56 protein-coding genes and 1 tRNA gene (2 of these 57 only partly in view) are annotated in these 57,671 nt (G+C 39.8%); 21 read left to right on the forward strand and 36 right to left on the reverse strand.

Annotation, left to right across the window (positions count from 1 at the left end; all coding sequences use genetic code 11):
• Positions 1-4, reverse strand: the 5' portion of a protein-coding gene (locus H8692_RS02160; protein ID WP_177269317.1) for an APC family permease. It extends 1,631 nt beyond the left edge of the window; 4 of the gene's 1,635 nt are visible here — the first part of the coding sequence; the start codon lies at positions 2-4; its stop codon lies off the left edge, out of view.
• Between the two features lie 223 nt (positions 5-227).
• The gene (locus H8692_RS02165; RefSeq protein ID WP_187524899.1) at positions 228-1,598 is read right to left on the reverse strand and encodes a sigma-54 interaction domain-containing protein; all 1,371 of its coding nucleotides are present in this window, start codon (positions 1,596-1,598) and stop codon (positions 228-230) included.
• Between the two features lie 240 nt (positions 1,599-1,838).
• Between H8692_RS02165 and H8692_RS02170 the strand changes: the two genes are divergently transcribed.
• The 4 genes from H8692_RS02170 to H8692_RS02185 all read left to right on the forward strand — a co-directional run bounded on the left by H8692_RS02170 (position 1,839) and on the right by H8692_RS02185 (position 3,692).
• Entirely contained in the window at positions 1,839-2,180 is a 342-nt protein-coding gene (locus tag H8692_RS02170; protein WP_187524900.1) for a helix-turn-helix domain-containing protein, read from the forward strand.
• 131 nt (positions 2,181-2,311) lie between these two features.
• Positions 2,312-2,860: a hypothetical protein gene (locus tag H8692_RS02175; RefSeq protein ID WP_177267613.1), complete on the forward strand. Its 549-nt coding sequence runs from the start codon at positions 2,312-2,314 to the stop codon at positions 2,858-2,860.
• Between the two features lie 21 nt (positions 2,861-2,881).
• Positions 2,882-3,478, forward strand: coding sequence for a flavin reductase (locus H8692_RS02180; protein WP_187524901.1), 597 nt, complete (start codon positions 2,882-2,884; stop codon positions 3,476-3,478).
• Positions 3,479-3,617: 139 nt separating this feature from the next.
• A tRNA-Glu gene (locus H8692_RS02185) sits at positions 3,618-3,692 on the forward strand.
• Positions 3,693-3,747: 55 nt separating this feature from the next.
• On the opposite strand, the gene H8692_RS10705 is transcribed toward H8692_RS02185, so the two are convergent.
• Positions 3,748-3,948, reverse strand: coding sequence for a ribbon-helix-helix protein, CopG family (locus H8692_RS10705; protein WP_177267611.1), 201 nt, complete (start codon positions 3,946-3,948; stop codon positions 3,748-3,750).
• Between the two features lie 116 nt (positions 3,949-4,064).
• Between H8692_RS10705 and H8692_RS02195 the strand changes: the two genes are divergently transcribed.
• The 5 genes from H8692_RS02195 (at position 4,065) to H8692_RS02215 (ending at position 6,643) form a co-directional block, all read left to right on the forward strand.
• Positions 4,065-4,271, forward strand: coding sequence for a hypothetical protein (locus H8692_RS02195; protein ID WP_177267610.1), 207 nt, complete (start codon positions 4,065-4,067; stop codon positions 4,269-4,271).
• 190 nt (positions 4,272-4,461) lie between these two features.
• On the forward strand, positions 4,462-5,292 hold the full coding sequence (locus H8692_RS02200) for an EFR1 family ferrodoxin (RefSeq protein WP_177267609.1): 831 nt from the start codon (positions 4,462-4,464) through the stop codon (positions 5,290-5,292).
• 22 nt (positions 5,293-5,314) lie between these two features.
• The gene (locus H8692_RS02205) at positions 5,315-5,743 is read left to right on the forward strand and encodes a GNAT family N-acetyltransferase (protein ID WP_177267608.1); all 429 of its coding nucleotides are present in this window, start codon (positions 5,315-5,317) and stop codon (positions 5,741-5,743) included.
• 94 nt (positions 5,744-5,837) lie between these two features.
• Positions 5,838-6,047, forward strand: coding sequence for a 4Fe-4S binding protein (locus H8692_RS02210; protein WP_177267607.1), 210 nt, complete (start codon positions 5,838-5,840; stop codon positions 6,045-6,047).
• Complete coding sequence (locus tag H8692_RS02215) at positions 6,044-6,643, forward strand: 4Fe-4S binding protein (protein WP_187524902.1); 600 nt, start codon at positions 6,044-6,046, stop codon at positions 6,641-6,643. Before H8692_RS02210 ends, H8692_RS02215 begins: the two co-directional genes overlap by 4 nt.
• A gap of 2 nt (positions 6,644-6,645) precedes the next feature.
• On the opposite strand, the gene H8692_RS02220 is transcribed toward H8692_RS02215, so the two are convergent.
• The gene (locus H8692_RS02220; RefSeq protein ID WP_177267615.1) at positions 6,646-7,302 is read right to left on the reverse strand and encodes a Crp/Fnr family transcriptional regulator; all 657 of its coding nucleotides are present in this window, start codon (positions 7,300-7,302) and stop codon (positions 6,646-6,648) included.
• A 148-nt stretch (positions 7,303-7,450) separates the two neighbouring features.
• On the opposite strand from H8692_RS02220, the gene H8692_RS02225 reads away from it, so the two are divergent.
• On the forward strand, positions 7,451-8,113 hold the full coding sequence (locus tag H8692_RS02225) for a cytochrome c biogenesis CcdA family protein (RefSeq protein ID WP_187524903.1): 663 nt from the start codon (positions 7,451-7,453) through the stop codon (positions 8,111-8,113).
• Positions 8,114-8,123: 10 nt separating this feature from the next.
• A complete protein-coding gene (locus H8692_RS02230; protein WP_177267604.1) occupies positions 8,124-8,663 on the forward strand; it encodes a TlpA family protein disulfide reductase in 540 nt (179 codons plus the stop codon).
• Between the two features lie 80 nt (positions 8,664-8,743).
• On the opposite strand, the gene H8692_RS02235 is transcribed toward H8692_RS02230, so the two are convergent.
• The 5 genes from H8692_RS02235 to H8692_RS02255 form a co-directional block, all read right to left on the reverse strand.
• Positions 8,744-9,211, reverse strand: coding sequence for a pyridoxamine 5'-phosphate oxidase family protein (locus H8692_RS02235; protein ID WP_177267603.1), 468 nt, complete (start codon positions 9,209-9,211; stop codon positions 8,744-8,746).
• Between the two features lie 27 nt (positions 9,212-9,238).
• A complete protein-coding gene (locus H8692_RS02240; RefSeq protein ID WP_187524905.1) occupies positions 9,239-11,674 on the reverse strand; it encodes an ABC transporter ATP-binding protein/permease in 2,436 nt (811 codons plus the stop codon).
• A gap of 2 nt (positions 11,675-11,676) precedes the next feature.
• Positions 11,677-13,914 (reverse strand): ATP-binding cassette domain-containing protein, encoded by a 2,238-nt coding sequence (locus H8692_RS02245; RefSeq protein ID WP_177267601.1) that lies wholly within the window; start codon positions 13,912-13,914, stop codon positions 11,677-11,679.
• A gap of 235 nt (positions 13,915-14,149) precedes the next feature.
• Positions 14,150-15,697 (reverse strand): UDP-N-acetylmuramoyl-L-alanyl-D-glutamate--2,6-diaminopimelate ligase, encoded by a 1,548-nt coding sequence (locus H8692_RS02250; RefSeq protein WP_346727722.1) that lies wholly within the window; start codon positions 15,695-15,697, stop codon positions 14,150-14,152.
• 83 nt (positions 15,698-15,780) lie between these two features.
• On the reverse strand, positions 15,781-17,346 hold the full coding sequence (locus tag H8692_RS02255) for a chloride channel protein (RefSeq protein WP_187524906.1): 1,566 nt from the start codon (positions 17,344-17,346) through the stop codon (positions 15,781-15,783).
• A 169-nt stretch (positions 17,347-17,515) separates the two neighbouring features.
• Here H8692_RS02255 and H8692_RS02260 point away from each other — a divergent pair, with 169 nt between their 5' ends.
• On the forward strand, positions 17,516-18,709 hold the full coding sequence (locus tag H8692_RS02260; protein WP_187524907.1) for a BaiN/RdsA family NAD(P)/FAD-dependent oxidoreductase: 1,194 nt from the start codon (positions 17,516-17,518) through the stop codon (positions 18,707-18,709).
• A gap of 29 nt (positions 18,710-18,738) precedes the next feature.
• Here H8692_RS02260 and H8692_RS02265 read toward each other — a convergent pair whose 3' ends face one another.
• The 5 genes from H8692_RS02265 to H8692_RS02285 form a co-directional block, all read right to left on the reverse strand.
• Positions 18,739-19,626: a 2-oxo acid dehydrogenase subunit E2 gene (locus H8692_RS02265; protein ID WP_187524908.1), complete on the reverse strand. Its 888-nt coding sequence runs from the start codon at positions 19,624-19,626 to the stop codon at positions 18,739-18,741.
• A 1-nt stretch (position 19,627) separates the two neighbouring features.
• Positions 19,628-21,307 (reverse strand): class I adenylate-forming enzyme family protein, encoded by a 1,680-nt coding sequence (locus H8692_RS02270; RefSeq protein ID WP_187524909.1) that lies wholly within the window; start codon positions 21,305-21,307, stop codon positions 19,628-19,630.
• Positions 21,308-21,498: 191 nt separating this feature from the next.
• Positions 21,499-22,281 carry an enoyl-CoA hydratase/isomerase family protein gene (locus H8692_RS02275; RefSeq protein WP_187524910.1) on the reverse strand — a complete coding sequence of 261 codons (783 nt, stop codon included), beginning with the start codon at positions 22,279-22,281 and terminating at the stop codon, positions 21,499-21,501.
• Between the two features lie 84 nt (positions 22,282-22,365).
• Positions 22,366-22,980, reverse strand: a complete 615-nt coding sequence (locus H8692_RS02280) for a 4'-phosphopantetheinyl transferase family protein (RefSeq protein ID WP_187524911.1) — start codon at positions 22,978-22,980, stop codon at positions 22,366-22,368.
• A gap of 18 nt (positions 22,981-22,998) precedes the next feature.
• The gene (locus H8692_RS02285; protein WP_187524912.1) at positions 22,999-23,154 is read right to left on the reverse strand and encodes a hypothetical protein; all 156 of its coding nucleotides are present in this window, start codon (positions 23,152-23,154) and stop codon (positions 22,999-23,001) included.
• A 259-nt stretch (positions 23,155-23,413) separates the two neighbouring features.
• Here H8692_RS02285 and H8692_RS02290 point away from each other — a divergent pair, with 259 nt between their 5' ends.
• Positions 23,414-23,875: a TspO/MBR family protein gene (locus tag H8692_RS02290; RefSeq protein ID WP_187524913.1), complete on the forward strand. Its 462-nt coding sequence runs from the start codon at positions 23,414-23,416 to the stop codon at positions 23,873-23,875.
• Here the strand turns inward: H8692_RS02290 and H8692_RS02295 are convergent.
• From H8692_RS02295 to H8692_RS02320, 6 genes are all read right to left on the reverse strand, one after another.
• Positions 23,865-25,910, reverse strand: a complete 2,046-nt coding sequence (locus H8692_RS02295) for a DUF4118 domain-containing protein (RefSeq protein WP_187524914.1) — start codon at positions 25,908-25,910, stop codon at positions 23,865-23,867. The genes H8692_RS02290 and H8692_RS02295 overlap by 11 nt on opposite strands.
• Positions 25,911-25,986: 76 nt before the next feature.
• Complete coding sequence (gene kdpC / locus H8692_RS02300; RefSeq protein ID WP_187524915.1) at positions 25,987-26,634, reverse strand: potassium-transporting ATPase subunit KdpC; 648 nt, start codon at positions 26,632-26,634, stop codon at positions 25,987-25,989.
• A 17-nt stretch (positions 26,635-26,651) separates the two neighbouring features.
• Positions 26,652-28,721: a potassium-transporting ATPase subunit KdpB gene (gene kdpB, locus H8692_RS02305; protein WP_187524916.1), complete on the reverse strand. Its 2,070-nt coding sequence runs from the start codon at positions 28,719-28,721 to the stop codon at positions 26,652-26,654.
• A gap of 42 nt (positions 28,722-28,763) precedes the next feature.
• Positions 28,764-30,500, reverse strand: a complete 1,737-nt coding sequence (locus H8692_RS02310) for a potassium-transporting ATPase subunit KdpA (RefSeq protein ID WP_187524917.1) — start codon at positions 30,498-30,500, stop codon at positions 28,764-28,766.
• Positions 30,501-30,521: 21 nt separating this feature from the next.
• Complete coding sequence (gene kdpF / locus H8692_RS10980) at positions 30,522-30,599, reverse strand: K(+)-transporting ATPase subunit F (protein WP_187525119.1); 78 nt, start codon at positions 30,597-30,599, stop codon at positions 30,522-30,524.
• A gap of 323 nt (positions 30,600-30,922) precedes the next feature.
• The gene (locus H8692_RS02320) at positions 30,923-31,645 is read right to left on the reverse strand and encodes a DNA-3-methyladenine glycosylase family protein (protein ID WP_465250882.1); all 723 of its coding nucleotides are present in this window, start codon (positions 31,643-31,645) and stop codon (positions 30,923-30,925) included.
• A 142-nt stretch (positions 31,646-31,787) separates the two neighbouring features.
• Between H8692_RS02320 and H8692_RS02325 the strand changes: the two genes are divergently transcribed.
• A complete protein-coding gene (locus H8692_RS02325; RefSeq protein ID WP_187524918.1) occupies positions 31,788-31,976 on the forward strand; it encodes a ferredoxin in 189 nt (62 codons plus the stop codon).
• Positions 31,977-32,292: 316 nt separating this feature from the next.
• Here H8692_RS02325 and H8692_RS02330 read toward each other — a convergent pair whose 3' ends face one another.
• The 4 genes from H8692_RS02330 to cysK all read right to left on the reverse strand — a co-directional run bounded on the left by H8692_RS02330 (position 32,293) and on the right by cysK (position 36,663).
• On the reverse strand, positions 32,293-33,153 hold the full coding sequence (locus tag H8692_RS02330; protein ID WP_187524919.1) for a KilA-N domain-containing protein: 861 nt from the start codon (positions 33,151-33,153) through the stop codon (positions 32,293-32,295).
• Between the two features lie 219 nt (positions 33,154-33,372).
• Positions 33,373-34,353, reverse strand: coding sequence for a glutamine-hydrolyzing GMP synthase (gene guaA, locus H8692_RS02335; protein ID WP_177270479.1), 981 nt, complete (start codon positions 34,351-34,353; stop codon positions 33,373-33,375).
• A 113-nt stretch (positions 34,354-34,466) separates the two neighbouring features.
• Positions 34,467-35,684 (reverse strand): MalY/PatB family protein, encoded by a 1,218-nt coding sequence (locus H8692_RS02340; protein ID WP_177270481.1) that lies wholly within the window; start codon positions 35,682-35,684, stop codon positions 34,467-34,469.
• A 52-nt stretch (positions 35,685-35,736) separates the two neighbouring features.
• Positions 35,737-36,663, reverse strand: coding sequence for a cysteine synthase A (cysK, locus tag H8692_RS02345; RefSeq protein WP_187524920.1), 927 nt, complete (start codon positions 36,661-36,663; stop codon positions 35,737-35,739).
• A 245-nt stretch (positions 36,664-36,908) separates the two neighbouring features.
• On the opposite strand from cysK, the gene H8692_RS02350 reads away from it, so the two are divergent.
• The 6 genes from H8692_RS02350 to H8692_RS02375 all read left to right on the forward strand — a co-directional run bounded on the left by H8692_RS02350 (position 36,909) and on the right by H8692_RS02375 (position 43,019).
• On the forward strand, positions 36,909-38,054 hold the full coding sequence (locus H8692_RS02350; protein WP_187524921.1) for an aminotransferase class V-fold PLP-dependent enzyme: 1,146 nt from the start codon (positions 36,909-36,911) through the stop codon (positions 38,052-38,054).
• A 1-nt stretch (position 38,055) separates the two neighbouring features.
• Positions 38,056-39,090, forward strand: coding sequence for a ThiF family adenylyltransferase (locus H8692_RS02355; RefSeq protein ID WP_177270487.1), 1,035 nt, complete (start codon positions 38,056-38,058; stop codon positions 39,088-39,090).
• Positions 39,091-39,104: 14 nt separating this feature from the next.
• Positions 39,105-39,299, forward strand: coding sequence for a sulfur carrier protein ThiS (gene thiS / locus H8692_RS02360; protein WP_177270489.1), 195 nt, complete (start codon positions 39,105-39,107; stop codon positions 39,297-39,299).
• Between the two features lie 71 nt (positions 39,300-39,370).
• Positions 39,371-40,222: a tocopherol cyclase family protein gene (locus H8692_RS02365; protein ID WP_187524922.1), complete on the forward strand. Its 852-nt coding sequence runs from the start codon at positions 39,371-39,373 to the stop codon at positions 40,220-40,222.
• 151 nt (positions 40,223-40,373) lie between these two features.
• On the forward strand, positions 40,374-41,540 hold the full coding sequence (locus H8692_RS02370; protein WP_187524923.1) for an FIST signal transduction protein: 1,167 nt from the start codon (positions 40,374-40,376) through the stop codon (positions 41,538-41,540).
• A gap of 45 nt (positions 41,541-41,585) precedes the next feature.
• On the forward strand, positions 41,586-43,019 hold the full coding sequence (locus tag H8692_RS02375) for an aldehyde dehydrogenase family protein (protein WP_177270495.1): 1,434 nt from the start codon (positions 41,586-41,588) through the stop codon (positions 43,017-43,019).
• A 62-nt stretch (positions 43,020-43,081) separates the two neighbouring features.
• Here H8692_RS02375 and H8692_RS02380 read toward each other — a convergent pair whose 3' ends face one another.
• The 3 genes from H8692_RS02380 to H8692_RS02390 all read right to left on the reverse strand — a co-directional run bounded on the left by H8692_RS02380 (position 43,082) and on the right by H8692_RS02390 (position 46,449).
• A complete protein-coding gene (locus tag H8692_RS02380; protein ID WP_177270497.1) occupies positions 43,082-43,843 on the reverse strand; it encodes an IclR family transcriptional regulator in 762 nt (253 codons plus the stop codon).
• Positions 43,844-43,929: 86 nt separating this feature from the next.
• The gene (locus tag H8692_RS02385) at positions 43,930-44,730 is read right to left on the reverse strand and encodes an SDR family NAD(P)-dependent oxidoreductase (protein ID WP_177270498.1); all 801 of its coding nucleotides are present in this window, start codon (positions 44,728-44,730) and stop codon (positions 43,930-43,932) included.
• A 12-nt stretch (positions 44,731-44,742) separates the two neighbouring features.
• Positions 44,743-46,449, reverse strand: coding sequence for an aminopeptidase P family protein (locus H8692_RS02390; RefSeq protein ID WP_177270500.1), 1,707 nt, complete (start codon positions 46,447-46,449; stop codon positions 44,743-44,745).
• 164 nt (positions 46,450-46,613) lie between these two features.
• Here H8692_RS02390 and fucO point away from each other — a divergent pair, with 164 nt between their 5' ends.
• Complete coding sequence (gene fucO / locus H8692_RS02395) at positions 46,614-47,762, forward strand: lactaldehyde reductase (RefSeq protein ID WP_177270502.1); 1,149 nt, start codon at positions 46,614-46,616, stop codon at positions 47,760-47,762.
• 47 nt (positions 47,763-47,809) lie between these two features.
• Here the strand turns inward: fucO and H8692_RS02400 are convergent, their stop codons facing one another.
• The 9 genes from H8692_RS02400 to H8692_RS02440 form a co-directional block, all read right to left on the reverse strand.
• Positions 47,810-48,280 carry a GNAT family N-acetyltransferase gene (locus tag H8692_RS02400; RefSeq protein ID WP_177267650.1) on the reverse strand — a complete coding sequence of 157 codons (471 nt, stop codon included), beginning with the start codon at positions 48,278-48,280 and terminating at the stop codon, positions 47,810-47,812.
• 21 nt (positions 48,281-48,301) lie between these two features.
• Positions 48,302-49,639, reverse strand: a complete 1,338-nt coding sequence (locus H8692_RS02405) for a M18 family aminopeptidase (protein WP_177267651.1) — start codon at positions 49,637-49,639, stop codon at positions 48,302-48,304.
• Between the two features lie 12 nt (positions 49,640-49,651).
• Positions 49,652-52,573, reverse strand: a complete 2,922-nt coding sequence (locus tag H8692_RS02410) for a DEAD/DEAH box helicase (protein ID WP_187524924.1) — start codon at positions 52,571-52,573, stop codon at positions 49,652-49,654.
• A gap of 13 nt (positions 52,574-52,586) precedes the next feature.
• Entirely contained in the window at positions 52,587-53,354 is a 768-nt protein-coding gene (locus tag H8692_RS02415; protein WP_187524925.1) for an NYN domain-containing protein, read from the reverse strand.
• A 71-nt stretch (positions 53,355-53,425) separates the two neighbouring features.
• Positions 53,426-53,911, reverse strand: a complete 486-nt coding sequence (locus tag H8692_RS02420) for a GNAT family N-acetyltransferase (RefSeq protein WP_207722936.1) — start codon at positions 53,909-53,911, stop codon at positions 53,426-53,428.
• 135 nt (positions 53,912-54,046) lie between these two features.
• Positions 54,047-55,549, reverse strand: a complete 1,503-nt coding sequence (locus H8692_RS02425) for an InlB B-repeat-containing protein (RefSeq protein WP_187524926.1) — start codon at positions 55,547-55,549, stop codon at positions 54,047-54,049.
• A 350-nt stretch (positions 55,550-55,899) separates the two neighbouring features.
• Entirely contained in the window at positions 55,900-56,532 is a 633-nt protein-coding gene (locus H8692_RS02430) for a CatA-like O-acetyltransferase, family 2 (RefSeq protein WP_187524927.1), read from the reverse strand.
• A 154-nt stretch (positions 56,533-56,686) separates the two neighbouring features.
• Positions 56,687-57,151, reverse strand: a complete 465-nt coding sequence (locus tag H8692_RS02435; protein ID WP_177267656.1) for a GNAT family N-acetyltransferase — start codon at positions 57,149-57,151, stop codon at positions 56,687-56,689.
• Positions 57,152-57,312: 161 nt separating this feature from the next.
• Positions 57,313-57,671, reverse strand: the end of a protein-coding gene (locus tag H8692_RS02440; protein WP_177267657.1) for a sensor histidine kinase. It continues 559 nt past the right edge of the window; only the last 359 of its 918 coding nucleotides appear in the window; the start codon falls outside the window, past its right edge — the gene reads right to left on this strand; it ends in the stop codon at positions 57,313-57,315.

Below are 57,671 nucleotides of genomic sequence, written 5' to 3' on the forward strand. Positions count from 1 at the left end.
TCATGCCATTCTCCTTTCCTTTAATAAATCGGTGTTGAATCATTACACATACTTATTAGAGCAAATCCCGTGCCATACCACTAAAAAAATTTTACTCACTTCTTGAAAGTGTTGAATTTTCTGATTTTTATTTTTTTTCTGAACTATTTTCGGATTTGAAAATACGTATGACTGCACAAAAAGGAGCAGGATCTGATCATTCCTGATCAGATCCTGCTCCTTATAAATTAACGCAATCCATATTTCATTATTTTTCTGTTTAACGTAGCCCTTGATATTCCAAGCGCCTTTTCCATGTCCGATGGATTATCATACTGTTCCATATATTTTTCTATCAACTCTTTTTCAGTCTGTTCTATGGCCTCTTTAAGAGTCTTATTCCCATCCTTTCTTTCAGGATTTTCTTTTTCACCAAACAACATATGTCTTACATGATTTTCTGTTATGATATCTTCTCTTACTGTCAATATCAGCCTTTCTATAAGATTCTCCAGTTCTCTTACATTTCCCGGCCATCTGTATTTCTGAAGAATATTTAAACTGCTCAGAGAAAACTCTTTTTTGGTGCCATATTTACTGTTAAAGTTTTCTGCGAACAAATATACCAGAGGAACGATATCTCTCTGCCTCTTCCTTAAAGGCGGCACGCTTATAGGAAAAGTATTCAGCCTGTAAAACAAATCATCTCTGAAATCCCCCTCTGCAACTCTTTCTCTCAAATTCCTATTACTGGCTGCTATCACCTGTACATCTACAGGTATAGCCTGTTTTCCTCCCACTCTCATTATCTCGCTTTCCTGAAGTACCCTCAGAAGCTTTGCCTGAAAATTAAGAGATATGTCACCTATTTCATCGAGAAACAAAACGCCCTTGTTAGCCAGCTCAAAATACCCTTTTTTCCCTTTCTCACTGGCTCCCGTAAAAGCTCCTTTTTCGTATCCGAATAATTCTGATTCCAATAAATTTTCCGGTATGGCTCCACAATTAACAGCTATGAAAGGGCCCTTGCTTCGGCTTCCATTTCTGTATATTATCCTCGCAACGATCTCCTTTCCCACACCTGTCTCCCCTTCTATCAAAACACGAGACCCAAACCTGGCAGCCGTTACCGCCAGCTCGACCACATTCTGCATAGCCCTGGATTCCAATACAAGATCAACCTCCTTAGACAATACAGATCTCAAATATTCCAACTCACTTTCATAAAGATCCATCTTTTCCTTATTTAAGCGAAGCTGTTCTTTCATTATATCCAATTCTTTCAGTTCCCTTTCACAACACACGACCATCTCTATCTCACCGTTTTCCATGTGTGGTATACCAGTCACCAATACTTCGGTTTCATCCCGCTGTATCCTTGTTATTTTTTGCTTTTCTCTTATTACTTCCAATGTAACAGAAGCATCATATATCCCTTGATCTACCAGTTCTTTCATGTTCTTGCCTATAATATCCTCACGCCTCTGGCATCCCAGAGCCTGAGTATTGGTTTCCATCACATATCCTTTTCCGTCAGTTATCCAAACACCGTCATCTATACACTCTATTATAGCTCTCACATATTTTTTCGTTTCTTCCGTTAAATGACCAAAATCCATAAATATTCTCCTTACTTCTGTCTATATCAATAATATGCGGCTTATATATATCATATAATCAATTTTAATCAGATATGAATCTGGAAAAATATCAGTTTCTTTTCCCTTATGTTATTCAAAAATAGTTATATGCTCTTTATTAACTATATAGGCTGAATTTAGCCTATATAGTTAATTTCAATTATACGGTTATATCCTATACAATTCAAGTAATAACAAATTATACAGGCGGTGCAGACAATGGATTATTATAAAATAGGACAACGTATCAGAAAATACCGTAATGCATATAATCTTACCCAGGAACAGCTGGCTGATAAAATAGGAATATCACCTACTCATATGAGCCATATCGAAACAGGAAATACAAAACTGAGTCTGGCTGTTTTGGTTAATATTGCCAAAGAACTCTCAGTGCAAACTGACGAATTGTTGTTTGACAAACCCAAAATCAGCAAAACCGAAGTCGCAGAAGAAATCATCAGTACACTTGAATCATGCTCACTGCACGATATGTATATACTGTCTGATGTTATCAAGGCCGTTAAAATATCTCTTGAAAAGCATGAAAACAAAAAATAACAAAGACCCGGAAATTCTCGTCCGGCATAAGTCCTTGATATGCTTTGATTCCAAGTTTTTGTGTACTTTTACAGTGTTTGTGATATACTAAATTCATACAGTTTTAACAAATATATTAAGGAGATTTCATAATGAAAAAATTATTACCTTTGATTTTATCAATAGTTTTATGCTTTATATTTTCCTCATGCGGGAATACTTCCATAAAAGGAGATCTGAAAAGCTATTCCAATGCAGATAAATCATTTTCCATCGAGCTTCCCGCATCAAATGACGAATCATGGGTAATAAATGAAAAATCACCGTCAAGTATCCTTGACATATCTGATAATGAAGATACTGTAAATTTACGCATACAATGTATATCAAAATCACAGATCCACTTAGTCGCTCCAGACCTTAACGGGTATAAAGATTACTCTCTTATGAATACGCTCGGAAATATCCTTGAAAATTCCGAACTAAGCGAAAGCACGGCAAGTGTCCCGGATTTTATAACAGAAACTCTTTCATATGATTTCAAACTATCATCAGACGCCCGCGGGACTGTACTCTTCATGGAAAGCGAAAAATGCTATTATACATATTTCATTATGGCAATAGACAAAGCATACACAAATAATGAAAAAGCACTAAAAGAGAGTATATTGAGCCTTGATGAAATAAACAAATCCTCATAGGGAAAATAAGAAAGGAACGATATGGACAACAGCGTAATGTTTAAAATCAGTTACGGACTATATGTCCTAACTGCCAGAGACGATGAAAAGGCTAATGGATGTATCATCAACACGCTCCAACAAGTAACTGCCACACCTAACAAAGTGACTATCGCCGTTAACAAAACCAACCTCACTCATGATATGATAATGACAACAAAAAAGTTTAATATTTCTATTTTAAGTGAAAAAGCCACCTTCGATATATTCAAACACTTCGGCTTTCAGAGTGGAAAAAATGTAGATAAATTTGACGGCTATCCTGCCGGTACAGGAAAAAACGGTGTGCCTTACATCAAGAAAGGAACAAACGGTTTCCTTTCCGGCGATGTTATCTCTTCCGTGGATCTTGGAACTCATACTCTTTTTCTTGCAAATGTGACGGACGGAGAAAACCTCTCCAATGATAATTCTGTGACCTATGACTACTATCAAAAACATATAAAAGAAGCCCCGCAGAAAAAATCAAAGGGATGGGTATGCAGAATATGCGGCTATATTTATGAGAATGAAAATCTGCCGCCTGATTTCATATGTCCCATCTGCAAACACGGCGCTGCTGATTTTGAAAGGCTTTAGCAATGCATTGCCAATACCCCCTGCTTCATATGAAATCAGAGGGTATTTTTTCAAATAATCACATTAATTTTCTTTACTTTTCAGCTCTGCACTTGAACAGCAGAAATAAATGTGATATACTTTTATCTGTAAAAGATAAGCTCTCTTGGTCAAGTGGTCAAGACGTCGCCCTCTCACGGCGGAATCAGGGGTTCGACTCCCCTAGGGAGTACCAAAAACCTTGAAACCGCAATGTTTCAAGGTTTATTCTTTTTATTTAAAATATCATGTCATTTCACACTATGATCATCAATCTCTGCGATATTAAGAGCTTCCTTCAGGAGTATCGTTATTATCTCGTTTCTGGACAACTCTGTTTTACTCGCAAATGTATTCAATTCCTCATATAAGTCATCAGGTACTCTGATGGAAAATGTCTTATGACCATCTTCACCTTTTAATTTTTTCTTTGGGATTTTAATCTTTGCCACAACATATTCACCTCACATGAATTATATTGTGAATAGTTGTTAAATTATATGTTATAATTATATAACATAATTTTATGTTTAACACATTTTTAAAAGTGCCAGAAAGGAGTGATCATATGAATAAACCTGATTTTCTTCATGTCGCGAATAATACCTGGTCTGACAAAACTAAAACTCTTATTAAGCAACTTATATCCTCATCAAACGACGATTCTCAAAAAGAGTCCATACAGACTGCAATAGAAGCAGTCTACAAAGAAGGACTCAAAGATGGTGTCGCGCTCATATACTGGCTGCTTGGGGATGATTCCCACAACAACTAAATGCTGTCTGAAATACCTTTCATTGATTATTTACATTTATATAGTCTAACATTATAATAATATAAAGGGTACGACTTCTTCGGAGGAGTACTGATTCCCGGCCCTTTGAGACCTTATGGGTTTCAGAGGGTATTTCATTATAATTCCCGAAAAGCATACACGCCAACGATTGGAAGGAGCATCTATTATCATGAAGATATCGAAAATAAGAGCAATATATATAAGCCCTACAGGCAATGTCAAAACTGTAGTTCGCACCATTGCGGAAAAAACAGCCAAACTGCTTGATGTGCCCGTAAAAGAGGATGATTTCACACTTCCCGATTCACGATCCGGAATCAGAAAAGTACCTGCAGATGAACTGGTGATATTTGGCGTACCCGTTTATGCCGGAAGGGTACCCAATAAATTTCTCCCTTTTATACAGCAATTATATAAATCAGACGGAGCTCCGGCAGTCCCTGTAGTCTGTTTCGGAAACAGAAATTTTGACAACGCATTGATTGAACTGAGAAATGAACTTGAAAATAATGGTTTCCGAACTGTTGCCGGAGCCGGGGCTGTGACAGAACATGTATTTTCAGATGCATTGGCTCCTGGAAGACCCGACGCAAAAGACATCCGACTATTGGAAGATTTCGCTTCCGATATAGTCGGCAAAATTAAAAACATGGAACCGTCTCAGCTATCAGCTCCTATCGCCGTACGTGGAGACGATCCTGTCGGTCCCTACTACAAACCTCTGGGTATAGACGGCAAACCCGCAGTTTTTCTCAAAGCCAAACCAAAGACAAAGGAAACCCTTTGCATAAAATGCGGAATATGCATAAAATCGTGTCCTATGGGCTCTATCTCTGAGCAAAACCCTTCAAATATCTCCGGCATCTGTATAAAATGCCATGCCTGTGTAAAAAAATGTCCTCAAAAAGCCAAATATTTTGACGATCCGGCATTTATTTCACATGTAAAAATGCTTGAAGCTAACTATACAAAAGCTTCTAAAACGGAACTGTTTCTGTAAATATTGCAAAGAGGTGATCAAAATGTATTTTAAAAATGCAGCTATCGAAGATTTTGACAAAGCCTTCAGCTTCATCGAAAAACTGTGGACTTATAACATTTATGACAGGACAGAGACAAAGAAAGTCTATCAAAATATACTTGGCGATAAAAACAGCTTTGCTTTCTTTGTAATGGAAGAAGGGAATTATAAAGGATTTTGTCACTGCACCTGCTTCAATACATTCTGGCTGTCCGGTCTGACATGTTACCTGTCAGGAATAATTACAGACGAAAGCGTCCGGGGAGAAGGCTATGGCATCGCACTGATGGATGAAGTAAAACGCAGAGCAAAAGAACTTGGCTGCAGAGGAATCATCCTTGATTCCGGCCTCCCCAGAAAAGAAGCTCACAAATTTTATGAAAAATACGGTTTTGATAAGGGATGCTATGGTTTTGATCTGATATTCTGACCCATATACAATAAAACCTCGTATTGTGATTTTGTCACTGTCGTACCTCCCCTTTGCTGCTATGATAATAAAAATATTGTTGCAGGAGGTTTCTATGAACCATAAAAAACAAAAACGCTGCGCACTAATCGACAGAACTCTGTGCGTAGCCTGTGGATGCTGTACTAAAACATGCCCGGTTTCGGCAGTTTCCCTTTACAAAGGAATGTACGCTCTTATTGATGTTGAAAAATGTGTGGGATGCGGTAAATGCGCCAAAGCATGTCCGGCCAGCATCATTCAGATAAAGGAGGTATCGATATGACTCAAAAGAAGCATTGGTATGATTACCTGTGGATTTTTTCCTCGCTTTATCTCATACTTGGATTTTTCAATATCCTGTTTGCATGGATTGGTCTTCTCTGTTTCTTTATTCCCCTTATAATAGCTGTTTTTTGGGGCAGGAAGTCGTATTGCCAGCGTTACTGCGGCAGAGGACAGCTTTTTCAACTAATAGGAGGCAACTTCGGACTTTCAAGAAAAAAAGACGTACCGCAATGGATGAAATCAAAAATATTCCGTTATGGATTTCTCATATTTTTCTTTGCAATGTTCTTCATCATGCTTTGGTCCACTTATCTGGTATTTTCCGGCGGACAGGATCTGAATCAGGTTGTTACACTGATATGGACATTCAAACTTCCATGGCACTGGGCCTATCACGGTACATTATTCCATCAGGGGGTAGCTCAGTTTGCTTTCGGTTTCTACAGTGTAATGCTTACCTCCACTGTACTGGGAATGCTTACCATGATATTATTCAAACCACGATCATGGTGCGTATACTGCCCGATGGGGACTATGACTCAATTAATATGTAAAGCTAAAAATCATAAATCGGTACCTGACTGCGATATGTAAAATCATCGACTCATGTCAGAAAGCTTCTCCATATCAATGATCCGGATGCTTCCCCGCATGAGCTTCACTATACCTTCACTCTGAAAATATCTGAGCATTCGGGTCACTACTTCTCTGGCAGTTCCAAGATGTGATGCTATCTGCTCATGAGTTATCCTGAGAATATCAGTTTCCTCAATGATACACTCTTCAGCCAAAAAATCTGCAAGACGTTTATCAAAGCTTTTCCACATTATCTGCTCTACCAGCCACATTACATCGGTGAACCGAGAAGCCATTATTTCATTGGTATAATTAGCTATAACAGCAGAATTTTCCATAAGCCTTTGATATACTCCTATTGGCACTATCCACGCATCCGTATCCTTTTCAGCTGACACTGTTACATCAAACTGAATGCTTTTCATCACACATGAAGCTGTGAACAAACATATATCATGATCAAATAAACGGTATACTGTGATTTCCCTTCCCTCCTCTGAAAAGATAAAACTTCGGAGCTGACCTGAACGGATTACAAGAAGGCCGAGGCATTCTTCATCACCGCCATGTATCACAGTTCCTTTCTTCATCTTACGCAAAGTGACACTGTCAGTCAGTGCCAACTGTTCCTGTTTCGTCAGCTTACTGAAAACAGGAAAATATTCAGAAAAATTCATCACAATCATACCTCCGTAAAAAAATCATATCACAGCCTAAAGCGTATAGCAATTATGTCTCACAAAATATATCAGAGTAATATCACTGAACATATACATTTTTGTACTATACTGATTCGCAGAAATAATTATATGAGGAGAATATCAAATGCAGTATATCATTTCCTTTCTGGAAGGAATAATAACATTTATCTCACCTTGTCTGCTTCCCATGCTTCCTATATACATAACTTATTTCGCCGGCGGCGGAAAAAGAAATACCCATGCTACACTAAAAAATGCTTTTGGCTTCGTGCTGGGTTTTACAATTGTTTTTATAGCTATGGGAGCTCTTGCGGGAACAGTAGGCAGCTTTTTCAAAGAATATGCAACAGCTGTCAATATAATATCGGGAATTATCGTGATTTTTTTCGGGCTAAACTTTCTGGGTGTTTTCAAATTAAATATATTCAATGGTCCGTCATCTATGGCAAATGTAAGTAATCTGGGATTTTTTTCTTCCGGTCTTTTCGGTATGATATTTTCCGTAGGATGGACTCCATGTGTAGGCGCTTTTCTCGGTTCGGCGCTGATGATGGCTTCACAGCAAGGCCATACTGTCCAAGCAATGATAATGCTGACAGCCTATTCTGCAGGATTAGGTATTCCTTTTGTTTTGAGCGCCGTCCTTATAGATAAACTTAAATCCACATTTGATTTCATAAAAAAACACTATGCTGTCATAAACAGTATCTGCGGAGGGCTTCTCATATTCATCGGACTGATGATGGCCTTCGGCATGATCGGAAGGTTTATTACATTCTTGGGTTAGGAGATATAACATGAAAAATAAAAAAACACTTGTCATAACATTACTTACCTTTGCAGTCATTATTATAGGAGCTGCAGTTCTTTATAATTATCTGTCCGCAAAAGTATCCTACGATTCCATAGGAGAAAGTACTTCTTCCGCAGCGGATATCACAGTCACAGATGAAAGTAACCGCGAAGTAAATCTCTCAGATATGAAAGGAAAGCCTGTAATCCTTAATTTCTGGGCCAGTTGGTGCGGACCATGTCAGAGCGAAATGCCGATTTTTGACAAAATATACGATCGGTATAAAAATGATATCAATTTCATGATGGTCAATCTGACGGGAGGACGTGAAACCAAAGAAAGCGCATCAGAGTATATCAAATCTCAAGAATATTCTTTTCCTGTCTATTATGATACAAACGGCGAAGGTGCCATGTCATACGAAACATACTCTATACCGGTCACCTACTTTATAGATGCTGACGGAAATATTGCAGGATATGTAAAAGGAGCCCTCAGCGAAGAGACACTTCTTGAAGGCATAGATATGATATCCGGAAAATAAAAAAATTTTAAAGGCGGCTATACTGATCCTTTTCAGCAGCCGCCTTTATTTATTAAATCAATCCCGGCATACTGTTTATATCAGCAGCCCGCCTTTCCTGTAATATGATCTATGGTTATCTCGGCCATATAAATTTTATCCATAGCCGCATCCAGATATTCCATACCTCCCTTTTCATATCCCTTGGAATATTTCTTCACTATATGGATATGTGTTTTCCTCATTTCTTCAGGATCATCTATTAGCCTTACTGTTCCAAAAGCAATCACACTGACATAAAGAGTATTATAAGCCTCCGGAATAATATTATCCTGGGATATCACAGTAAAACTTACTTTAGGATCAGCCTTAAGCAACTCCACCTTGTATCCTTCTTTGGAGCAATGAAAATATATTTTTCCATCGGCATAAGCATAACTTAAAGGCACCCCGTAAGGATAACCGTTATCACCCTTTACAGACAGAACACCATTGGTACAGGTATTCAGTATCTCACTCACCCTATCTTCATCCAGCTGCTGATCTTTCAGTCTCATAGCCCTAAACATAAAGCCCTCCTTTACTTTTCTCATATCTTAATTGACATCTGTCCTACTGAGTATGGCCGCCGGTGTTTTCCTAATAGTCCTAAATACAGGCAAGAGTCCGAACAGAAAATTGAGTCCATATATAATAATCAGACATATGCCCATTGTCCACGGAGTTACCAGAAACAGATCACTGAAATATGCCATATGAGAAAGCTTATACAAGCAATAAGACATCAACGCAAACCCCGGAAGACTTGCTATCGTTGTTATGGCAAATATTTCACCTATAAACATCTTATATATATCCGATTTTTTCACGCCTATAGCCCTGTATACACCGACTTCTTTTACTCTTGAAAGGAATGATGCTCTTATTATAAGGTATATCTCAATAAAGGATATTATCAGTATCACACCTGACATAACAAGAGTCGAAAATATAGACGACCACATCTGTTTCCTGTACTGTGTCTCGCTTTCAGCATAAGTATCTTTCACATTGACTTTATCTTCCCTGAACTGCTTCATAGCAGCAGCCTTATCTACAGGACACATAGTCACGTTTGACTTACTCCTTATTAAATCATACTTCACAGTATTATTATTTACAAGCATAAAATCACTGTCGTTTTTATCCTTATAATATCCTACTGCCTTGAGTTTTTTATCATTAACTTTCTGGGATATCTCTTTGTTCAAAGGCATATTATCCTTATTTTTTTCATTTACAACAACTTCATAATCATTGACAGGCCACCGGCCCTTAGTAAGGCTCACATCTGAGGTCTTCAAAGTATAATCTATCATTCCTGAAGAAGCTTCGGCAGCATCTCCTTCCATACCCGCATCTTCTTCCGACTGAGCGTTTGCCAGAATATTTACAAACATATCCCGGCTTGCATATATGCATGGGCTTTTCAAATCTGAAACTCCTACTATGGTGAAATCTGACATATTAGTTACCGGCACCACTCCGCCTACAAAGCTTTTCACAGTTCCGTAACCTGCAGACTTAGTCATCTGGTCTTCTATTACCTTATCCAGCACTAGTTTATCAACTACTATCTCACTGCTGTTTTCAGGAAGTCTTCCGTATATAATATCCCCTGCTGTAAGCTTTCCGCTGTCAGACAGAGATCCGCTGAGCTGAGCCGATGAATACTTGGTCTGAAAATAATCATCAAAGGGCATAGAAAGAGTAACCTTTGAATCTCCCGGCATTATATATTTTAAGTTATCATCGTTTTCATACTTCTGATACGTTTCTACGCTCGTCTTCTTGCTGACCAATGTTATATAGGACTTATCCACAGTCACAAACTCGTCATCGGTTATATTCATAACGCCAAATATATTGCTGATAGAATATGTTATAAACATTGACGAAATCAGAAATCCCACAAGAAGGATTTTTTTAAGTATGTTATAATCCATAACCGTTTTAAATCCTTTCTTCAGCATCGAAAAAGGATTTAAAATGGAACGATACTTACGCACTCCTTTGGTTTCAAGCCTGTTTACATCAAAATTACTCTCAGTCTGTTCCTCTCTTGTCATCTTCCTATAATGAGCATCTACAAACTCTATGCTTGAATTATCATCTACGACTTCAATCCTGTCTTTATCTGACTTGGCCTTTATATAAATATTACCGTTTCTGACTACTATATCAAGCTTTATATCGCCTTCACTGTCATTATAAAAATCTATATCATATCTGCCGTTGTTTAATCTTTTATGCTCTTTTATATCTCTGAGATATATTTTGTTTTCTACCCTATAGTCAAGACCTTCCGAATTATGATTGACCTCGTCTGACATCACTTTGCCGTCCAGAAGTTTTATAATTCTGGATGCATAAAAATCAGCCAGCTCTTCTTCATGAGTCACTAAAATAACCAGCTTCTCTTCTGATATTGACTTTATTATATTCATTACCTCAAGAGTATTTTTACTGTCCAGATTTCCCGTAGGCTCATCGGCTATGACCACCGCAGGATTTTTCACTATAGCTCTGGCAATCCCTACTCTCTGCCGTTCTCCACCTGAAAGCATATCCGCATACCTGTTTCTGTATCTGTACATGCCCACTTTTTCAAGAACATAATTTACTTTATCCTCTATTTCTTTCCGATCCTTAACGCCTACCATTCTAAGAGCTATAGCCACATTATCAAACACAGTCATATTGTCTACCAGATTATAATTCTGAAATATATATCCGATATTCAGATTCCTTATTTTGTCTACTCTGCCTGATGTCCTTCCTGTTATCTTCTGACCATTTACAAATACACGTCCTCCATTGACTTTATCCAGGCCCCCTATGACATTAAGCAGCGTTGTTTTCCCGCATCCGCTTGGCCCCAGAAGAGCCACCAGCCCTTTGCTTTCCATATGAAGAGAAGTTTCGTTTATAACATGGATCTCATTCTTCTTGCTTTTATTAAAATATTTATTAACACTCTCCAGTCTTACCATGATTAGTCCTCCTCTCTATATGTACCCATAGCCGTTTTCTTGAAAAGACTTCTGGCAAATTTCCCTGATATGAGATATGCCATTAAAGATAAAACAACATACAAAACTATATAGTCTGTTATCCTCATATATTGTACAAGATTAGTAATATACTGAATATTTATCAGGCCTGTATTTACTGATATGACACATGCCAAAAAAACAGCATAAGCTATATTCACAATCAGCAGCATTTCCACATCCAAAATCCTTCTTATATTTCTCTTGGCAAGCCCAAGCATCCTCAATATACTGAAATATGCCGATCTTGATTTTAATATGAGTCTTATCACAAAGTAAGCGATAAAGAACAATGCTACTATAAGGATCACAGTCATCGGAACTCTGATTATAGATGTAAGTTCATTGAACATGTTTATCAGTATGTCCTTAAGAGGAAGAGTTACATACCCCATCGTACTCAAAGCTTCCAGTGTCTGATCCATTTCCTTGACGTCCTTTACATATACGGAAGCTTGAAAATTCCCTTTATTAAACAGTGTATCATAATCGGCTTGATTCACATATATCGTTCCGTTATTGGAATCATAGTCCGACACGCCCGTCTTTTTTTCAAAAGTTTTTTTGTTATAAGTATCGGAAACTTTCAGATCCACTGACTGCGTATAAAATATATTCTCTGCCGTTACGGTTATCGTCTTGCCTTTAGCATCGCCTTTATCATAAAAATTATTTATCTCCTCCGAAGCAATGGCTTTTCCTGACTCCACATGACTGTTCGGTACTATTCTGTAAAAGGCATTGCCTTCCTGATACTGCTGTTCTTTGCCATTTATGGAAGTCCTGACAGTACTGTTATAATTATAAGTCTCTGTCAGCATGGTACTCATAAGCTGGTCCGACGCAAACAGATCTCCCGAATACATAAAGCTATTGCTGCTCTGCGGCTTATACGCAAAGCCTACTACCGTCACATTCAGTTCTTTATCCTCGCCCAGATTTATCTTGAAACTCTTTTCAAGAATCCTCTCCAACATTCCCGTATCAAAGTCATCCTTTACGGCAGTGAATATCACCTCATTATCTGCCTCAGGCAACCTTCCTGCAACCAGAGGTTCATCGAACTCACCCAATGACTTAGGGTAAACTTCATAAGAAAACTCATTGTCTTCTATGTAAAGAGGCACATCCAGAAGAATATCATTTGCTGATATGGACTCTACATTGGAAACGTTACTTATAGCCCTGAAATCATCTTCTGTAAAAGCTGAACCATCTGTTTTTTTCAGAACTACTCGGTCTTCACTGTAATTGTAAAAATACTCGTTATATCCCAGCTTATCCTCTTCTTCCTCCTGATTTCGAAAAGTTGTATACTGTGATGTCACAGAAAAAACCACAAACAGAAACACGACAAGCATAAGCATAAACTTTGGAAAAATATTAAAGGTATTCCTTACTCCCAATCTTACTTTACTTCCTGCTGTTATGTCCTTATCAATACGTTCAGATTCTGATGCCATCTGCGTGATCCCACTATCTGAATATACCGCCTGAGCATCTGTGTTTATATAAAGATCTTCTGCCACATTACCGTCATGCATCTTTATCTTTCTTGTGGCATATTGAGCAAACTGATCATAATTATGAGTCACAACGATTACCAGCTTATCATGAGCGATCTCACTTAGAAGCTCCACGATACCTTCAGCAGAAACGCTGTCCAGATTCCCTGTGGGCTCATCAGCAACTATTATGTCCGTATCCTTTGCCAGCGCTCTTGCTATAGCCACTCTCTGTTTCTGCCCGCCCGAAAGCTTTGATACTTTTGTCCTGGTATATGGTTCAAGACCTACACGCCTTATTATATCGGGAACTCTTTTCTTTATTTCTTCTCTGGAATAACCGTTTACAAGAAGAATCAACTCTACATTCTGATATACAGTATAACTGTTTACAAGATTGAAATGCTGAAATATGTTACCTATATACTTTTTTCTGTACTCCTCAAAATCTGAAGCCAGATAATGACTCGTCTCTTTTCCGTCTATATACATTTCGCCTTCTTCATATGAATCCAGCCCTGAAATGACATTGAGAAGAGTTGTTTTGCCACTGCCGGACTCGCCGGTAATCACCACAAATTCTCCTATATCAAAGGTAAGATTGACTTTTGATATTCCGCTGGCGATCATGCCTTTACTGTAATAGTATTTTGAAACATTTTTTAGCTGTATCACTACAAAATACCTCCTTATAAATAGAATTATAACATATGGCATATATCAGTGCCATTAATTAACTGCTTACACTTTTTTAAGAATTTATTAAGGATCAGCAATAGGATAAATAAGCCTTGTACAAATGCTCTGCAAAAAATAAATAAACGGCATAGTTTTAAAACTGTGCCGTTTAATAAAACATTTCCGGTTTCGCCTTTTTATCATTAAGCAGACATAGTCTGAAAGGGTTTACTCAGATCAATCTCACAGCATTTTTCATCTGTCGTTTTCCGGTCCTTATCTCCGAGACTATCTCACGTATCGCCTCATGTTCTGAAAAATGGTATTTCACACCTTCTATTTCTACATAATCCTCGTGACCCTTCCCCAGCATTATAATCATATCCCCCGGTTGGGCATTTGTTATAGCATAGGCTATAGCCTCTTTGCGATCTTCAATCTCTATATATTTGCCGCTGCTTCTGGCAAGCCCTTCTTTAATATCATTGTTTATGTCAGATACTTTTTCAAAGCGAGGATTGTCGCTTGTCAAAATACTGAGATCAGCCAGCTGGCCGGTTACCTCACCAATATCATATCTTCTCACTTTGGAACGGTTCCCTCCGCAGCCATATACTGCGATAAGTCTTGTTGGCTTATACTGCAGCAGCGTTTCTAAAACGCTTCTGGTACTAACCTCATTATGCGCATAATCTATGATAACACTGAAATCCTTTGAAACAGGAATCATTTCAACACGCCCTTTAACCTGAACATCTTCAAGACCTGCAAGAATAGATTCATCGGAAATCCCCAGTTTACTGCATACAGCCATTGTAGTAAGCGCATTATATACGGAAAATTTTCCCGGGATGTGTATTTTTGCCTGACAATTCATCAATCCGGATGTTTTAAAACTCATTCCCAGACGCCCATCCTCATTGAGAAACTTTATATCATAAGCTTTAAGATCGGCCTCTTTTTCAGCTGAAAATGTAACTACGGAACATGTATGCCTCTGCAATATCTGTTCCGCATACTTATCATCTATATTGATTATGCCGGTATCGCACTGTCTGAACAACATGCTTTTGCAGCTGAGGTATTCCTCAAAATCCTCATGCTCAGCCGGACCTATATGATCAGGAGATAAATTGGTAAATACTCCATAATCAAAAATGATACCTGCAGTTCTGTCAAGTTTGAGTCCCTGAGAGGAAACTTCCATCACCATATACTGACATCCTGCTTCTACCATCTCAGCCATGGATTTGTGTATCTCATATGATTCAGGTGTAGTATTTTTCGCAGGAATAATCTGATCGCCTATCACAGTAGCTATAGTACCTATGAGACCGGCTTTTCTGCCCGCCTGTTCTATTACATCTTTAATGATATATGTGATGGTGGTCTTGCCTTTCGTTCCGGTCAGCCCTATAGTCGTCAGCTTGCGGGCAGGATAGTCAAAATATGCTGCCGCCATATAAGCCAGCGCTTTTCTGGAAGATTTTACCTGTATAACCGTTATGGCTTTCGGTACATCTTTTAAATCTTCAGTCCTCTCTACAACTATTGCCGACGCTCCCTTTTCCACAGCATCAGCAATATACTTGTGACCATCGGTAACTGCTCCTACCAGACACACAAATACAGAACCGGGGACCACCTTTCTGGAATCGTAAATTATATCTTCCGCGCGGACATCCAGCTCTCCCTGTACGATGGTATACTCAACATTTTCACAAAGCTTCCTCAACTGCATAATAAACCTCATTTCTTTGAAATTCCACTGTTCTGCCAATTATTCTTTATCGTATATTATCGTCTCATTACCTGAACCTTATTCTCATTGTATGAATTGACCGCTTCAGATGTTCTTTTCTGTCAAAATCCTCTGCACAGTTCCTCCATCTTCTCATGTACAGCTGCCATATCTCTCTCATCAGTCATAGTTACTATGATATCCCCGGCAATCAGCTTTGTCTTTCCTTTAGGGATAAGTTCCCTTGCTCCCCGCTGTATTGCCACAAGAAGACAATTATCGGGCCAATGAACATCCTTTATAAGACATCCGTCCGGCTTAGACCCTTTTTTGACAACAAAATTACTCAATATCTTCTGCTTTACATTATTATCATCCTGAGATGTATCTCCGTTCTTTTCTATCAATCTTTCCAAAAGGCTTTCATATATAGGTCTTGATCCCAGAAGTGTAGCCACTATGTAAGCCACTACAGAAATAGTTGATAATGACAGCATATGACTCATATTCCCCGTCATCTCAAAAATAAGAATTATACCTGTAAGGGGCGCTCTGACTATAGCAGAAAAATAACCCGCCATAGAAATCAATACAAAATTATTCACATATATAGGATCAAGCCCAAAAAATTCAACACCTGTCTTTGCGAATGCCCCTCCTATAAATCCCCCTATCACCAACAGCGGAAAGAATATTCCCCCAGGCGCACCTGATCCGAAACTTAACGCAGAAAACAGAAATCTTCCCACCAATATAAATACTATAGTCCCAAGCACCATATCAGTATTAGTAAGCTGTTCTATGAGGTCATGTCCACTTCCCAAAAGCTCAGGAGCCGTAAATCCCAACGCTCCTGCACATAAAAACGGAATCATTATCTTTACTGTATGCCCCTCTGTCTTTATCTTACCGTAAAGAGCCTGAGCTTTTAACGTAAACCAGTTGTAAAAAGCTCCCAAAACACCTAAGATAATACCAAGCAATACGATCATCCAATAATATCTTATCGGTATAGAATCAACTATTTCAAATCTGAACACCGAATCAGTCCCCAAAACCAGCGTACTTAAAATATCAGCCGTCAGTGATGCTGTCATCACAGAAGTAAGTACAGATACCGAAAAATTCTTATGTATCTCTTCAAGAGAAAACATTACACCTGCCAAAGGAGCATGAAATGCCGCTGCAAGCCCTGCGCTTGCTCCGCAAGTTATAAGAAAATGTTCCTCTGTCTTCCCCCTGTCAAGCTTTCTGGAGACGCCTTTTCCTGCCATGGCTCCAAGCTGTATAGACGGGCCTTCCCTTCCCAGAGCCAGCCCTCCCAGCATACATAAAAACCCTCCGGCAAATTTAGCAGAAAGTACCCTCCACCAGTTCTGCTGAAGCTTACCGACAACTTCACCTTCTACCTGCGGTATACCGCTTCCTGATATGAGAGGTTCATAAGATAACAGCTTTCCTACAACAAAAGCCATCAGCACAAGCACAGCAAACCAACCTACCATATAAAACAGACTCCGAGATGCAAAATCAATTATGGATGTAAGCCATCGCCCGGCATTTTCCAGAGCTATTCTGTACAGAATCACTGTCACACCGGCAACTGCTCCTACAAGAATACCTTCTCCCACAAGTATAACTCTAAATCTGTCAGCTCGTTTAATCGTTCCCGATATATCTTTTTTCACATCATCCTCCGCTCTTTTTTTTAAGTATACTCTATATTGGGGCGAAACGCCAGTATATGTACACCTCGATATCATTTCTCTTTTTTTCTGACAAAAACAGAAAGATGCAAACCCATCCATAAGCAGGCTTCCATATGTTATAATAGTCCAAGAAAGGAAAGATACTGATATGATATATGACTGTATAATAACAGGGGCCGGCGCCTCCGGACTTTTCTGCGCCGCCTCCGTAAGCCATCCCCTCAAAGGACTTATACTTGAAAAATCAAAATATCCGGGTCTCAAGCTGCTGATGAGCGGCAGCGGCCAATGTAATATAACACATGCCGGGTCCATAAAAGATTTCATCTCCTGCTATGGTGACAACGGACGCAAAATCAGAAAATGTCTTTATAAATACAATAATATCTCCCTCATGGAATTTCTTAAAAATAACGGAATCAAAACAATAACACGTGATGACGGTAAAGTATTTCCCGCTTCTATGAACGCTCATCACATACTTGATATGCTTTTGGACAAAACAGAAAAAAACGGATTTTCCATTAACTTTGAAAGTCCTGTGGAAAATATAACAAAATGTGAACAAGGCTGGAAGATCTTCTCCGGAAGCAATAACTTCATCTGTAAAACGCTGGTAATTGCTTCAGGAGGATGCTCTTATCCATCCACAGGTTCAGACGGCTCTATGTTTACAGTCCTTAAACGTGATCTGAATCTGACATCAACTCGACTTAAACCAGCTCTTGCTCCCATACAGGTAAAAGCCTATCCTTACGGAGAACTTTCGGGAATTTCCTTCAAAAACAGCATTGTTACCATTCTCAATAAAGGGTATAAGAATATACAGAACTGCGGCGGGCTTCTGTTTACTCATAAAGATTTTTCCGGTCCGGCTGTACTGAATGTATCAAAATATGCATCTGCCGGAGATGAACTCAAGATAAATTATCTCGGTTCTCTCAGCTATGAAGATGCACTTCTCAGACTGAAAAAAGCGGCTCATAAAACTAATGCCGAGCTGTCAACCGTGATTTCGGAGGAATTCTCACTCCCCAAAAGGTTTTCCCGCCTACTTGAAAAACGATACGGAACCTCATTAAAAAAACTCGCCGGTCAGCTAACCGGTGAGTCCTTTGAGATATTATCCACATCAGGATTTAACAAAGCCATGTGTACCTGCGGCGGTATAGAGCTCTCTCAAATAAATCCTTCTTCAATGGAAGCTGTAAAAAATCCAAACATATTCATAATAGGAGAAGCTCTCGATATCGACGGAATCACAGGAGGGTATAACCTCCAATTTGCCTATTCCTCAGCAAATGCCGCCGCAGATCGCATCAGCAAGTTGCTTGTTCCATAAAAACCTAATCCCCAAAACAGCAGCGCTTCTTATTCTTCTCTTCCTGACACGCTTGTGCTTACAGGTCTTTCCAGCAGTTCCGGCTGCTCCAATATCTGTTCCAGTATTCGCAGTGACTTTGCAAAATAAAATCCGTCAGCTATTCTCTCATCAGCTGTAGCTCCCAGAGTTACCACATCTCTCACAGATACGTTACCCTGAAGATCTATGACCTGCTCTTTATGTATCTTTCCTATAGTTATAACAATAGAATTAGTTCCGTAATTATTCAAATGATGATAGGCAGCATTACATTTAATACTTCCCAGATTTGAAAGCAGCACAGTGGCATAATTGCTGTCTCCCCGACATATACTCTCCGGCATCCATCCGTGAAAATCCAGGAATCTGAAAATACACATAGCGAATCTCATAACACATCTTGGAAGTTTCGCCAGCTTATCCAACAGATCATTTATATCATTGCCGCCTTTCTCTCTGACTTGTGCAGCATCTCCTACAATCCTTTTTCTCATTTTTTCCAGAGTAGTCTCTCCTGTCACTTCAGTGATAAGCAAAGATTCCTCCGCATCATCTTCAAATTTACGTTTTACTATAAAAGCCAGCGTCATCTTATTTCGCTGGTAAAATCTTTTTCCTGATATGAATACATTAAGTTTCGGCCGGTGGTACATTATCTTAGCAACAGCTGTCGCCAGCACATGGAAAGGCGTTAGTTTCTCGGGATCATCCCTTCTGTTTCTGGCTTCTATATATCTCATCATATTTGTGACATCTATCGTCTCCTGTATATAGACCTCTGATTCACATCTCTGGGGCATCAGATACGGCATTATTCCATGAATACCGTCTATATCCTTTATCCATGTTCCGTCTTTTCTGTCGCCTCGTTTTCTTTTCTTCCGTGTCTTTTCCATGTCACCTTACGCTTTCATTTACTTCGTCCTCTAAAACCCTGTACGCAACTTTTCCCACTAATGTTTTAGGCAATTCTCTGCGAAATTCTATCTCAGAGGGAACTCCGAATCTGAACACCTTTTTTCTGCAGTTTTCAAGAATCTCTTCTTTTATTTTTTCACTAGGTTCTACGCCTTCTCTCAAAACAACAAAAGCTTTTACCTTATGCATCTTATACTTATCCGGAATCCCTATAGCGCAGGAATACATAACGTCAGGATGTGCATCTATGGCATTCTCCACCTGTGAAGGGTATATATTATATCCCGAAACTATAATGATGCGTTTCAGCCTCTGCCTAAAATATACAAAACCCTCCTCGTCCATCATTCCCATGTCTCCGGTATGAAGCCATATCCTGCCGTCGCCATGCGGTCTCAAGGTTCTTGCAGTCTCATCAGGATCGTCAAGATATCCTCTCATCACCGAAGGACCGCTTATACAGATCTCTCCGTCATGATTAGGCGGAAGCTTTTCGTTGGTGTCTACTTTTACTATCTTATAATATGTATCCGGAAAAGGTATTCCTATGCTGCCTTCCTTATAATAATCATATGGGGTCAGACAGCTGGCTGTCACACACTCTGTAGTCCCGTATCCTTCGCGTATCTGTATTGAAGAATTATGTTCCCTCAGAAATTCATCCACCTTTTTCTTCAGTTCTATTGACAGTGAATCTCCCCCACAAAACATTCCCCTTATAAATGACATATCAAAGCCCTGCAATCCGTCTGTTCTGAGAAGAGCTTCAAAAAGAGTAGGAACACCGGGAAGCACATTAGGTTTTTCCTTTTTTATAAGTCTGGCATAAGTCTCTACAGAAAACTGGGGAACCAATATACACGTACCCCCGTGAATCAGCGCAGTATGTATTCCTATGCCAAGTCCGAATCCATGAAAAAGAGGCATCACCGAAAGCATTCTCAATCCATCCAGTGAGAATCCCGCAGCTACTCCTGTCTGCAGCGCCAGCGCATTTAAGTTGAGATTAGTAAGCTGTATTCCCTTAGTCTTTCCGGTGGTGCCTCCGCTGAACAAAATCACAGCTTCATCATCATATTTATTATCAGGCTTTTCAGGGGCGCCTTTTTTATGTCCCTCCCTGACAAAATTACTCCATTTAAATACTGTTCGGCTGTCATACTTTATTCTTGTCTTGCCTTTGACCGTCAAAGGATACAGCGCATTCTTAGGAAATGGCAGTTCATCCTTTATGTCCGCCACTATAATCTTTATAGACATCCCTGTATTTTCCACGGCGCTCTTTATCTTTTCATAAAAAAGGTTCAATGTGACTATAGCCTTACTGTCAGTTTTCGACAGATAAAACTCTATTTCTTCGACAGCTGACAGGGGATGTATCATCACCGATACTGCACCTGCTCTGTTCAGAGCATAAAAGCTGTCTACGGCCTGAGGTGTATTAGGCATGCATATAGTAACTCTGTCACCCTTTCCTATACCTATCGAAGAAAAACCTCCTGCCACCGTTTCTATCTTTTTTACAAAATCTTCATACCTTGTCTTTTTCCCCTGAAATTCATAGGCTGACACGTCAGGTTTATTCCTTGCTGCCTTATATACCTCTTCATACATCAATGTATAGGGATAATCTATCGTCTGCCTTAAATGCTTCTCCATATATTGATACCATCCTTTTTTGATCTCATATCAGTTTTTTTCTCGAACTTTGTCATTATATCACGGTTATGGGAATAAAAAAAGTGTGCATAATAGAATCAAAGATTCCTATGCACGTATCTGTCTGCAAGTGATTTTTATCAGTCAGATGACATACAGTCAGACGACATATTTTATCCGCTTTGATATATTCACGAACGGTTTCTGTATGGCTTATGCGGACGCTTTTGCAGAAATGCAGATGTTGCTTCCGCTCTGTCAGGGCTGTCATAACACTGCGTAAACAATTGTCTTTCTAATTCAAGCGCATCACAAAGAGGCAGCTCAAGCCCCTGTTTCACCGACTGCCTCATGAGCCGTATCGCATTAGGAGACTTATCTGCTATAATACCGGCCACCTCCATTGCTTTACTCATGAGATTCTCTTTTTCAGTTATATATTCCACCAGATGAAGACTATAACATTCTTCTGCGCTCATTATCCTTCCCGTCAGCAAAATATCAGATGCACATGAAGGTCCTACCAGTCTTGGAAGAAGCTGCGTGGCTGTCCAGCAAGGGATGCCGCCAAGGTTCACAGTAGGGATACCTATTTTCGCTGTTTTCGCAGCAACGGTGATATCTGAAGCAAGTATAAGTTCCATTCCTCCGCCCAGCGCATAACCGTCAATAGCTGCTATAACAGGAACCGGACTGTTATATATAGACATTGCACAATCCTGCCCTCTCTTTGAAAATTCATAAGCCGTTTCCTTTGTCAGAAGACTTTCTTCCTTTATATCTCCTCCTGCTGTAAACGAACGGTCAATAGAACTATTCAAAATAATCGCATATATATCCGGATCTTTGCCTGCCGCCCTTATTGAATACGTCAATTCTTCCAGTGTTTTTGACCGAAATGCGTTCAAAACTTCAGGGCGATCCAACGTGATGATGGCTACATTTCCTTCTTTTTTCATCAATACATCATCCATATGAATACCTCCTTATCTTTAAAGTAATATTGACTTTACTATATCATGAAAAGACTGTCACTCCAATAAAGATTTTTCCTATCTTTATCTGATACTGTCACCTACCTTTGCCAGATAATCATGCATATGAGTCTCATCAAGCTTGATAATACTGATATCTTTGTTCACAGTACATACAGACAGAATATAATTCCCGACTGCCTTTGAAAAGATATTCTTTCCAATACAATCGTGCCATCCATCCCACAATACATGAGCAAAATCCTCTTCATCCAGTCTTTCTGCATATCCGTCTGCCGACTGCTTCCCATACGCTTCCATACATCCTTTGCATCTTATCTCTCTCTGAGACATATCTTCTTTTCCTTGTTCTATATCCACTCCTATATCCAACTCAGAAAAACCACAGGCCGAGCAGCTTCCGCTGTGCGAAAAATTAAAACAGATCCCATTGACACCTATATACGGTTTTCCTCCTTTGTGTATACATATCTCCGGAACAAAACGCGATCCGTATATATCATATATTCCAAATGCAAACAACATATATACTGCCAGTGATAGCTGTTTATCTTTTGCCTCTGAATACCGATCTATTTTACATCTTCTATCTTCAGGACAAATACGATAACATCTACTGTACAAAGATCCGGATAATTCAAATATACTGCAGTCAATTAAATAAACTATCGTTCCCATTCCCAGTCTGCCTTTCTATCATTGGGGCAATTCATCTGTCGAAAAGCAAAATATATCTTTGCTTTTCACTATAATTATACCTTCAATTGGACTGCCCATTCCGTCTAACGCCTTTAATTGATGATCTCCATTAATATAGTCATGTGAAACAGCTTTAAATTCTGCAACATCCATGGCATACCTCCTTTTATTCAATCTAATTAGTTTTAACTAACTAAATGATAAAACGATTTTTTGCCAAAGTCAACAAAACCTGAAATAAAATCTTGCAAATCCTGCACGGATTTTATCCCAGGTTTTATCAGATCGCTATCCCTGCTATTCTGCAATTTCATTACTTACCATAATTTGCTGTTGTTTCCCCGCCGAATTCGCAGCAGCATGAATAGAAAATATTTTAAATCATATAATAACCATATTGTGAGGTGTTTTTATGAAAATACATTGGAAAAGATTAATAATATGTATACTTATACCACTGTCCATAGGAAGCATTGCCGCAATAATAACCCGAGGCGGAAGTGAAACTTTCAGCGCCATCGACAAGCCGCCGCTGTCTCCTCCGGGGTGGCTTTTTCCGGTGATGTGGACCATACTTTACATTCTGATGGGAATCGCATCTTATCTTGTGATGAATTCCTCCAAGCCCCACGGTTCTGCCGCCGCTTTCTATATGATACAGCTTGTTTTTAATTTCTTCTGGCCTATTATATTTTTCAATTTTGAATTATATCTCATATCATTTATATGGCTTGTCCTGCTGTGGATACTCATACTGATTACCATGATTTTATTCAGTAAAATATCAAAACCGGCTGCATGGCTTTTACTCCCATATCTTCTTTGGGTAGCTTTCGCAGGGTATCTGAACTTCGGTATTTATATCATGAATTAACTTCCTTGCTTCCATCCCTCTTTGCCGTCTCTATTCGTTCAATACGTTCAAGTACAAATGCCGCCTCATTTAATATAGCTGATATTATATCATATTTAAAACTTCCTATCTCACGTCTTTCCTCCAGTACCATACCTACGACTGCCAAAACTTTTTCGCCATCCATAACCGGCAGATATATAGCCTCCGCATCCGGAAGTGTATGAGTCGTACATCCGGCACGATGACCATTTTCAAATACCCACGAAACAACTGACTGTTCTCTTATATCAGTATATTTTTCTTTAAGTTCTTCATAAATATCACTATCAAGATCTTTTCTGAAAAAAATATACGGATCCTGACAGATTCCATCCACTTTAGTATAAAACAAAACTGTAAGCATCAAAAGTTTCTGTATCTGAGAGGCCAGTTCTTCACCGACTTCCTGCCTAGAGAAACTCCTTCTCAGCTGTCTGCTGTTGTTGAGCAAAATTTCCGTTCTGTAAACTCTTTTAGCATTAGCTTCATTTTGTCTCTGCACTTTGGAAAGCGACCATGAACTTATGAGCCCCACAGAAAGCAACATAGCAAACGTCAAATAATATTCACTGTTATCAGCTGCCATACTATGAACAGGCATTACGAAAAAATAATTGAATGTAAGTACTCCTACGACAGACTGCAGTGTCGAACAAAGATAGCCTCTTGTAAAAATGGAAGTAACCATTATTCCAAACAGATACACCATTATAATATTTGCTTCCGAAAAACCCATATTCCTCAGGCCAAGCCCTATGGCAATGCTTAAAACACAGATCAATGCAGTAAGAAAAAAATCTCTGATTCTTGCATTTTTAAAATATCCTATCACACGGCTATTCAGTGAAAGCCTTCGTCTTCTTCTGCCATCCTCATCAGATACTACAAGTACGTCCAGACCGGGAGCATGCTGCATTACACTGTTGGACAATGCTCTGCTGTTTTGCCTAAATGAAGATCCATGATTGGTCCGTCCCATTACAATTTTAGTTACATGGCTTATCTTAGCATATTCGGCTATCTGTCTGGCTATATTATTGCTGAATACAGTCACCACTTTTGCGCCGAGTTTTCTTGCAAGTTTTATATTGGCATCACGCTGTCGTTTATTCTTTGATGTCATATTCTGCAGCACTACGTTTTCAATATAAAGTGCTGTAAAATTAGCATGAAGTGAATTAGCAAGTCTCGCCGCCTTTCTTATTACCTTGCCGTTCACAGGTGACGGAGATATGCATACCATCACATGCTCTTCGGGAGAAATATTCATATCCCCGCAGGCTTTATTCTCTTGCTCCGCAATCATATTCACTCTATCTGCCATACGCCGCAAAGCCATTTCTCTCAAAGCCGTCAGCTTGTTCTTTTTAAAAAAATTATTAAGAGCCCTTGCAGATTGAGTTTTTCGGTATATCTTTCCTTCTTTCATTCTTAAGATCAACTCTTCAGGTTCGATATCCACCATTTTAACTTGATCTGCTCCGTCAAAAACACTATCAGGTATCCGTTCTTTCACTTCAACCCCTGTTATATTTTCAACTACATCATTCAAACTCTCAAGATGTTGTATATTCACAGTGGTATATACATTTATACCATGATCTAAAAGTTCCTCTATATCCTGATACCGTTTTTCATGTCTGCATCCCGGAACATTAGTATGAGCAAGTTCATCTACAAGTATAACTTTCGGTTTTCTCAAAAGAGCTGCATCTAAATCAAATTCTCTGAACTTATGCCCCTTATACTCTACCATTTTAAAAGGCAGCTGTTCTATCCCTTCCATCATTTTAACAGTATCCGGTCTGTCATGAGGCTCTATATACCCAGCTACTACATCTATACCCTCTTTTTTCAAAACATGTGCCATTTCCAGCATGGCGTAAGTTTTCCCTGTACCTGCAACATAGCCCAGAAATATTTTAAGCTTCCCTCTTTCATACTTTTGCTCAATTGCTTTTTCCGCTCTTATTCTTTCAAGGAATTCTTCAGGAGCGGCTCTTCCGTCACTCATATATACCTCCTTTCTGAAATACAACAAAATAGGCAAATAAGCAGATATGAAATCTGCTTATTTGCTTTGAAGGTGTTTATATTTCTCCGATTTTTTCGGCTATTGCTAAATTACATTTAAGCACATTTACTCTTTCATGACCGAATACTCCCAAGACTTTTCCCGAAGTATTTTCTTTCACTATCTTCTCCAGTTCTTCCTCACTCAGACCACTGGCCGCAGATATTGCCGGGATTTGTATTTGAGCGGATTTCGGAGTGATATTAGGATCAAGCCCCGATCCTGATGCAGTCAGAAGATCTGCCGGGATATCACCCATTTTCACTCCCGGATGTGTTTCCAGAAATTCCTGCATATCTTCTTCTACTCTTTTCTTAAGTTCTTCGTTTGAAGCTCCATAATTGAAATTTCCGGATGAAACTCCGCCGTACTCTCCATTCTCGGCTTGCTCTCTGGTATATGTATTATAGTTTACACTTGATACACGTCCCTGAAAATATCTTTGATCACCTGAAAAATCCTGCCCTACTATGGCTGATCCCACTGCTTTCTCAGGATCCTCAGTCTTTTCTCCGGAGGCAGTTATCATACTGCCGTTTGCCTGATTAGGGAAGATCGCCTGCCCCAAACCTGTCATTGCAGCAGGATAAGCCAAGCCACATATCACAAGCATTATGGCAGTAAGTATCAAACCGCTCCTTAAATATTTAAGAAATGTTTTCATTTTTTTCTCCTCCTACTTTACATACCCAGCATCGCAAGCAGCGGTGTAATGAGTATGTCTATCAGTTTTATTCCGACAAAAGGTACGATTACTCCGCCAAGGCCGTATATACCGAGATTCTTTGTCAGCATCTTCTGAGCACTCATAGGTTTATATTTGACACCTTTCATTGCTATAGGTATCAGACAAGGAATTACTATCGCATTGAATATCAGCGCAGACAATATGGCTGACATCGGAGTAGAAAGCCCCATTATATTAAGTACCTGCATTTGAGGAATCACCATTGTGAACATCGCCGGAATAATAGCGAAATACTTAGCTATATCATTAGCTATACTGAAAGTAGTGAGTGATCCTCTCGTTATAAGAAGCTGTTTTCCTATTTCGACAACCTCAAGTATCTTTGTAGGGTCAGAATCAAGGTCTACCATGTTTGCAGCTTCTTTTGCTGCCGATGTACCGGAATTCATAGCCAGCCCTACATCTGCCTGAGCCAGCGCCGGAGCATCGTTAGTGCCGTCTCCAGTCATAGCCACCAACTTTCCTTCTGCCTGTTCTTTTTTTATGGCTTCTATTTTATCTTCAGGCTTACATTCGGCGATGAACCCATCTACTCCCGCTTCTTTAGCTATAGTAGCTGCCGTAAGCGGATTGTCTCCTGTACACATGATTGTCTTTATTCCTATGCTTCTCAATCTCTGAAATCTCTCTACAAGACCCGGCTTTACCGTATCCTTAAGATAGATAACGCCATATATCACATTATCTGCAGATACTACAAGCGGTGTGCCTCCAAGAGACGATATTTCTGAAATTATACGGTCAAGATCCTCCGGAATCGTTCCCCCGTTTTCCTTTACCATCTCTTTGATGGCATCTCCGGCTCCCTTTCTAATCTTCAGGCCGTCCTTTGTATCTGCTCCTGACATTCTTGTCTGAGCAGTGAATTCTACGAATTCCATATCTTTTCCGGCCTGCTTGGTATCTACTGTAGTTCCCAGCTGCATTCCCAGTTTCAGTGTTGATTTTCCTTCCGGAGTAGGATCACACAGAGAACTTAATACTGCAAAATCTATCAAATCTTCTTTTTTCTGCCCTTTTACAGGGTAAAAATCAGCTGCCAGTCTATTACCAAATGTTATGGTTCCTGTTTTATCAAGCATCATGGTATCAACATCACCACAAGCCTCTACAGCCTTACCTGACATAGCTATTACATTGAATCTGGTCACCCTGTCCATTCCGGCTATACCTATCGCTGACAAAAGCGCTCCAATAGTAGTAGGAATCAAACATACCAAAAGAGCTATCATAGTTGAAACCTGTATCTCTGCTCCAGAATATCCTGAAAAAGCGTAGAGCGTAACTACTACTATAAGGAATATTATGGTAAGTCCAACCAGAAGGGTATTAAGAGCAATCTCGTTAGGAGTTTTCTGTCTTGATGCCCCTTCAACAAGAGCAATCATCTTATCAAGGAATGATTCTCCCGGTTTTGATGTTATTCTGATTTTCAGCCAATCGCTGACAACTGTTGTTCCTCCCGTTACTGATGAAAAATCCGTTCCCGCTTCTCTCGTTACAGGAGCTGATTCTCCAGTAATGGCAGATTCATCTACAGAAGCAATACCTTCTATAACTTCACCGTCATTAGGAATGACTTCTCCTGCTTTTACAATAACTATATCGTCCATTTTCAGTTCTGAAGCGTTCACTATGGTTTCGTTTCCGTCTTCATCTATTAAACGAGCCTTTGTATCATGTTTCGTATTCTTAAGCGATGCCGCCTGTGCCTTTCCTCGTCCTTCGGCTACCGACTCTGCGAAATTAGCAAAAAGTACAGTGATAAAAAGGATAACACACACGATACCGTTATATGTTCTAAGATAACCCAGAGAAACGTCATCTCCGAAAATACCCGGAAAAATGGTCATCACAAAAGTGAGGACAAATCCCAGTTCGACAACGAACATCACGGGATTCTTTACCATGTACCTCGGGTCAAACTTTTTAAAAGCTCCGATAATAGAGCTCTTCAAGATCTCCCGGGTTATGAATTTTGTCTTCTGATGTTTATTAGACATGCTTATTACATCCCTTTCTTATAATTTCATCCAGTTAATCATTTAAAACCACACTGTCAAATGCTCAGCGATAGGTCCCAGTGCCAAAGCCGGGAAGAATGTAAGGGCAGCGAAAATATATACTACCACTACCACTATTACAGCAAATCCGACAGTATCTGTGCGCATAGTTCCTATAGAAGCTTTTACGCGTCTCTTTGCCAGCAGCGATCCTGCTATAGCTAACTGCGCTATTATAGCTATATAACGGCCGAAGAACATGGCAAGTCCTGTAGTAACATTCCAGAACATACTGTTATCAGCAAGTCCCTCAAACCCGGAACCATTATTTGCAGCTGATGATGAAAATTCATAAAGTACCTGTGATAATCCGTGGAATCCCGAATTCGTTATTCCTTCAAGTCCTGCCTGTGTTACTACAGCAAGAGCCGAGAATCCCAGTATGAGAAGAGGATGAACTATAAGACAGATAGCCACAAGCTTCATTTCTCTTCCTTCTATTTTCTTTCCCAGGTATTCAGGCGTACGTCCTACCATCAGTCCGCACAGGAAAACGGCAAGTATCACATACATTATCATATTCATGAGCCCTACGCCCTTACCGCCGAATACACAGTTAAGCATCATATGCAGAAGTGGTATCATACCGCCTAACGGCGTGAGCGTGTCGTGCATATTATTTACCGTACCTGTCGTAAAGGAAGTCGTAGTAGTAGTGAAAAGCGCTGACTGGTCAATACCAAATCTAACTTCTTTACCTTCCATACTGCCCATGTCCTGACTGAGTCCCACAGACTCGAGTATAGGATTTCCTTTGAGTTCAGATATGTAACATACAGAAAGACCTATGATAAATATAACGCTCATAGCGATAAATACTGTCTTTCCCTGTCCTCCGAAAATAGGTTCTTTTACCCTGATTCTGTTTTCCTCACCAGGGGCAAGGCTTTCTTGTTTCCTGTCCTTGCACATCTTTCCAAACGTAAGTACACATGCTCCCGGAAGAATCATCATCGAAATCAGTTCTACCATATCCGTTATGATAGTAGGATTCTCAAAAGGTGTAGTGGAGTTTGCGCCAAAGAATCCGCCTCCGTTAGTACCCAAATGCTTTATGATTTCAAGAGATGCAACAGGCCCTGTGGCAAAATCCTGAAGTTTTCCGGTTATTGTTTCTACCGTAAAATTTGCTCCGAATGTCTGCGGAACTCCCTGCCAGATGAGAACAAGTCCGAAAATTATACTAAACGGAACAAGTATTCTGGTAGTTATCCTTATCATATCCTCATAGAAATTCCCCAGACCTTTTTTCTTGCCTGCAATACCTCTTGAAAACGCCATACATGCAGCATAACCTGAAGCTGCCGATGTAAACATCATAAAGGTGATAACCACCATCTGACTTAAATATGTAAGACCTGATTCACCTGAATAATGCTGTAAATTCGTATTGGTCATAAAACTTATTATAGTATTAAATGAAAGATCAGCAGGCATGCCTTCAATTCCATTAGGATTCAAAAACAATACGCTCTGTATCCTCAAAATTAAATATCCCACGAAAATCATTACCGCATTTGTCATCAAAAGATGTCCAGCATATGATTTCCATGTCATACCGCTTCTGTCTATGCGGCATATTTTATAAATCCCATTATCGATTCTATTGAAAACAGGATCTGCGAACGTTCTTTTTTTCGTCGCAATGTGGTACATATATTTCCCCATGGGAATGACCACTATAATGAAAATCAATAGTGTCAAAATAATCTGCAACATTGTTTGCCTCCCCTAAATAAATTACAGTTTTTCCGGATGCACCAATGCGTATACGAGGTATACCGACAAAGCTGCTATCACGATTCCTAAAGCTATCATTTTTATTCCTCCAATTTAATTAAAATCCTTTATTCGCTTTCTGTATTCTCACTTTTATCCACTTGCCTTCCGCACCAGTTAATAAATAACTTCATAAGCCCAAACCCGGCAAGCAGTGTAAAAATCATTAACACGTCTGACATTTCCTATCCCTCCTTACGGTGCATATATTAGCAGAACAGGTAAAAAGACGAAATTAAAAAAAAGGGAATGGCATTAAAATTGTATAAATACAGACAAAAAAACTGCTTCGCCAAAACATCTGTTTCTGCGAAGCAGTCTTATCATTGCGCTTATAACCTGCAGCCATATGACTACCCTTTTTATTTCTTGTGCTTATCTGCGGGAGCATAATCTCTCATGCCTTCGACAGTCCCTCCCGCCACTGCCCACAAGTATAAACTCGCTACACTGCAGTAAGGACTGAACCGTTTTCTATACCGTTCGAACCTTTCTCTCGTAATTTCTCTATGGTGATAAAGCATCCGCAGTCCGCGCAAAATCGCCAGATCGCCAAAACTAAAAACATTCGGCCGCTGAAGACAAAAAAGCAATATCATTTCCGCCGTCCAAACTCCTATTCCTTTAAGTGCAGAAAGCTCTTCTATAACCTCAGCGTCATCTTTCTTCTTTATTTTCTCAGGATCAAATTCTCCACTCATTACTTTTTCTGCAGCACTTAATATGTAATCTGCCTTTCTGAATGAAATCCCAAACCTTTGAAGTTCATCTCTGCCACAAGCCAGAACAGTTTCAGCACTCACCGTTCCCAGACCACAGATCATCCTATTCCAGATAGACTCCTGAGCTTTCGTAGAAATCTGCTGACCAACAATATGATGGACGACAGAAGAAAACAAATCAGTATCCGCCTGACGATAGATATGCCCTACTTTATCAATCACTTCTCCAAGCCTCTTGTCCTTTCTCTTCAAATAATCTATCTCCGTTTCACCATATTGAAAAAATACAGCTTCCATCCTGTCTGTCATTCTCATGCTCTCTCTTTCACTTCTTGTAATGCCCACTATATCATTAAAAATCACAATCATCAATTTAAATCTGACTCTTTTCTGAAAAATTCATAAGCAAAAAATAAAAACCTTTTAAAAACTGTGAATATATGTCTAAAAACAGGTTACCATAAATTATAAACGTACCAAAACAGATCATAAGGAGGTATTGACAATGAAAGCAAGAGTCGATCAGGATGCCTGCATCGGATGCGCCATGTGCCCCGATATCGCACCGGAAATATTCAGAATGGATGATACAGGAAAAGCAGAAAGCTTCAAAGATGTAGACAATAAAAACAAAACCGAAGTACAACAAGCCATAGACACATGTCCCGTAGAAGCTATATCATGGGATGAATAATAACATAACCAGAATAAACATATAACGAGCTGCAGGAATAAGTAATATAAAACTTATTACTGCAGCTCGTTTTGGTAAACTTATCTAAAATATCATGAGATGAGATTTATTCCCACTCGACAAAACCTAATCAATTTTGTTTAGAGATTATTTTCTGTCGTGTTTGTAGTTCTTTTGATTATTTGATATATCCATATTATCCTGCCTATATGAGCTAATGTTATCGTTTTGTTATCAGCGTTGATAACACACACTCTGTAACTGCGGATAATAGCAATATCTTCCGACTCAATTATAAGCAGTTTTACTTATAAAATCAACTATTTGTTTCTGTATCTTCAATAAGATTTTTCTTTAGTGCCTCAATCGTATCTTGGTTCTTTTTCAAAAGTTCCAATTGCCTATATGCTTTTTCCCTTAATATTTTTAACCTTTCAATTTTGGGCACTTCTTGTCTTATTAAATCCGCATTACTATCTTCCAGATTGATAAGCACAACTAATTCTTCTGCCGAAGCAAAATCTCTGATATTCGGTGTTTTCCCGTTTATTCCTTTTTCACTTCTCCATTGTGCCGCCGTCTTTCCAAACAAAGCCATATTGAGAATATCCGCTTCAGAAGCGTATGTATATGCCATTTCCTGCGGAGATAATGTAGGTGTTATCAAAAATTCTTTTACCGCATCTGTATGAATACGATAATTTATTTTTGATAGTTCTCTCTTTACGTCCCATCCAATCGCTAATCTGTTTGCTTCATCTTTCTTTAATCGCTGATAATCCTTGATAATATAAAGTTTAAATTCTGGAGAAATCCACGAAGCAAACTCAAAAGCAATGTCCGTATGAGCATAAGTGCCACCATATCGTCCTGATTTTGATACAATGCCGATTGCATCTGTTGCTTTTATCCATTGCTGCGGTGTCAGCGTAAACGCATTATCTCCTGCTTCTGCTTTAAACCTATCGAATTCGATAGGTTTAAAATTAGGATTGTGGATTTGTTCCCACAATCCCAAAAACGAAATCGTGGAATGGTTACGCATCCAATTTGCTACCACAATAAAAGCATTATCTGGATTTTTATATTTAGCTATATCTGTCAAAGAGATATAAGCATCTTCGTTTATAACATCGCCCATTACTCTAATCTCTACCCCGTTAGCATCAATCTTCATATTCTTTATTTCTTATCCCCCCTTCTACTAATCATTTTCTTCTACACTTTTCACTTATATCAAAGCATATCACACATCATGAGATAAATAAATCTTCAATCACCTTTCCTTCATGCTGATAACAGAACTCGGTATAAGCAATAAAACACAAAAAATATATAAATGGCAGGCAATCTTATAGACTACCTGCCACATAAAATATCCTATATCAAATTTTGTTTATTCCCACTCTATCGTCCCAGCCGGTTTCGGTGTCAGGTCATAAAGCACTCTATTAACACCTTGAACTTCATGAGTAATCCTCTCGGTTATATGCTGAAGTAATGAGAACGGTACGTCTTCAACTGTCGCTGTCATAGCATCTACTGTATTGACGGCTCTGATTATAACGGGATAAGCAAACGTTCTCGCTCCATCTTTCACACCTACAGATTTAAAATCAGGGACTGCGGTAAAATACTGCCAAACCTTACCCTCCAGACCATTCTTGGCAAATTCCTCACGAAGTATAGCGTCTGATTCTCTGACCGCTTCAAGTCTGTCCCGAGTTATAGCTCCAAGACATCTTACTCCCAGCCCCGGACCCGGGAACGGCTGACGAAAGACCATATTGTCAGGAAGTCCCAAAGCCTTTCCCACGATACGCACTTCATCCTTAAAAAGCAATCTCACAGGTTCAACCAGCTCAAACTGCATATCGTCAGGCAAGCCTCCCACATTATGATGAGCCTTAACGCCGTCACTTTCTATAATATCCGGATAAATAGTACCCTGAGCCAGGAATTCTATTCCTTCCTGCTTACGGGCCTCCTCCTCAAATACTCTGATAAACTCTGCGCCTATTATTTTACGCTTCTGCTCAGGATCAGCAATACCCGCTAGCTTATCCAAGAATCTGTCAACTGCATCTACATATATCAGGTTAGCGTTCATCTGATTCCTGAACACTTCGACTACCTGCTCAGGTTCTCCCTTTCGAAGCAAACCATGATTCACATGAACACATACAAGCTGTTTTCCTATGGCTTTTATAAGAAGCGCAGCTACTACTGATGAATCTACGCCGCCTGAAAGAGCAAGCAGCACTTTTTTGTCTCCTACTTGCTTCTTTATTTTCTCTATCTGCTCTCCTATAAAAGTATCAGCCAAAGCCTGAGTCGTTATCCGCTTCATAGATTCAGGGCGTTTATTATTATCCATATCTATTCCTCCATTTTAAAATTATTCCGTTACAGCATCACAAAACATATGTAGCTCATTGCTGTGTCAACATCATTATAGCATATTTTTATCTGAAAGTATCTAATCACTAATCATATGGTTCTGCAATTATTTGAAACTGCCTTGGCCATTCGGCAAAGACCTTCTTTCACTAAAGCCCTTGGCATGGCTAAGTTTATTCTGACAAAACCATCCGCATTTCCTACAAACAATTTATTGCCGCTCTCTACAAGAACACCTGCTTCCTGGGCAAAAAATCTTGAAAGATCACTGATATCTATACCGCATTTTCTGAGGTCTAACCACAAAAGATAAGTCGCTTCCGGAACTTTACATATAGCTCCATGAATGTTTTTTCTTATAAAATCCACTGCGAAACGAAAATTACCGTCAAGATAGGATTTCAGTTCATCAAGCCACGGTCCTCCCTTTTTGTATGCAGCAAGGTTTGCTTCAAGAGAAAGAGGATTCACCAAACCGCCGAGTTTATCACTTCTGACAAATTTTCTTCTCAAGCGGTCATCCCTTATAATTATATTTGAAAACATCATTCCTGCTATATTGAAAGTCTTGCTTGCCGCCATACAGGTAATGAGTTTCCCGTACTGCGGCATTATCTTCCCCATGGGTATATGATGTATATCCCTTCTCGTAAGGTCACAGTGTATCTCATCTGAAATTATCCAAAGATCGTTTTTCTCAACTATCTCTCCTATTTTTCGAGCCTCTTTGTCAGACCATACCCTTCCGGTAGGATTATGAGGATTGCACCATATCACCAGTTTTACCTTTGGATCTGCAGCCTTCTTTGCAAAATCATCCACGTCCGCAAAAAAATCGCCATCTTTATTCAACATATCAGAACTTACGAATTCACGATTGTTATATCTACATGCATGCTTGAAAAACCCATAAGCAGGAGTAAGAAACAACACCTTTTCATCGGGCTGTGTGATATTTCCTACCAATTCATAAAGAGCCGGTACTATTCCCGGAGAGAAAACCAGCTGTTCAGCGGGGAAACTCCAGTCATATTTAACTGAGCACCACCTTGCAAAAGTATCACGATACTCTGCTCCGAAAACACCTGTATATCCAAATATCCTCTTGTTTACCCGATCTCTTATTGCCTGACAAATCTCAGGAGCTACTGCAAACTCCATATCGGCCACCCACATCCTTATCATTTCTTCATCAGGAACCGGGAGTATTATATCAGGATCTTCAGGAAATATATATGATCTGAAACCTTCCACATTCTCACAGCTTGTATTCCTTCTGTCGATAATCTCGTCAAAATCGTATTTCATCGCGGCCTCCAAACCAATTCAAGACAATATATTACATATTCGATCCTACCAACTAACCAAACAGCGGCGTTGAAAAATATCTCTCAGCCGTATCAGGAAGCACTGTTACCACAGTTTTACCCTTGCCCAGTTTCCTTGCCAGTTTTATGGCAGCCGCTACATTAGTGCCGCTTGATATTCCGCACATAATGCCCTCCTTTGATGCCAGATCCTTTGATGTTTTTATAGCTTCCCCATCTTTTACTATACAGATATCATCATATATTTTCTGATTCAGTATCTCCGGTATCACACCGTCTCCTATGCCCATCTGAAGATGAGTTCCTATGGAGCCCCCTGAAAGTATAGCTGCATGTTCGGGCTCCACTGCCCAGATCTCTATATCAGGATTTTCTTCTTTGAGCCTCTCACCGATTCCTGTGATGGTTCCTCCTGTTCCTATTCCCGAGCAGAATCCATGTATCGGTCCGTCCACTTGTTTTAAGATTTCCTCAGCCGTCTGATTCCTCTGTATCTGTGGATTAGCAGGATTTTCAAACTGCTGTGGCACAAACACTCTCGGATCTTGCCGCTGCATCCTCAACGCAGTTTGAAGACATTCTTCTATACATTCACCGATATTGCCTGCATCATGCACAAGAATCACCTCGGCTCCATAATGAGCCACAAGCTTTCGCCTTTCCTCACTTACTGAATCAGGCATTATTATTTTCGTCTCATATCCTCTTACAGCCCCTACAAGCGCAAGCCCTATGCCCTGATTACCGCTGGTAGGCTCTACTATTACCGTATCCTTATTTATGAGACCCTTTTTCTCGGCATCCCGTATCATGTTATAAGCTGTTCTCGTCTTTATAGAGCCTCCTACATTGAGGCCTTCAAATTTAACAAGTATCTGAGCGCCTTCTTTATCTCCCATATGCCCGAGTTTTATTATAGGTGTATTCCCCATTGCTTCTAAAATATTGTTATAAATCATCGTGTTCTCCCCTCTGACGTTTTATTATATCAAATAGGAGTGACTTTTGCCATAAAAACCATTCTCACGTATTTTATACCGGTCATTATTTTAATATTTTTCTCGTTACAGTAAACAAGTTATGTGTTAAAATAAAATATAATTCAGAATAAAGTCGGCTTTGCCGATTATTTTGGCTATAAGCTTTGTTATATTCAGTTAATATCACAAATCGATATTTTATAAATAATAAAGGAAGGCAAATTATGATTTATTTAGATTATGCAGCAACATCCGGAAAAAAGCCGATGACAGTATACTCCGCTGTCAATGACGCATTAATAAATGCTTCAGGCAATCCCGGAAGATCCGGTCACAAGATCTCCTTGGCTGCAGGAGATATAGTAGCGGAAACAAGATTTCTGTGCAGCCGCCTGTTTCATGCAGAGAATCCTGAATCTATCATATTCTGCTTCAACGCGACAGATGCTCTAAACCTTGCCATACAAGGCTCTGTAACAAAAGGGGATCACATTATCACATCCTCTCTGGAGCACAACTCGGTTGCCAGACCTCTCGAGCACTTAAAAGATGCGGGAGTCGAAGTAACCAAAATAAAAGCATCCCTCGAAACAGGTGTTAATCCTGACGATGTGGCCGCTGCAATAAAAGAAAATACTAAACTGGCAGTATTCACTCATATTTCAAATGTAACAGGAACAATCAATGATATTGCTGCCATCGGGAAAATATGCAGACAGCAGGGGATATTATTTCTCGTAGACGCTTCTCAGTCCGCGGGGGCTTTAAAAATAGATGTACAGGAAATGAACATAGATATGCTGGCATTTCCCGGACACAAATGTCTTTACGGCCCCCAGGGAACCGGAGGTCTTTATATAAAGCCGGGCATAGAACTGAAAACTTTAAAACAGGGAGGAACAGGGAGCCGATCAGAAATGCTTCACCAGCCTGACGACAGACCCGATAAATATGAAAGCGGTACATTAAATGTTCCCGGAATAGCAGGTCTTGGAGCCGGTATAAAATTTATCATAGATGAAGGAATTGACAAAATACATGCACGTGACAAAGAACTGACGGATATGCTTATAAACGGCCTCATAAAACTACCCGGCGTAAATATCTACAGTCCATTGAACCATGATCGAGGGCCTGTAGTATCTATAACCATAGATGGCTTTGAATCACAGGATGTCTCCATTTACCTCGATCAGGTATTCAATATAGCAACAAGAAGCGGTCTTCACTGTGCTCCCGATGCTCACAAGACCATAGGAACGCTTGATACAGGAGGAACTGTTCGCATCAGCCCGGGATATTTTACTGATGACGAAGAAATCGAAGCTTGCATAGAAAGCATCGGTATTATAAGCAGAGGTGAATTATAAAATGGATAACAGCAATACTATATCACGATATGTAAGACAAGAGATCTTTGCCGGTCTCGGAAAAAAAGGTCAGGAAAAAATAAAAAAAGCCCGTGTAGCTATCATAGAAATGAGTTCAATAGGCGCTGCTGTTGCCAATAATCTCGCCAGAGCCGGTGTCGGATACATACGGCTTATAGACGGAGATTATATAGAAACAGCAGAACTTCAAAGACAGACGATATTCACTGAAAAAGAAGCCGAAGACGAAACTCCCAAGGCTATTGCAGCTTCTGAATATCTCAGATCCGTCAATTCCGAAATCACTATAGATCCGGTTATCACAGATATAAACAGCGGAACAATAGATAATCTCATAGAAGATGTAGATCTTATAGTTGACGCCACAGACAGCATGGAGGTTCGACTCCTTCTCAATGAAGCCTGCCACCATCTTAAAAAGCCATGGATATACGGAGGTACTTTGGCGTCATCCGGTATGACTATGAATATCCTGCCCGGCAGCAATCAGCCATGTCTGAAATGTTTTCTCGGCGAAGAAGAATACTCTCCCGGAGAGCAGCCTACATGTGCTACGGTAGGTATACTCAATTCTGCGGCAAGTATGGTTGCCGCTCTTCAATCAGCTGAGGTGCTTAAGCTCCTTACAGGTTCAGATGCTGTACGCCATGATCTGGTGTCTTTTGATGTATGGGAAAACTATTTTGAATATATTCCGGTAGACAAAGATCCCGACTGTCCTGTCTGCGGTAAAAAGGACTATGCCTTCTACGGCAAAGTCACAGGATCACAGACAGCTACAATGTGCGGAAAAGATTCTGTACAGGTGATCCCTAAAAAAGAAGGCGAAATCAGTTTTGAAAAATACGCTGAAAAACTCAGTTCTCAGGGAACTGTAAAATATACAAAATATACACTTGATTTCAATGATGGAAATATAGAAATAAAATTATTTAAAAACGGCAGGGCCATCATAAAACATGTAAGCGATGAAAAGCGCGCTAAGGCCGTATATGCCGAATATATAGGACTTTAAAAGGAGGGGTGACAATGAAAGTAATATTAAATCAAAAAGAAACTGAACTAAGCGACGGTATGAGTATCGCTGATCTGATGAAAGAACAGAAAATGAGCCGTGCCATGGTCAAGGTCAATGACGTACGTATCCGACCGGCAGACTACGAAGCCACCATAGTCTGCGATGGAGACAAAGTTGTACTCAGAAGAGTAGTCGCAGGCGGCTGATAATAGAATAATTTCAATCCTGAAGGGAACAATAACTGAAACAAATTTTTTTAAAAAGTGAGATATATCACATGAATGAGTATTTCTGCGGGTGGTATTTCAAATGTCAGTCTGATTCCGAAACTCTTGCTGTCATTGCCGCCAGTCACAAATCAAAAATTAAACGGTACTGTTCTCTTCAGGTCATTACTGATGAAGCTTCATTTATAGCAAAATTCCCCTATAAATATATACAACATCAAAAATCAAATCTTCACATTAATATCTCAAAAAACTATCTTGGTGAAAACGGGATGACCTTTGATACAGTCTCACCTGATCTTGAAATATCCGGCAATATAATATTCGGAGACCTGACTCCCATAAAATATGATATAATGGGACCTTTTTGCTATGTCCCTTTTATGGAATGCCGCCATAGCGTAGTGAGCATGAAACATACCGTTAACGGAAATATCTACCTAAACGGCCGCCGATATGATTTCATTAATGCTAAAGGATATATTGAAGGAGACCGCGGACGTTCTTTTCCAAAAGAATATGCCTGGACACAATGCTGTTTTGAAAGCGGTTCCCTTATGCTCAGTGTTGCATCTATACCTTTGGGAAATTATGAATTCACAGGTATCATTGCTGTTATTCACTTAAACGGAAAAGAATATCGTTTAGCCACCTATCTCGGCGCCAAAGCATCAAAAATAAAAAACGGAGAAATCATAATAACTCAAAGAAACATGACATTCTCCGCAAAGCTGCTTGATAAAAATTCACATCCTCTCTCAGCTCCCTCCTGCGGTCTGATGAACAGAACAATCCACGAAAGCGCTTCATGCAGAGCATACTATTATTTTCAAAAAAACGGACACACTCTTTTGAATTTTGAAACCTCTAAAGCCTCATTCGAATACGAATATTCTATCTGAAAACGCTGTTTCATAATATGAAACAGCGTTTTTGTATTGTAAAACCGCTGCTATTGACTAAAAAAGTTTTCGGAACTATCATAACTTCAGAAAATAAAACAGTATTCTTTTTAAAGATACAAATAAAATTATAATCAAGGAGGAAATCAAAATGTTAAATGTAAAAACAGGAAAAAGCATTAACCCAAATGCAGCAGCAGCAGGTAAAGAAGCGGCAGCGCAGGTAAAAGCAGACCTCTCAGATATGAAAGTGGCATTCGTATACAGCGGAGTGCAATATAATCAGAAAGAATTATTAAAAGCTATATCAGATGAACTTCCGGGGGTACCTCTCATCGGGAATACATCTTTCACAGGAGTAGTTACACCGGAAGGTTTTATCTCGGGAGATGACGGTTTCGTCGGAATCATGTCTATGTCAGACAAAGATCTTACAGTAGGTGTCGCAGGAATGCCTAAAGAAGGAACTGCCAGAGAAACAGGACATAAACTTGCCGAAAAAGCATTAAAAGCGGCAGGCAAAACTGAAGCTCCCGCTTATTTCTATATGTCGGCGCCTTCCGGTGAAGAGGAATATTATCTAAAAGGAATCACAGAAGTCATCGGCCGTGTTCCTTTCTTCGGGGGTACAGCAGCCGACAATACTATAACAGGCGAATGGCTTCTTTATACCGATGAAATGGTTACTGCTGAAGGAGTTTCCGTTGCTTTCTTCTATACTGATAAACCTTTTGCCAATAAGTTTACCGGCGCATATAACGAAACTGATAAAGCCGGAGTAATCACGAAAATATGTGGAGACAGAACTCTGGCAGAGATCGATGGAAAACCGGCATTGGATCAATATCGTGAATGGACAGGAGCCAGCGCCGAAGATGTAGCCGGCGGAAATCTTCTTTCTTACGCAATATGCCATCCTCTGGCAGTCAAAGACCGTCTGGGAGATCTTGCAGCCATCAGACATCCTATGAATGGAAATGACGACGGCTCAATGGCTATAGGAAATAATCTTGCAGTAGGAACAGCAGTAGTCCTGATGGAAGCGACAGTTGATGAAATCATCGAATCCGTAGGAAAAACTCTGGAAGATCTAAAGAAAAAAATGAACGGTTCTATCGCCGCACTCCATCTGGTTCACTGCGGAGGACGAAGAGCCGGCATAGACAGCAGGATCAATGAAGTATACGATCAGGTGAAAGCTCATGCAGATGGAATTCCGTTCATCATGGAATTCACCTTTGGTGAATATGGTTATGAAGATGACGGCAATAACACATGCGGAGGGCTGATGTTATCCTTCACTGCCTTTGGAAAATAAGCATTCTCAGAAAAAATCAACAGATAATTGAAAGGAGAAATCAACATGAAAATGATCATAAACGGTAAAAAAGCAGACAGTCTGAGCGGAGCAACTTTTGACGTTATTGCACCTGCTACAGGTGAAGTCATCGACACAGTTCCTAAAGCTACGGCAGAAGATGTTGAAAAAGCTGTATCAGCAGCTGTCATAGGACAAAAGATCTGGGCTGAAGTCCCTATCTCAAAAAGAGCTGACGTTCTTTACAGGTTTCTTGATATAGTCAAAGCAAACGAGGAATCTCTGGCTCAAACACTGTGCGCTGAAAACGGTAAGCCTATAACAGAGGCGCGTGCCGAAATCGGCAATATACAGATAGGCTTCTCAGGATTTATTGAACATGCTAAACACTATTACGGAAAAATAATTCCTGCAGGTACAGAACCCGGACAGGATAAACATATCCAGCTTGTAACAAGAGAACCTATAGGTGTCATCGCTTGCATAATTCCATTTAATTTCCCTTGCGATCTTTATGACCAGAAAGTAGCTCCGGCTCTTATGATGGGAAACGCCGCAATAGTATTGCCTTCATCCGATAATCCGCTTACCCTTATGAGACTTACAGAAATGCTGGTGGAAGCCGGTGTTCCTGACGGAGTCATCCAGTGCGTCACAGCTCCGGGTGCAGTAAAGAGTATAGCAGTAGCTGACCCAAGGGTACATCTCGTTACACTTACAGGCAGTACAGAAGTAGGCATCTCAACAGCTGAATTAGCTGCAAAAACTCTTACCCATACGGCTCTTGAACTTGGCGGAAACGATGCTTTCATACTGCTTGATGACGGTGATGTCGACCTTGCTGTCGAAGAAATGATCTGGGGCAGAATGTACAACACAGGGCAAGTATGCTGTGCAAGCAAAAGATTCCTTGTTCACAATTCATTGAAAGACGAATTCGCCAAAAAAGCAGTAGAAAGAATCAAACAGCTTAAAGTTGGCGACCCTAAAGATGAAAATACCCAGATAGCATGCCTTATCAGCGAAAAAGCTGCCATTAAAGTCGAGAAAGAAGTCAATAAAACTGTGGAACAAGGCGGTAAAATAATCTTAGGAGGTAAGAGAAACGGAGCCTTTTATGAACCTACAGTTATTGTAGATGTACCTAAAACAGCAGATGTCGCAAAAGATATGGAAATCTTCGGGCCTGTAGTTCCTATCATAGGTTTTGACAGTGATGAAGAAGCTATAGAAATAGCCAATAGTTCTATATTCGGCCTCTCCAGCTGCGTATTCTCATCAGACCAAAAACGTGCCTTCAATATAGCTAAAGCTATGGAATCAGGCGGCGCAGTTATAAACGGAGCAAGTTTCTTCAGGTCATTCGAGATGCCATTTGGAGGTTGGAAACACAGCGGCATAGGGACAGAAGGTGTTATGTCCACATTTGATGAAATGACGAGAGTAAAGAACATTGTTCTCAAGAATATAGTAGACTGATTTGCAACAATCACAAAATAATAAAAGAGAGGAGGTCAGATGACTTCCTCTCTTTTATTATTTTATCCCAAATACCCCATTTTTTCAGAAATACCTCCTGCTGCTTTGACCATATATTCAGCTACTTCTTGAATTCGATCATCTGTAAGCACATGTTTATCACCGCTGGCACTTACTGCTGCTATTATTTCGCCTCTGTAATCATATATGGGTGCTCCTATGCACCTATGCCCCATTTCATACTCTTCATCTGATATCGCCCAGCCCTGTCTTCGAACTTTTGCAATCTCATTGCGAAGGTTTCCCATATCTGAAATCGTATTGGGAGTGAATTTTATAAAACTGCAGTCAGCCATCACATCGTTGAGCTGCTCATTTGAATAATTGGAAAGCAAACATTTTCCAATAGCAGAACAATATGCGCTGACTTTTGTTCCTATTTGAAAATATAACCTTGCCGAAGCAACATTCATCTTTTCAAGATAAACAACTTTATTCCCGTCAAGAACCCCGAGAAAAGCTGCCATCCCCAGATGTGTGCTTATCTCTGCCACATATGGCCTTGCCTCCGTCTGCAGCTCCAGATCATTTATATAATAACTGACATTTTCTATAAGTTTTTCACCCAGTTTATAATTGCCATCTTCCATTTTATCAAGGTAATTACGATTCAGCAAAGTCATTATCAGCCTGTAAACAGTACTTTTATGAAGTCCTGTTATTGCCGCGATCTCTGTAAGACTTTTTCCTTCCTGTGCTGAAGCCACTGTTTCTATTATATCCAGCGCTCTTTCCACTGACTGCACACCTTTATCATCTGCCATCCGATATACCTCCCTTTAAAAGGTATTATATCAGTAAATTAGTCCAGTTGCACTTAGTTTTTTTGTCACTTTTTTCATGATAATTATCAATAGTAAAACTGAGGTGCTCCCTTGTATTCCTGTATCGTATTGCCTCCGTCTACGACAAACTCCTGACCTGTTATATAAGAAGCCCTTTCAGAACATAAAAATACTATCATGGACGCTACTTCTTCGGCAGTACCGCTTCTCTTCATAGGCGTATTAAATCCTCCCTGATACTCTCCTTCCGTCTGAGAAGATGTTTGTATCCATCCGGGAAGAACATTGTTTATTGTAACATTACACGCTCCGGTTTCTATGGCGATAGCTTTGCTCATTCCGATTATAGCGGCCTTTGCCGCTGAATAGGAGGCTTCCCCTGGATTGCTCACAAGAGGTCCTGTCACCGAAGAAGTATTGACAATCCTTCCATATCTATTCTTCTTCATATAAGGCAATACCTCTTTTGTTACATTAAAAGGTATATCGAGATTTCTCGATATATCCCTGTCCCAACTCTCATATGAAATATCCTCAAAATGGTCGAATTCTTCTTCACGAACTCCGGTTTGCACCATCCCTGCATTATTTACAAGAACATCTATTTTCCCATGTTGTTTTATGATATAAGATATAAGATTTCTAACGGCAGTCCTGTCCATCAGATCAGCCACCATACCTTTAGCATCTATACCCATATTCGTCAGTTCTGCCTGTCGCTTTATGATACGGTCTGTAGTGGATACTATTATTACCTTTCCGCCAAGCTCTCCTAATAATTTCGCAGTCCAAAACCCTATTCCGTTATCACTGCCCGCTCCTGTAACAAGGCATACTTTTCCGTTAAATTCTATAAACTGCTTCATATAAAATACCTCCTATATATCTTTGCACTGTCGTTTCAGCCACACCCTCTCAGGCTCATCAAGCAGCGGAGACAACGTTTCCTCCACGAAAGCATGATAACGATTTATATATCGTATTTCATCTTCCGTAAGCATAGAAATATCTATAGCATCCCGCTCATATGGGCATAAAGTTATCGTTTCAAAAACATATTTTCCGTCTTTTTCTATACAGAGAAGCTCATTTTCAATCCGGATACCGTATTCTCCTTCTAAATAAACCCCCGGCTCATCACTTGTTATCATTCCCGGTATTATATGACTTTCGGCTGACCTTGGGCTGATATTATTAGGACCTTCATGAACCGACAGCATATGCCCCACACCATGACCTGTTCCATGTTTAAAATCAAGCCCTACTTCTCTTAGAGGTTTTCTTGCCAACAGATCCAGATCGGCTCCTGTAGTGTCCTCTGTAAACTGAGCTGTTGCAAGCGCTATATGCCCCTTCAGCACAGCTGTATAATTTCTTTTACGCTCATCATCCACATTTCCCAGAGCTATGGTCCTTGTAATATCTGTCGTTCCGTCTTCATACTGACCTCCGGAATCAATCAAAATAAAACCACCTTCCCGTAAAACGGCGTTGCTTTCTTCAGTGGCAGAATAATGAATAACAGCTCCATGCTCCTCATATCCCGCTATCGTGTCAAAACTCAAATCATAAGCCCCCTGTTCCCTTCTCAGCTTCTCAAGTTTATCTGCCAGAGAAATCTCAGTAATTTTTTCTGTACCTATACTGTTTTTAAGCCAATAAAGAAATCTGATCATGACTGCTCCATCTCTGATATGAGCATTTTTTGTAGCACTTATTTCGTTTTTATTTTTAACAGCTTTAAGTCTTTCTACAGGGCTTTTTCGTAAAATACGTTCAACAGAAGAATGAAAACATTTACTGACTGCATAAGATACAGAATCCTCATCAAGAATAACAGCACAGTTTCGCAGCTTTTCCATATCGCTGAATACGTCCTTATATGGTCTGACACCCTTTTCAGATGACATAATATATTCTTCGTCCATGACATAAAGAGTCTCACTGTTTTTTGAAATAAGCGCAAACGCATAAAATACCGGAGTATGCTCAATATCACGTCCCCGCAAATTATAAAGCCATGCAATATCCTCCAGACGGCTTACCAGAAAAAAATCAGAACTTCCCATCTGCTCTCTCACTCGCACAAGCTTAGATTCAGATGATTCCCCTGTAACTTCCGGCGGCAGACTGTATATCTTTGACGGTACAACATCCGGTCTGTCTTCCCAGATTTCCTCCACAAGATCTATATCATAAACTATATTGTAATTTCCCTCAAGGCTTTCTCCCAGCTTACTGCTTACTATTCTCCCGTCAAATCCCACGACACTTCCCGAAGGCATCTGAGACAGATATTCACAAATACTTGGCACACCTCTTTCTCCTATTGCCATTAAGGTTATGCCACTGCCTTCAAGCTGCTGACGAGCCTGCAGAAAATATCTGCCGTCTGTCCACATACCGGCAAAATCCTGTTTTACTATCAAAGTTCCTGCAGAACCCGTAAATCCGGATATATATTCTCTGCATTTAAAATAATCATTGACATATTCAGAGCCATGATAATCTGTCGTTGGTATTATATAGATATCTATGCCTCTTTCTTTCATCTTTCTTCTCAAAGCTGTAAGTTGTTTTCGCATAAGCTATTATTCCTTTCTGCATATGGGTATGTTATCATAGTTTTACCCTAATTCCAACGGTTTATATTCACTTCATAGGCTAATAGAATTATTGACTTCTCTTCAATTTGGACTTAAAATGTATGTATTAATTAACAAATATAAAAGAAACGGAGGATTTATCAATGTCAAACAGAATAATGCTAAATCAGACATCTTATCATGGCAGCGGTGCCGTAAATGAAATAGCTGCCGAAGTAAAGTCACGAGGCTTCAAAAAGGCCTTAATCTGTTCAGGCCCTCATGTGGCTAAATCAGATTCCGCTGCTAAAATCAAAGAACTCCTGGATGATAATAATTTACCGTATGAAATCTTTTGTGAAATAAAAGCAAATCCTACTATAGAAAATGTCAAGAAAGGTGTCGAAGCCTTTAAAGCTGCGGAAGCTGATTACATCATCGCTCTGGGAGGGGGTTCTCCCATTGATACAGCAAAGGCCATCGGCATCATCATTAACAATCCCGAGTTTGCAGATGTCAGAAGTCTGGAAGGTGTAGCCCCTACAAAAAATCCTTGTGTACCTATCATTGCTATACCGACTACTGCCGGTACAGCTGCAGAAGTCACTATCAACTACGTTATAACAGATGTCGAAAAGAAACGCAAATTTGTATGTGTAGATCCTCACGATATACCTATCATAGCTATCGTCGATCCGGACATGATGCGTTCTATGCCAAAAGGACTCACTGCCGCTACAGGAATGGATGCTCTCACACACGCCATTGAAGGCTACACTACCAAAGGAGCCTGGGAAATGAGTGATATGTTTCATCTCAAAGCCATTGAGCTTATTTCCAGATCGCTCAGAGGAGCAGTGGAAAACACAGATGAAGGGCGTGAAGGAATGGCCCTTGGAGAGTATATCGCAGGAATGGGTTTCTCCAACGTAGGACTTGGAATTGCTCATTCTATGGCTCATACCCTCGGAGCTGTCTATGATACACCTCACGGAGTAGCCTGCGCTATGATGCTGCCCATCGTAATGGAATACAATCAAGAATGTACAGGTGAAAAATACCGCGAAATCGCTCGCGCCATGGGTGTGGAAAATGTTGACAATATGACATCGGATCAATACCGCAAAGCTGCTATCGAGGCTGTTCGCCATTTGTCAGAAGATGTAGGTATCCCTGCAAAACTGGAAGCCCTTAAAGAAGAGGATCTTCCTATGCTGGCCGAATCTGCAAAAGCTGACGCATGTGCCCCCGGCAATCCCAAAGATGCTGATATAGAAGATTTTAAAACACTGTTCAGAAAAATAATGAATTAATTCATAAAAAGCTGCCGTAAAATACGGCAGCTTTTTTTATTCCTATATCAACTTCCCATTTCCCTAAGAGATTCTCCTGACAATCTGTATACCGTCCAGTCTTCCAGAGGCTGTGCGCCCACAGATAGATAGAAATCTATACTCGGTTGATTCCAGTCAAGGCAGCTCCAGTCCAGCCTCCCACACCCTCTTTTTAGGGCTGTGGATGCCAGCTCTTTCAGCAATGCCTTCCCATATCCTTTTCCTCTGTATTTAGGCATTATATATAAATCCTCGAGATAGATTCCCGCTCTTCCGAGAAACGTTGAGAAATTATGAAAAAACAATGCAAACCCTACGTCTTTCCCATCTTCAACAGCTAATATAACTTCCGCTTTTTTCTTATCAAAAATCCACTCTTCAAGAAGCTCTGCTGTTGCAACCACCTGATCAGACAAATTCTCATATTCTGCCAGTTCATGAATAAACTTCAGGATCAGCTCTGTATCTTTTCTCTCTGCATAACGAAACTCTAACATATATTTTCCTCCATCAATTCTTCATCGGTTTTTATTATATATAAACTGAGCCTTATCTCTTTCTATTCGTATATCAGTATCATAAAATCGGGTCAATGCCTCTATCGCATATTGTGTATCCAGCGTACCGGCAGTTTCGTAACTGGAATGCATAGCCAACTGCGCCAGCCCCATATCCACTGCATTGACACTGACCTGAATATTTGACAAATTCCCCAGAGTCGAACCTCCCGCACTGTCGCTGCGATTTGCAAATGACTGTACAGGTACACCGGCTGCATGACAGATATCAGAAAATACTGCGCGGCTGAAGGCATCTGTCGTATATTTCTGATTAGCGCTTTCCTTGATTACGACACCCTTGTTTATAAAAACACAATTCACAGGATCTGTCTTTTCCGGATGATTGGGATGTACGGCATGCGCATTGTCACAACTTACAAGAAATGATCCTGCAACAGCCTTATAATAATCCTCCTGCGACCTACCTTCCGAAGAACTGATCCTCCAAAGCACATCATGCAAAAAGGTAGACATGGCTCCCTGTTTAGTATTGGATCCCACCTCTTCATTGTCAAAACAGCAGTATACACTTACAGTCTCATCATTTGATGAATTTAGGAATGCTTTCAGAGATGCAAAGGCACACTGTAGATCATCCAGTTTCGGAGCAGAAACAAACTCATCTTTGTATCCCCAGATAGCAGGACTCTGTCGATTTACTAAAAACAAATCTTTTGCCAGCATATCTTCCTTTTTCACGCCCAGCTCTTCTGCAACCATCACATCAAAATCACCTTTTCCAAGACCTCCTGCCGAAAACAACGGGCAAAGATCCACTTGCCTGTTATACTTATATCCTGTATTTATCTCTCTGTTAAAATGAATCGCAACATTTGGTATCAGCAAAACATCCTTATCAATATACACCAGCCTTGAAGAAATTTCATTTTTCTCCTTTACCATCACACGCCCGGCCAGACCAAGAGGTCTGTCAAACCATGAGCTGTCTATCATTCCTCCATAGGCCTCAACATCCAGCTTCAAATATCCACCGCTACTCTCAAGCTCGGGTATATTTTTAACTTTGAAAGCAGGCGAATCACTATGAGAAGCACAGATTTGAAAATGATTCTCCTCTTTGCTGACGCCTTTTCCTATCTTAAATGCAATTACACTCGATTGATTCCGTACTGTATAATACATCCCACCCTTTTCAAGCTCCCAATGTGTACTCTCGGGAAGATATTCAAAGCCTTCTTCATCAAGATAACTTTCTATCGTACTGACAGAATGAAACATGCTGGGGCTTTTCCTTATAAAATTCATCATTTCATTTGTCGTCTCAATATATTTCATCTATTCCTCCTGCTAATCTTCTACGATATATTCATATATATCTTCCCTCACCGGATCACTGAGTATGTACGTTATCTCAAAAGCTTCATCACCACTCTTTTCCAGTATCACCTGTTTAGGCTCGCCCGCCGCCTCTATCTCACCTAAGAAATAAAATTCCTTTGCCTCTTTATCGTTTTTATTTTTTCTCACAAACAAATATATCCTGTTTCCCAGATCCTCACGTGTTCTCTTATAAATATGATCTGCATCGGAAGATGTAACTCTTCTGGGATGTTTTGAAAATGCGATCAGTTCTTTATTAGATAGAAAACAATGTTCATATGAAACCTGTCCATGTTCTTTTTCATAATTGATAAATACCGGCATAGTCTTCGTTTTTCTCTCATAAAAATATCCGCCTACATTAAGGGGGTTCATTTGATTTTCCCAGTTCAGCATACGACATATATCTTCATAAGTATATTTCTGATAGAGCTGCATATTAGTATCTTTATATCTTCGGGAAAAATATTCTTTATATCTTGAAAGACCAAATTCAATAATTTCCTCTATCATATTTCTAAAATTTTTGCTTGCCAGCATCTGTTTAAAAGACTCTGAGGACTGCCATATTCCGTCATCAGATATTTCAAGGAAACTGCAGCCGTCAAAATTTTCTCTTTCTTTAGGCATTAAAAAATCAAGGGTCAAATTTCTTAAAACTGATATTTCTTCTTCATCCGAAACTTCTATATCATAATTCTTCTTCATATTCTTGCGAAAAGACCTTAGCAAATCTCTGCAGCCTATCACAATGCATCTAAGCATCTCCAGCTCATGAGGCCTCTTCCCTTTCGCTAATTTCTTTGATATATATTCAATAGACAAGACTTCTTCTTCGGATAAAATAATGGAATAATTCTTATCATCACATTTTCTCAAAAACGTATAATATGATCCGAAGAGCTTACTGTCAAATATCTTTGTCACATCAACCGAACCATATGTGTCAAAATCCAGCAACGAAGGAATTCGGCCCAATCTGTACTTCAGTTCCCTATATGCTTCTCTGATAAGTCTCACATCATTTGTCCTCGCTTTATCTATAGATTCATATATACGCTTTTTCGATATTCTATCAAAATGTATGCTGGAACTTCCCGGTATGATTCGTGTTCCCGACGAAACATACCTTCTTATAGTGTCCTTATTATAACTGCGATCTCCGGACAAAGCTATAGGTATCATGAAATTATTCCTATAATTTCCAATAAAGTCCAAAACCACCACAAACTCTTTGTCACGACTCTTACGCAACCCCCTTCCCAGCTGTTGGACAAATATTATAGGAGACTGTGTCGGTCTCAACATTATTATCTGATTTATCTCAGGAATATCAACACCTTCGTTAAAAATATCCACAGTAAAAATATAATCAAGCGCGTCTCTTCTCGTATCGTCCACAAGCCTTTCTATAGCTCTCTCGCGGACTTTCTGACTGTCTTCCCCTGACAGATCCAGCGTATGGAAACCTCTGCGGTTAAACTTCTGCGAAAGTATTCGTGATTCCTCTCTGCTGCTGCAAAAAACCAAGCCTCTCACCCTATTTCCGCTGTATCCGTAATACTCGGCCTTTTCAATTATATGCTCCACTCTATCATCAGTTACAAGTCTGCTGAAGTCTCTAAGTCTCGTATCATCGTCAAATGTTTCTGCTCCGATACTCAGCTCACTTATCCCAAAATAATGAAAAGGGCACAGCAATTTTTCCTCAAGAGCCTGAGCGAGCCTTATCTCATAGACTATGTTATGATCAAACAAACTAAATATATCAAATCCATCAGTGCGTTCGGGGCTGGCTGTCATCCCCAAATAAAGTGATGGTTGGAAATAATCCATAATTTTGCGGTGCATACCGGCTCCGGCGCGATGCACCTCATCCATGACAATGACATCAAACTCATCACGCTTAAATCTGGTCAGTACGTTGTCTTTTGACATAGTCTGAACAGTAGCAAACAGCATATCCTTTCCATATTCCTTCTGTGATCCTGACAGAATCCCAAAAGATCTTCCCTTTCCCATAACATTTTCATAACTGCTCTTAGCTTGTTTTGCAATTTGTTCTCTATGTACTAAAAAAAGCGCCTTCTTAGGATTGAGCCGGCGAAGTGCGAATGCCGACGCATATGTCTTGCCTGTTCCTGTAGCCGATATGAGCAGCGCTCTCTTCTCTCCTCGATCTATCAGACTGTCCAGATTTCTCATAAACGCGAGCTGCATTGAATTTGGCTTAAGATAATGTTTATCAAAAGTACTGATTTTCTGAGCAAGACTGTTGACACGCCTCTGTTCATCATATATTTTACTGTATGTATCTATCCAAGTTTCCAGAGGCCGTGCTTTCTCCCATAAATATTGAAGTTCTGCACCCATAGTGCGAACAAACTCGCCATTGCCTGTGGCAATAATCTTCGTGTTCCACTCTCTGTTTACGGAAAGAGCATGCATCGTCATATTTGAACTTCCGACAATTATCTTATATATGTCTCCCTCACGAAACATATAACCCTTTGTATGAAATCCGGGAGTTCTCTCATCAACACAGTACATCCTGACGCTTATATTATCCAATCCGTCCAATTTTTTCAGAGCCTCAGGTTCACTGAAATTCAAATAGTTTGTAGTAAGTATACGCCCTTTTACTCCGCAGGACTCCAGATCCTTTAACGTCTGCAGAAGAGGAGTAACGCCTCCTAAAGTTATAAAAGCAACACTGATAAAGAACTCATCACAATGTCTCAATTCTTGCTCCAGCGATGCTATCACTTTGCGGCCTTTTCTGTAGTCATTAGAGATAAACTGAGGTCTGTAGCTTAATTCCGAGTTTGTACTGTAATCTATAAATGCAGTCTGAAAACCATCCTGTATCTGCTGAAGTTTTTTATCCATAGCAATTATCCTATTATCTGCATCTGTAAGAAAAAATTATTACTTTCCCCTTGCCCGGAGACCGCCTCATCTCATACTTTCCGGGAAAGGCCTCTATCAGTTTAGACAGTTTGATATATCCAAAAGTACGCACATCAAAATCCGGCTTTACCCTCTTTATATATTGCCCCGCTGCGCTTATATTGACGTATCCTTCATCATCCTGATATTTATCCGAGGCTATCCTGAGCAAGTGATGAATCTCACTTATGTTTTCCTTTTCCTCCTCACACTTTTCAGGTACAGAAACTCCTTTTCTCGGTTTCTTTTCAGCGCCATCATTCTCATCATCCGGATCTTCAACATCCTCACTGAGGTTCTCCAAAAAAATAAATTCATCACAGCTGTTTCTGAATGCCTCTGGAGTCTTCTTTTCTCCCACGCCCATGACATAAACCCCTGACTCGTGCAGATTTATAGCCAATGGCGTATAGTCACTATCACTGGCAACAATCACAAACGCATCATAAATACCTTTATGAAGTAAATTAACCGTATCTATGACCAAAGCCATATCAGTCGCATTTTTTCCGGTAACATAATCAAACTGCTGCTCAGCTTTAATAGCCAAACGCTTCAGCTCATTTTCCCAATTTTTCAGGCTTTCCTTTTTCCAGTTTCCGTATGCTCTTTTTACTACAATACGTCCATGAGTAGAAATCTCCCGTATAACTTCTTCCATTTTCGATAATTGTGTATTATCTGCATCTATCAAAAGCACAATGCTCTGCAAATTTTCCATATTAATATTCCTTCCTCGGCAATTCTGCCTGTTTCTATATTATAACACCAACAAGAGTATATTGGAAATCATCAGTCTTTCCGGTCCGCATGGTTTTGATCACAGTTAAGATCCATTCGCAGATATATCATATCTATAAGCTTTATTCCGTCCTCATAAATGTCATGATCATAATTATCAACAAAAAAATTTTTTACAGAGTGTGATCTTTTAAAGCCGCACTTTTCATAAAAAGGTATTGTCAGAGGAGTTTCTCCCGTTCCTACTTGCAATATACGGAAATTTTTTTTATACCTGTCTTTGATGAACTCTATCATCCGCCGTCCGTATCCGCTCCTCTGGCTTTTCGGATCAACTGCGATATTCTTTATCTCAAGTATTCCTTTACCTTCATCGGTGACAACACAAACTGCTTTTATTCCATTATCAAACAAACCATACATCATCCCCCGCTGAAGATACTTATCAATCATAGTTTCCTGCTCATCAGCAAGAAAAAGCAGATCCATATATTTATTTTTATTCTCGATTATTTCTGTTATCTGCAGATGACTCATCGCTCAAAATCCTCCGTAAAAATATATCGTCATTATATAATTTTATCATAAATTTTTATTTAACTGTACCCTAAGCAGTTTGCACAAAAAAATCACCGTACTTAGTAAATACGGTGATTTTTAATCTATATACTGCTATTTCTCCCTTCTCTTCCTTCCGTAAAAGATAAGAATTGCTGTTCCGCATAAAGCTGCCGCCATAACTGACAGCCAGAATATCATATTACTGTCATCGCCTGTTTTGATTTCCTGATTTCCGTCTCCAGGCTTATCTGTTTCCCCTCCCGGCGACTGATCCGAAACCCATTTAGCATAAAGTTTCACATCTTTAATAACAGGAGTGCTAAAATCATACGCTTCTGTCATGGCCTCATCAACATACCATCCTTTGAACACATAACCTACTCTCGTTATACCGGGCTCTGAAAATGTCTTTCCGCAGATTACGCTGTCTGCAGCGCCATCCTCAAGATCGCCTCCGTTAGTGACATATTCTATTTTATGAATATCATTTTGAAGCTGCGCATATATGGGATCTGCTTCAAGATCACCCTTAGTCCCTGTGGCACTGCCTGTTCTGGCTGCTTCTACATGAATATTACCCTCTGCTTTAATAAACGATTCCTCCGGCTCCTTACTTCCCGGATCAGCCGCATATTCAGCCATATCTTCAGGGATATCAACCTCTGCTTCAAGTTTCATTGACTTAAAATCTTCATAGAGAAGATCCGGATTTTCTGCCGCTTCAGCTCCATCCAAAACCGTGGTTATAGTAAAACTGTTATCTGCTATATCAGACCTGTTTACTTTAAATGTATAAGTACATCTCGTTCCTACATCCGGCTCAAGAACTTTGCCATCTACATACGGTATAAACCCGCCCGTAAATTTCACAGTGATACTGTCGTCATCACCTTTAAGATGCAGTCTGGAGTCAAGTTTTACATTAAGATCAACATGAGTTATATAACCATTCCCATCAGCATTCTGCTGTTTATTTATCTCATCAGTACGGCCGAACACCATCTGGGCAACAGTATCATCAAAAGTAAAATTCGCTGTCAAATTCAGGCTGGAACTGTCATCATTTATAGCTCCGGCATGGACACCGATCACTTTAGGATTTTCTCTCGAGGTCTCGCCGGTACCGTCCATATCTAAAGATATGGATGATCCTTTAGCCAGATTAGTTATGCTTAAAATCTTTATGTAACTTATTGTTTTTACATATAATTCATCAACATCCTCAGGTATAGTCTGACCGTATCTGTACCAAGTACCGCTTCCGTCAGGCATAGTATTGTATGCAAGAAATCTCTGAAGAGATCCTCCGCCTACACCTATAGTTCCGATGTTTCCGCTATTAGGAGAGGTCTCCTTTCCTTCTGCCTTTATTTCCTGTGCCGGAACAGACTTAGAATAAGTTTTCGTTATAGTATATGCTTTTTCCTCGCCATCGCCAAAATCTATCTGTCTGTCGGAATCAAGAGTATAAGTGCAATATACGCTTCCATCTGATACAGTTTTCTTGGATTCCACAGCTTCGTCCTCTTTAAGAGTATTCCCCCAACCGGTAAGCCCGTTGTTTGCTGCATAATCCACTATATATCCTTTATTGCTGTTATCTGACTGAGACATATAATAGGTTATTGTCCTGCCCGGTGTGAATTTACCGTTTGTATTATCCGAGCCGTCCGCTGTGTCAGCTGATGCCGTTAAGGGTATTATACCCCCCCCCTATTGTCATAACTAACAAAAGGAGGCCGGACACGAGTTTCTTTCTTTTCATTTCTTTCCACCTCATTTCGCACACTGTGCATACATATATTATCTTATATAAGATACCACAGTACTCTGATTTTTTTAGATAATAACCTGAATCAGAGAGTTTGCTCCATGGGGATCATAGTTTCTCAAACTTTCATACTTTGCAGTTCTTTCAGTGCAAATATTTTTCTGTTCTTAAAGCATATTTATGTTTGTTCACATCATCTTCCAGCCGCCTTAAACTTATCCATCTCCTCTTGGAGGCGCTTCAAAAAACCAGCTGCATGAAGACCATCCATCTGTACATGATGAAATTGAAACGACATAGGAAGTATTTTTCTTATGAATTTTCTTCTGTACTTCCCCCAGATCAAAAAAGGATTATTATAAACTCCAGCATAAATATTCACTGCGCCATCAATACAATACTCCACAAGAGCCGAGGTTCCTATCACCATAAAATCATCACCCAGCTCATAGGCTTCACCTGTCTTCTGCACTCGTTTTAAAAGCCTTAGATAATCATCACTGAAAGCCTGCAGATCTTCATTAAATGGAATATCACATGTGCTGATTTTTCCGTTTTGTGCAGCAATGACTGTACTTATTGCCAGTCTGTCATATTTTATCAGCCTGTCTCCCACAGGAAGTATATAAAATTCTTCTGTACATGAAGCAGCTTTTCCGATACACCAACACATCAGCATATTAAATTTGTATCCATGCCGGCGACTGTATCTTACAATCCCTGTGACATCCAAGGTTTTATGAAAAGTTATCATAGGCATCGGTGCACTCATCCACAGTTCAAAAGCCTCTGCACGGCTTGTCTTTTTTACGTCTATTTCCTTCACTTTAATTACTCCTAAAAAATGCTTCTATTCTTTCTCTGCGCTTTATCAAATACAGTCATAAGTACATGTATATTTGTCACCCATCTGTTTGTCATTGAGATAACAGAGCTCTATGCCATCACCTCAAATAAATTCTTTCACTTCAATCTCAAGTTCAAACATTCTGCGCCGAACTATTATGAATATACATCCTGCTCATATCAGAATCATCTTCTCCCTGAACCATGCAGAGAAAATCCCATCCATATCTTTCATAAAACGATGTATGATCTGTAATAAGATACAAAGTTGCAATACCCATTCTGTTCATATCATCACAGATATATGCCAGAAGCTCCCCTGCGATTCCCCTACAGCGGTACTCCTCTTCCACATATAATGCACATATATTGGGCTTAAGATCTTTGCGGTTATGAAAATCATTTTCTACAACTCCCGCTCCGCCGATTATCTTCCTTCCTTCAACAGCAACATACCACTGCGGAACACTTCTTTCATTATCAAAACTCTCTTTCATGCTTTCTTCATATGCTTCTTTAGATACGCCCCATTTGCAATGAAACCATTCCGCCCCTTCACATATAAAATCTGTGTGATCTCTTATTCTTATGATTTTCATATTCTTTCTCCCTGCCGCAGCCAATTCAATTTCATATATGAAATAATATACGGCTCTCCTTGCCGTTTAACACCCGGATCTTTTATAGCCTCTGTCTTATGACAATAAAACTCATCTGCAACAGTATTCCATCGTTACAAACCACCGGACAAGACCATGTTCTACTTTACCAGGGACTTGTCCGTATATACATCAAATCGTATTTCAATACGAAAAACATTTTCTTCTGCAAATGCTGCTATACTTCCATTCATTCTCTCAGTCAGTTCTTTTGCTATTGCAAGACCAAGACCTGCAGACGCACTGCCTCTGGCAGAATCTGCTTTATAAAATCTTGAAAAGATACGCTCCATATCAAGCTGCTCCTGATTTGTCATATCGTTTTCACAGCAGAATATATTTTGTTCGCCTTCTTGATACAATGCAAGCCTTATTTTATTTCTTCCGTGTTCCAGCGCATTTTTTATTATATTCTGGATCACACGCCGTATTGCCTCGGCATTTCCTGAAACAGGCAAAT

This window comes from Lentihominibacter hominis, from assembly GCF_014385065.1.
In the GTDB taxonomy this organism is placed as follows: Bacteria; Bacillota; Clostridia; order Peptostreptococcales; family Anaerovoracaceae; genus Lentihominibacter; species Lentihominibacter hominis.

What these genes read in the sequence shown, in the direction of transcription:
- guaA (WP_177270479.1), bottom strand. Translation starts at nt 34,353, where the DNA reads ATGGATAATAATAAACGCCCTGAATCTATGAAGCGGATAACGACTCAG.
- H8692_RS02390 (WP_177270500.1), bottom strand. Translation starts at nt 46,449, where the DNA reads ATGCGAAAACAACTTACAGCTTTGAGAAGAAAGATGAAAGAAAGAGGC.
- H8692_RS02415 (WP_187524925.1), bottom strand. Translation starts at nt 53,354, where the DNA reads ATGGAAAATTTGCAGAGCATTGTGCTTTTGATAGATGCAGATAATACA.
- H8692_RS02265 (WP_187524908.1), bottom strand. Translation starts at nt 19,626, where the DNA reads ATGGAAAAGACACGGAAGAAAAGAAAACGAGGCGACAGAAAAGACGGA.
- H8692_RS02310 (WP_187524917.1), bottom strand. Translation starts at nt 30,500, where the DNA reads ATGTTGCAGATTATTTTGACACTATTGATTTTCATTATAGTGGTCATT.
- H8692_RS02400 (WP_177267650.1), bottom strand. Translation starts at nt 48,280, where the DNA reads ATGTTAGAGTTTCGTTATGCAGAGAGAAAAGATACAGAGCTGATCCTG.
- H8692_RS02325 (WP_187524918.1), top strand. Translation starts at nt 31,788, where the DNA reads ATGAAAGCAAGAGTCGATCAGGATGCCTGCATCGGATGCGCCATGTGC.
- H8692_RS02165 (WP_187524899.1), bottom strand. Translation starts at nt 1,598, where the DNA reads ATGGATTTTGGTCATTTAACGGAAGAAACGAAAAAATATGTGAGAGCT.
- H8692_RS02205 (WP_177267608.1), top strand. Translation starts at nt 5,315, where the DNA reads ATGTATTTTAAAAATGCAGCTATCGAAGATTTTGACAAAGCCTTCAGC.
- H8692_RS02405 (WP_177267651.1), bottom strand. Translation starts at nt 49,639, where the DNA reads ATGAAATATATTGAGACGACAAATGAAATGATGAATTTTATAAGGAAA.
- H8692_RS02180 (WP_187524901.1), top strand. Translation starts at nt 2,882, where the DNA reads ATGGACAACAGCGTAATGTTTAAAATCAGTTACGGACTATATGTCCTA.
- H8692_RS02230 (WP_177267604.1), top strand. Translation starts at nt 8,124, where the DNA reads ATGAAAAATAAAAAAACACTTGTCATAACATTACTTACCTTTGCAGTC.
- H8692_RS02375 (WP_177270495.1), top strand. Translation starts at nt 41,586, where the DNA reads ATGAAAATGATCATAAACGGTAAAAAAGCAGACAGTCTGAGCGGAGCA.
- H8692_RS02210 (WP_177267607.1), top strand. Translation starts at nt 5,838, where the DNA reads ATGAACCATAAAAAACAAAAACGCTGCGCACTAATCGACAGAACTCTG.
- H8692_RS02425 (WP_187524926.1), bottom strand. Translation starts at nt 55,549, where the DNA reads ATGTCTCAGTCAGATAACAGCAATAAAGGATATATAGTGGATTATGCA.
- H8692_RS02355 (WP_177270487.1), top strand. Translation starts at nt 38,056, where the DNA reads ATGGATAACAGCAATACTATATCACGATATGTAAGACAAGAGATCTTT.
- H8692_RS02235 (WP_177267603.1), bottom strand. Translation starts at nt 9,211, where the DNA reads ATGTTTAGGGCTATGAGACTGAAAGATCAGCAGCTGGATGAAGATAGG.
- H8692_RS02200 (WP_177267609.1), top strand. Translation starts at nt 4,462, where the DNA reads ATGAAGATATCGAAAATAAGAGCAATATATATAAGCCCTACAGGCAAT.
- kdpB (WP_187524916.1), bottom strand. Translation starts at nt 28,721, where the DNA reads ATGTCTAATAAACATCAGAAGACAAAATTCATAACCCGGGAGATCTTG.
- H8692_RS02370 (WP_187524923.1), top strand. Translation starts at nt 40,374, where the DNA reads ATGTTAAATGTAAAAACAGGAAAAAGCATTAACCCAAATGCAGCAGCA.
- H8692_RS02215 (WP_187524902.1), top strand. Translation starts at nt 6,044, where the DNA reads ATGACTCAAAAGAAGCATTGGTATGATTACCTGTGGATTTTTTCCTCG.
- kdpF (WP_187525119.1), bottom strand. Translation starts at nt 30,599, where the DNA reads ATGATAGCTTTAGGAATCGTGATAGCAGCTTTGTCGGTATACCTCGTA.
- H8692_RS02290 (WP_187524913.1), top strand. Translation starts at nt 23,414, where the DNA reads ATGAAAATACATTGGAAAAGATTAATAATATGTATACTTATACCACTG.
- H8692_RS02260 (WP_187524907.1), top strand. Translation starts at nt 17,516, where the DNA reads ATGATATATGACTGTATAATAACAGGGGCCGGCGCCTCCGGACTTTTC.
- H8692_RS02175 (WP_177267613.1), top strand. Translation starts at nt 2,312, where the DNA reads ATGAAAAAATTATTACCTTTGATTTTATCAATAGTTTTATGCTTTATA.
- kdpC (WP_187524915.1), bottom strand. Translation starts at nt 26,634, where the DNA reads ATGAAAACATTTCTTAAATATTTAAGGAGCGGTTTGATACTTACTGCC.
- H8692_RS02365 (WP_187524922.1), top strand. Translation starts at nt 39,371, where the DNA reads ATGAATGAGTATTTCTGCGGGTGGTATTTCAAATGTCAGTCTGATTCC.
- thiS (WP_177270489.1), top strand. Translation starts at nt 39,105, where the DNA reads ATGAAAGTAATATTAAATCAAAAAGAAACTGAACTAAGCGACGGTATG.
- H8692_RS02225 (WP_187524903.1), top strand. Translation starts at nt 7,451, where the DNA reads ATGCAGTATATCATTTCCTTTCTGGAAGGAATAATAACATTTATCTCA.
- H8692_RS02170 (WP_187524900.1), top strand. Translation starts at nt 1,839, where the DNA reads ATGGATTATTATAAAATAGGACAACGTATCAGAAAATACCGTAATGCA.
- H8692_RS02295 (WP_187524914.1), bottom strand. Translation starts at nt 25,910, where the DNA reads ATGAGTGACGGAAGAGCCGCTCCTGAAGAATTCCTTGAAAGAATAAGA.
- H8692_RS02270 (WP_187524909.1), bottom strand. Translation starts at nt 21,307, where the DNA reads ATGGAGAAGCATTTAAGGCAGACGATAGATTATCCCTATACATTGATG.
- H8692_RS02280 (WP_187524911.1), bottom strand. Translation starts at nt 22,980, where the DNA reads ATGGGAACGATAGTTTATTTAATTGACTGCAGTATATTTGAATTATCC.
- H8692_RS02410 (WP_187524924.1), bottom strand. Translation starts at nt 52,573, where the DNA reads ATGGATAAAAAACTTCAGCAGATACAGGATGGTTTTCAGACTGCATTT.
- H8692_RS02220 (WP_177267615.1), bottom strand. Translation starts at nt 7,302, where the DNA reads ATGAATTTTTCTGAATATTTTCCTGTTTTCAGTAAGCTGACGAAACAG.
- H8692_RS02385 (WP_177270498.1), bottom strand. Translation starts at nt 44,730, where the DNA reads ATGAAGCAGTTTATAGAATTTAACGGAAAAGTATGCCTTGTTACAGGA.
- H8692_RS02435 (WP_177267656.1), bottom strand. Translation starts at nt 57,151, where the DNA reads ATGAAAATCATAAGAATAAGAGATCACACAGATTTTATATGTGAAGGG.
- H8692_RS02420 (WP_207722936.1), bottom strand. Translation starts at nt 53,911, where the DNA reads ATGAGTCATCTGCAGATAACAGAAATAATCGAGAATAAAAATAAATAT.
- H8692_RS02380 (WP_177270497.1), bottom strand. Translation starts at nt 43,843, where the DNA reads ATGGCAGATGATAAAGGTGTGCAGTCAGTGGAAAGAGCGCTGGATATA.
- H8692_RS02195 (WP_177267610.1), top strand. Translation starts at nt 4,065, where the DNA reads ATGAATAAACCTGATTTTCTTCATGTCGCGAATAATACCTGGTCTGAC.
- H8692_RS02240 (WP_187524905.1), bottom strand. Translation starts at nt 11,674, where the DNA reads ATGGTAAGACTGGAGAGTGTTAATAAATATTTTAATAAAAGCAAGAAG.
- H8692_RS02330 (WP_187524919.1), bottom strand. Translation starts at nt 33,153, where the DNA reads ATGAAGATTGATGCTAACGGGGTAGAGATTAGAGTAATGGGCGATGTT.
- fucO (WP_177270502.1), top strand. Translation starts at nt 46,614, where the DNA reads ATGTCAAACAGAATAATGCTAAATCAGACATCTTATCATGGCAGCGGT.
- H8692_RS02285 (WP_187524912.1), bottom strand. Translation starts at nt 23,154, where the DNA reads ATGGATGTTGCAGAATTTAAAGCTGTTTCACATGACTATATTAATGGA.
- H8692_RS02350 (WP_187524921.1), top strand. Translation starts at nt 36,909, where the DNA reads ATGATTTATTTAGATTATGCAGCAACATCCGGAAAAAAGCCGATGACA.
- H8692_RS02340 (WP_177270481.1), bottom strand. Translation starts at nt 35,684, where the DNA reads ATGAAATACGATTTTGACGAGATTATCGACAGAAGGAATACAAGCTGT.
- cysK (WP_187524920.1), bottom strand. Translation starts at nt 36,663, where the DNA reads ATGATTTATAACAATATTTTAGAAGCAATGGGGAATACACCTATAATA.
- H8692_RS02275 (WP_187524910.1), bottom strand. Translation starts at nt 22,281, where the DNA reads ATGGATGATGTATTGATGAAAAAAGAAGGAAATGTAGCCATCATCACG.